We start from the raw sequence: 55429 nt of genomic DNA on the forward strand, positions 1-55429 counted from the left end.
GTGACATCGTGGTGGCCGACGAGGAGGGGGTCGTGGTGGTGCCCGCCGCCCGGCGCGCCGAGGCCCTGGAGGCGGCCCGCGCCAAGCTGGCCAAGGAGGCCGCCGAGACGCTGGACGGCTGGGAGGCGGCGCACCGCACCCGGATCGAGAAGACCCTCGGCGAACTGGGCTTCACCGGCTGAACCCGGCCCGGTCCGGCTGAACGGGCCGAGCGCCCGCCCCGGCGAGGCCTCGGCCCTGGCCGACCCGCCGCACCGGTTTGTCCGCCGCCGGCGTATCGCAGCACCTGACCGCCCTGCACGGCGGGTCCGACCAGCGCCCACCGGGCCGGCCACGGCGTCCTCTACGCCCGTACGGCGGTGGGCGATTCATTGTTCGAACCGCCCGAGCAGGCGTTCGACCCGGCGCCGCCCCCGCGACGCCCCACCCGGTGACCCGCCGGTACGAATGGCCCCGCACGGCACACCTCGGCACACCCCCTCCTCATATGATCGGAGCGACATGCGCCATGCTTGGTGATGCAGAGCACGGTACGGAACTTGCGCCGGACGGCCCACCCGCCGAACGGCCGAGAAGGAGGAAGCACGTGGACGACGTTCTGCGGCGCGCCGCACTCTTCGCGGCACTCGACGACGAACAGGCCGGCGAGCTGCGCGCTTCCATGACCGAGGTGACCCTCGCCCGTGGTGAGTCGCTGTTCCACGAGGGCGACCCGGGCGACCGGCTGTACGTCGTCGCCGAGGGCAAGGTCAAGCTGCACCGCGCCTCGCCGGACGGACGCGAGAACATGCTCGCCGTCCTCGGCCCCAGCGAGATGATCGGCGAGCTGTCGCTGTTCGACCCGGGCCCGCGCACCGCGACCGCCAGCGCGCTGACCGAGGTCAAGCTGCTCGGCCTGGGCCACGGCGACCTGCAGCCCTGGCTGCACGCCCGCCCCGAGGTCTCCATCGCGCTGCTGCGGGCCATCGCCCGCCGCCTGCGCCGGACCAACGACGTGATGTCCGACCTGGTCTTCTCCGACGTGCCCGGCCGCGTCGCCAAGGCCCTGCTGGACCTCTCCCGCCGCTTCGGCGTGCAGTCCGAGGAGGGCATCCACGTCGCCCACGACCTCACCCAGGAGGAGCTGGCCCAGCTGGTCGGCGCCTCCCGCGAGACGGTCAACAAGGCGCTCGCCGACTTCGCCGGCCGCGGCTGGCTGAAGCTGGAGGCGCGCGCGGTGGTGCTGATGGACGTCGAGCGGCTGTCGCGCCGCTCGCGCTGACCTCGGCGCGCTCACGTCTTCACGCCGTAAGCGCCGTAGCTGCCGTAAACGCCGAAGGGCCCGTCCGAGCGGACGGGTCCTTCGGCGTTCCGCTGCCCGCCGCGCGACGGGATCAGTCGAGGCCCGGGATCAGCCCGTGCTCCTCCAGGTACTCCAGCTGCGCCCGGACCGAGAGCTCGGCGGCCGGCCAGAGCGCCCGGTCGACGTCGGCGTAGACCCGGGCCACCACCTCGTCCGCGGTCCGGCAGCCGGCCTCGACCGCGGTCTCCACCTGGGCGAGCCGGTTGGCCCGGTGGGCGAGGTAGTAGTCGACGGCGCCGAGCGCGTCCGCGAGCGCCGGACCGTGGCCGGGCAGCACCGTCCGCACGCCGTGCGCGGAGGCCATCGTGTGCAGGTGGCGCAGCGAGTCCAGGTAGTTGCCGAGCCGGCCGTCGGGGTGGGCGACCATCGTGGTGCCGCGGCCGAGGACGGTGTCGCCGGTGAGGATCGCGCCGTCGGCGGGCAGGTGGAAGGTCAGCGAGTCCGAGGTGTGGCCGGGGGTGGCGACCACCCGCAGGTCGAGGCCGCCGACGTCCAGCCGCTGGCCGTTGACCAGGCCCTCGGAGCCCAGCCGGTGCGCCGGGTCCAGGGCGCGCACCTCGGTGCCGGTGAGTTCGGCGAAGCGGGCCGCGCCCTCGGAGTGGTCGGCGTGGCCGTGGGTGAGCAGGGTCAGCGCGATGCGTTTGCCCTGCTGTTCCGCGAGGTCGACCACCCGGCGCAGGTGGCCCTCGTGCAGCGGACCGGGGTCGACCACCACGGCGAGGTCCGAGCCGGGCTCGGAGAGCAGCCAGGTGTTGGTGCCGTCCAGCGTCATCGGCGACGGGTTCGGCGCCAGCACGCACAGCGCCCGGGGCGTGGCCTCGCCGTCGATGGTGGCGGCCGGGTCGCCCGGCAGGAGCCCGCTCACCGGTTGTCCCCGCGGGGCCGGTGCAGGGCCCTGAGCGGCAGGACCCGGACGAGCGGCCGCTGGGCCGTCTCGACGAACGGGACCGGACTCTCGCAGGCCGGGGTACGGGGGATCAGGCGGCGGGCGGGCAGCTCGGGTGCCGTCCGGCGAGCCACGGCGTTGTGGGTCATCGGGCGTCGGTCCTCTCTGTTTCTCTGTTTCGAGTCTGTTCGGCGGCGTCGTCGGCGACAGCGCCGACGAGGGCGGGGCCGGTGCGGTCAGGCGTCCTCGGGGAAGTCCCCGTCGATGGTCAGTTCGTCGTACCCGGGCCAGCGGACCGTCATCCGGTCGCCCCGGACCTCGGCCCGGCCCAGCACCGGCTCCAGTGACCGCCCGGCGGCCGCGTCCAGCGCCTCCGCGGCGGTGCGCACCGGCGCCAGCTCGCGCAGCACCGTCACGGTCGGCGGCAGCATCCCGAACCGGCCCTCCTGGTAGCCGAGAACGGCCTCGGCGGGCGTCAGCCAGGCCACCCGGTCGGCCTCGCCGACCTCCAGGGCCGCGCTCTGCCCGGCCGGCAGCGCCGCGACGAAGAACCAGGTGTCGTAGCGGCGCTCCTCGAACTCCGGGGTGACCCAACGGGCCCAACCGCCCAGCAGGTCGCTGCGCAGCACCAGGGCGTGGTCGCGGAGGAACTCGGCGAAGGACAGCTCGTGCGCCTCCAGCGCCGCCCGCTCGGCGCTCCAGTCGCGCGGCGCGGCGACACTGTCCGCGTCCGGGCCGGCCAGCAGGACACCGGCCTCCTCGAAGGTCTCGCGGACGGCCGCGCAGACCACCGCCCGCGCCGTCCGGGCGTCCACCCCGAGCCGCCGCGCCCACTCCTCGGGCGCCGGTCCGGCCCAGCCCGTCTCCACCTCGGCGTCGCGCGGATCCACCCCGCCGCCCGGGTAGGCGTACATGCCGGCCGCGAAGGCCATCGAGGTGCGCCGGCGCAGCAGGTACGCCTGCGGCCCGGCGGCCGCGTCGCGCAGCAGCACGACCGTCGCGGCGAGCCTGGGCACCGGCGGGGTCAGCACGCCGGAGTCGACCGCCCGGATCCGGGCGGGCCAACCGGGCGGCATCGGGAGCGTCGTCGCTCGATGGTCCATGCCCGGATGCTAAGCGTACGAAGGCGGGGTTGGACAGGCCCAACCCCGCCTTTCGCGATCACACTCAGCTGCTCTTGACGCGCACCTGGAGCTCGACCTCGACCGGGGCGTCCAGCGGCAGCACCGCGACGCCGACCGCACTGCGGGCGTGCACCCCGGCCTCGCCCAGCACCTTGCCGAGCAGTTCGCTGGCACCGTTGATCACGCCCGGCTGACCGGTGAAGTCGGGGGCGGAGGCGACGAAGCCGACCACCTTCACGACCCGCTCGATCTGGTCCAGGTCACCGATCACCGACTTGATCGCGGCCAGCGCGTTCAGCGCGCAGGTCTGCGCGAGCTCCTTGGCCTCCTCCGGGGAGACCTCGGCGCCGACCTTGCCGGTGCTCGGCAGCTTGCCGCCGACGACCGGCAGCTGGCCGGAGGTGAACACGAACTCGCCCGAGCGCAGGGCCGGCACGTACGCGGCGACCGGAGCGGCCACCGGCGGCAGGGTCAGCCCCAGGTCGGCGAGCTTGGCCTCGACCTTGCTCATGCGTTCTTCTCCCGCTTGAAGTAGGCCACCAGCTGCTCCGGGTTCGGGCCCGGCACGACCTGGACGAGCTCCCAGCCGTCCTCGCCGAAGTTGTCCAGGATCTGCTTGGTGGCGTGCACGAGCAGAGGCGCCGTCATGTATTCCCACTTGGTCATGGCCAGACTCTAGACGAGCGGCCGCGGCGATCGGCGCCGCCCACGGACCGGCGTGTGAGGTGGCCCACAAAGGGGGCATGATTCAGGCCCGGCCCCCCTGGTGCTCCGGGCATCCGGCGCGCTCCCTGGTTACCCTCGCGAGAGGGCACCGGTAGTTCGGGCCGGCCGACGGAGCGGCCCCGGCCCACGAGACGGACGGAGACGGAGCGTGGCACGCACCCCCGGCCAGGCGGCCCGGCGCGACCCCGACTGGGAGGGCGTCCGGCTGCACGTGGTCAGCGGCAAGGGCGGCACCGGGAAGACCACGCTGGCCGCCGCGCTGGCGCTGGCGCTCGCCGCCGACGGCGGCCGGGTGCTGCTGATCGAGGTCGAGGGGCGCCAGGGCATCGCCGAACTGTTCGGCATCGCCGCCCTCCCGTACGAGGAGCGCCGGATCGCCGCGGTCTCCCGCGCCCAGCTGGGCCTGCCCCCCGACGACGGGGGCGGCGGGGGCGGCGGCGAGGTGTTCGCGCTGGCCATCGACCCCGAGCAGGCGCTGCTCGAGTACCTGGAGATGTTCTACAAGCTCGGCCGGGCCGGCAAGGCGCTGCAGAAGGTCGGCTTCGTCGACTTCGCAACCACCATCGCGCCCGGCGTCCGGGACGTCCTGCTCACCGGCAAGGCCTGCGAGGCGGCCCGGCGCAAGGGCCCCGACGGCCGCCGCCGCTACGACGCGGTCGTGATGGACGCACCGCCGACCGGGCGGCTCACCCGGTTCCTGAACGTGAACGCCGAGGTCGCCGGGCTGGCCCGGATCGGGCCGATACACACCCAGGCGCAGGCCGTGATGCGGGTGCTGAAATCGCCGGAGACCGCGGTGCACCTGGTCACCCTGCTGGAGGAGATGCCGGTGCAGGAGACGGTCGACGGCTTCGCCGAGCTGCGCGAGGCCAGGCTCCCGGTGGGCGGGGTGATGGTCAACATGGTCCGGCCGCCGGTGCTGGACGCCGCGGCGGTGGCCGCGGTGGACGGGAACCACCGCGAGGAGGTCGCCCTGGCCCTCGGCGAGGCCGGGCTCGGCGGGCGCTCGCGCAAGCCGGAGACGGTCCGGGCGGCGGTGGAGCCGCTGCTCGACCCGCTGCTGGAGCAGGCCAGGGAGCACGCCGAGCGGGTCGAGCTGGAGCGCGAGCAGCGCGCCGACCTCCAGCAACTGCGGCTCCCCACGTACGAACTGCCACTGCTGGGCGAGGGCGTGGACCTCGGCGGGCTGTACCGGCTGGCGGGCGAACTGAAGCGGCAGGGGGCGGCGTGACCACCAACGGAACCAGCGGAGCCGGCGGAGCCAGCGGGAACGGCGGGGCCGGCCGGGCCCACGGCGGCGGTAGCAGCGGCAGCGGCGGGGTCGGCAACGGCGGGGTCGGCAACGGCGGCAGCGGTGTCCGGGCCGCCGGCAGCCGGCTCGCCGTCGACAGGCTGATCGACGACCCGAGGACCAGGATCATCGTCTGCTGCGGCTCCGGCGGCGTCGGCAAGACCACCACCGCCGCGGCGATCGGCCTGCGGGCCGCCGAACGCGGCCGCAAGGTCGTCGTTCTGACCATCGACCCGGCCCGTCGGCTCGCCCAGTCGATGGGCCTCACCGAGCTGGACAACACCCCCCGGGTCGTCAAGGGGGTCACCGGCGACGGCGAGCTGCAGGCCATGATGCTCGACATGAAGCGGACCTTCGACGAGGTCGTGCTCGCCCACGCCGAGCCCGAACGGGCCAAGGCGATCATGGAGAACCCGTTCTACCAGTCCCTGTCGGCCGGCTTCGCGGGCACGCAGGAGTACATGGCGATGGAGAAGCTCGGGCAGCTGCGCGACGCCGAGGAATGGGACCTGATCGTCGTCGACACCCCGCCGTCCCGCTCCGCGCTGGACTTCCTGGACGCGCCCAACCGGCTCGGCTCCTTCCTCGACGGCCGGGTGATCCGGATCCTGACCGCCCCCGCCAAGGTCGGCGGCCGCAGCGCGATGAGGTTCCTCAACGCCGGCATGGGCCTGATCACCGGCACCCTGGGCAAGATCTTCGGCGCCCAGCTGCTCACCGACGTGCAGACCTTCGTCAGCGCGATGGACTCCATGTTCGGCGGCTTCCGCGAGCGCGCCGACCGCACGTACCAGCTGCTCAAGGCGCCGGGCACGGCGTTCCTGGTGGTGGCCGCGCCCGAGCGGGACGCGCTGCGCGAGGCGGCGTACTTCGTCGACCGGCTCGCCGCGGACCGGATGCCGCTGGCCGGTCTGGTGCTCAACCGGGTGCACGGCTCGGGCGCGCCGCAGCTCACCGCGGAACGGGCGCTGGCGGCCGCCGAGGCACTGGAGGAGAACGGCTCGGAGCACGCCTCGCCCGAGGCCGAACTGCTCGCGGCCGGGCTGCTGAGGCTGCACGCCGAACGGATGCAGATCATGGGGCGGGAGCGCCGCACCCGCGACCGCTTCGTCTCCGTGTACCCGGACGTGCCGATCGTGGAGGTCGCCGCGCTGCCGGGCGACGTGCACGACCTGGACGGGCTGCGTGCCATCGGGGACCGGCTCAGCGGCACCGCGTAGGCACCGGCCCGGCCCGGGCGCCCGACACCGGTGCGCCCGGCGCGAACGCCCTCGATGCGGATGTCCCCAGCATGAACGTCCTCGGCGCGGGTGCGCCGGACACGAGTGCGCTGGGCACCGATGTCCTCAGCCCGATGGCCCCCCGGCACCGGTCTGCCACGGCGCGGGTCCGCACCGCGCCGGTGTGCTCAGCCCGCCTGGGCGTAGTCCGTCAGTATCACGCCGGTCGCGAGGGACTCCTCGTACTCGGTGCGGGCCGTCTCCAGCAGCCTCCGCCACGAGATGACCGTCGGGCGGCGGCGCAGCAGCGCCCGGCGCTCGCGCTCCGTCATCCCGCCCCAGACCCCGAACTCGACCCGGTTGTCCAGTGCGTCCGCCAGGCACTCCGTGCGGACGGGGCAACCGCTGCACACCGCCTTGGCGCGATTCTGCGCCGCCCCCTGGACGAACAACTCGTCCGGATCACTCGTGCGGCAGGCGGCCTGCGCACTCCAGTCGTCAACCCAGCCCATCCCGGCGCCGTCCTCTCCCGTATCGAGGCTCCCCCACGGCGGCAACGGCATATTCACCGTTGCCAGTTGAGGACGTTACGGAAGAACGACAGCGAGCAACAGCCCCTCCGGGCTCAATCTCGCATGACCCGATTGGACTATGGGTACCGGTCAGCTCACTCGTTGGAGTGATCGCAGGTCGCAAGCCTTGTCAATCGCGGCGCAGCAACTCTCGCCACGCGCGTCATCACGGAGCGCTACCGTTCACACGGGTGCAGCAGGCCGCAGCTGCCTCAAAAACCCTCTAATATCGGGCAATTCGGGCAAGTCTCTGCACTCACAAGAGTGAATGATGTTGACGCACCGAAGCTGTCGCAAGCTTGTGACAAGCGTAGGGGAACACCTGCCCCTATGGGCGGGATTCCGCGACGTAGGGTTCTCCTCATGGCACCGAAGCGCCCCCAGGCATCCCAGCCCCCAGGCAACACCGGAGCTCCGCGCGATAAGCGCCGCGAGTCGCCGCTCGACATCGCGGGACACGGAGTGAAGTTCCTGGGCGTCAGCGTGCTCTCCGGAGTCCTGCTGGCAGGCCTCGCCCTGCCCGCCGTCGGCGCCATCGGGCTGACCGCCAAGGACACGGCGGAGAGCTTCTCCAACATCTCCGACGACTTCAAGACCCCGCCGCTCACCCAGGCGACGCAGATCTTCGACGCCAAGGGCGGCCTGATCGCCAAGGTGTACGAGCGCGACCGCACCGTCCTCACCGCCGACCAGATGTCACCGTTCATGCGGCACGCCCAGGTCGACATCGAGGACGCCCGCTTCTACGAGCACGGCGCCGTCGACCTCAAGGGCGTGCTCCGCGCCATCGGCAAGAACGCCGAGAGCGGCACCACCTCGCAGGGCGCCTCGACGCTGACCCAGCAGTACGTGAAGAACGTCAACGTCGAGAAGGCCGGCGACGACCAGGCCGCGGTGCTGGAGGCGCAGCGCAAGACCCTGGGTCGCAAGATCCAGGAACTCAAGGTCGCGATCAAGCTGGAAGAGGACCTGTCGAAGGACCAGATCCTCACCAACTACCTCAACATCACCTTCTACGGCCACCAGGCCTACGGCATCGAAGCCGCCTCCCAGCGCTACTTCAGCAAGAGCAACAAGGACCTGACCGTCGCCGAGGCCGCCACCCTGGCCGGCATGGTGCAGAACCCGTCGTCCTACGACCCGGTGCGCTACCCCGACAACACGGTCAAGCGCCGCAACGTCGTGATCGACAAGATGCTCGAGAACAAGCACATCACCGCGGACCAGGCCAAGGAGGCCAAGGCCGCCCCGCTGGGCCTGAAGTTCAAGGACCCGCAGAACGGCTGCATCACCGCCCAGGCCGGCATGGGCTTCTTCTGCGACTACGTACGCCACGTGGTCAAGCAGGACCCGGCGTTCGGCAAGAGCGTCGCCGACCGCAAGAAGCTGTGGGACACCGGCGGCCTGAACATCTACACCACGCTGGACCCGGACAAGCAGGCCGCCGCCCAGAACGCCGTCACCAAGAAGGTCAACGTGACGGACACGGTCTCGGCCGCCGCGACCATGATGGAGCCCGGCACCGGCAAGATCCTGGCCATGGCCCAGACCCGCCCGTACGGCCTGGACCCGAACAAGAACCAGACCGTCGTCAACCTCAACGTCGACTCCGCGATGGGCGGCGGCAACGGCTTCCAGACCGGCTCGACGTTCAAGCCGATCCTCGCCGCGGCAGCCCTGGAGTCGGGCCTGTCGCCCACCCAGCCGTTCCCCTCCGAGAACAAGATCGACTACCCGCAGATGACCACCTGCACGGGTACCTGGAGGAACACCGACAAGCCCAAGGCCACGGTGAAGAACGAGTCGACCGGCGAGGTCGGCCCGTACGAGCTCAAGCAGGCCATGGCCCTCTCGGTCAACACCTACTTCGTGCAGATGGAGCAGCAGGTCGGCCTCTGCGCGATGAAGCAGATGGCCAACAAGCTGGGCATCACCCAGTCCGCCAAGGGCGACGCCTTCCAGGAGGTCCCCTCGATGGTCCTCGGCACCCTGGAGCTCAGCCCGCTGACCATGTCGAACGTCTACGCGACCTTCGCGGCCCGCGGCAAGTACTGCACCCCGGTCGCGATCAACAAGATCAGCACGGTCGACGGCAAGGAGGTCAAGGTCCCGCAGACCACCTGCAGCCAGGCCTTCTCCGAGCAGACCGCGGACGCCCTCAACACCGTCCTGCTCAACGTGACCGAGAAGGGCACCGCGGCCGCGCTCAAGCTCGACGACGGCCGGCAGATCGCCGGTAAGACCGGTACCACCGACGAGAAGAAGGCCGCCTGGTTCAGCGGCTACACCCCGTCGCTGGCCACCTCCGTCTGGCTCGGCGGCCCGGCCGGCGGCGTCAAGATGAAGAACATCAACATCGGCGGCAAGCACTTCGACGAGGTGTTCGGCGCCGACGGCCCCGGTCCGATCTGGCAGCTGGCGATGAACCAGGCCCTCAAGGGCTCGTCGCCGGAGCAGATCCAGACCATCAACATCCCGGACCCGGCGCCCAAGACCGACCCCAACGCCAACCAGAGCGGCGGGGCCACGCCGCCGGCCGACCCCAACGCCCAGCAGCAGCCCGGCGGCAACCCGCCGCCCCAGGGCGGGAACCCCGCGGGGAGCCCCGGTGGCAACCCGGGCGGGAACCCGGGTGGGAACCCCGGCGGCGGCAACCCGGGCGGCGGCAGCAACAACGCCGGCGGGATGATCGGCGGCGGGTTCACCTTCCCGCCGGGCGTCATCGGCGGGAACAACGGCGGCAACGGTGGAAACGGCAACGGCGGCAAGCACGGCGGCAACAACGGCTGACCGGCCCCCGGCCCGGGCACGACACGACGAAGGGGCGCCCTCCGAGATCACTCTCGGAGGGCGCCCCTTCGGGCTTGGCCGACGGTGCCAGCCGGGCCCTGGACCTTCGGGCCCGGCCACTGGCACCCTTCGGGCCTTCGGGTCTGGCAGCGGGGCTCAGCCCGTCAGCGCCGCCTTCACCGCGGCGGCCACCCGGCCGCCCTCCGCCAGGCCGTCCACCTTCGGCTTCACCAGCTTCATCACGGCGCCCATCGCCTGCGGGCCGGCCGCCCCGCTCTCGGCGACGGCGGCCGCCACGATCGCGGTCAGCTCCTCGTCGGAGAGCTGCTTGGGCAGGTACCCCGCCAGCACCTCGCCCTCCAAGCGCTCCCGGGCCGCCTGCTCCACCCGGCCGGCGGTGTCGAACGCCTCCGCCGCCTCCCGGCGCTTCTTCGCCTCGCGGCCGATCACCTTCAGCACCTCGTCATCGGACAGCTCGCGCTTCGCCTTACCCGCCACCTCCTCGCTGGTGACGGCGGCCAGCGTGAGCCGGATGGTGGACGAGCGCAGCTCGTCCCGGTCCCTGATCGCGGCCGTGAGGTCCTCGTGCAGCTTCGCCTTGAGCGTCGTCATGGCCCCGAGTCTCCCACCTGCGGCGTTCGGTCGCTTGCCATTAACCGGCCCGTCGGCAGGCAACGGCGCCGCCGGCACGCAGCGGACCCGCCGGCACGTGGCCGACCCGCCGGTGGCCCCGCATCCGCGCACGGCCACCGGACGTTCACCGGCTGATCCACCGTCTGAGAGCATGGAGCGATGCGACCGCTGTACTCCGTTCCCCTCGGCTTCGCCGCCGCCGGCGCCGCCTGCCTCGCCTACTCCGTCGGGTACGAGGTCCGTTCCTTCCGGCTCCGCCGGGTCGAGGTCCCCGTCCTGCCCCACGGCGCCCGGCCCATCCGGGTACTGCAGGTCTCCGACATCCACATGGTGAGCGGGCAGGGCAAGAAGCAGCGCTGGCTGCAGAGCCTCGCCGGCCTGCGCCCCGACCTCGTCGTCAACACCGGCGACAACCTCTCCGACCCCCTCGGCGTCCCCGCCGCCCTGGACGCGCTCGGGCCCCTCATGGACTTCCCCGGCGTCTACGTCTTCGGCTCCAACGACTACTACGGCCCGGCCCGCAAGAACCCGGCCCGCTACCTCCAGGCGATGCGCAGCGGCGCCCACGGCCTCAACAACGCCGACGGCACCGGCCGCCGCGGCATCACCGAGGCCGTCCACAACCCGTGGGAGAAGCTCCGCGACGGCTTCGACGCGGCCGGCTGGCTCGACCTCACCAACACCCGCGGCCGGCTCACCATCGGCGGCCTCGACCTCGAATTCACCGGCCTCGACGACCCGCACATCCGCCGCGACCGCTACAGCGAGGTCGCCGGCGGCCCCTCCCCCGACGCCGACCTCTCCCTCGCCGTCGTCCACGCCCCCTACCTGCGTGTCCTCGACGCCTTCACCGCCGACCGCTACCCGCTGATCCTGGCCGGCCACACCCACGGCGGCCAGCTCTGCATCCCCTTCTACGGCGCCCTGGTCACCAACTGCGACCTCGACGCCCGACGGGTCAAGGGCCTCTCCACCCACCAGGCCGGCGGCCGCCGCTCCTACCTCCACGTCTCCGCCGGCTGCGGCACCAACCGCTACACCCCCGTCCGCTTCGCCTGCCCCCCCGAGGCCACCCTCCTCACCCTCACCCCGGCCCCCCGCTGACCTGCACCGGACGCCCGCCAAGAACCGGATTTCGTGTCTCGGCGAGCGTCCGGTAGAGTTCTACTCGTTGCGAAGGAGACGGAGCAACAAACCGCAGGACCGGGGTGTGGCGCAGCTTGGTAGCGCGCTTCGTTCGGGACGAAGAGGCCGTGGGTTCAAATCCCGCCACCCCGACCCAGTAGTTGCAGGTAAGGGCCCTGCCGGAGAAATCCGGTAGGGCCCTTCCTCGTTCTGCGCTACTAACTGAGTGACTAAGCCTCAGCGCCTTGCTTGAAGATGTCGTCCATGACCGTCGCACCGGTCTGGATCACCGGGCGGATCTGCTTCCGGTAGACCTCCTCCGTGACCGACGTACTGGAGTGCCCGACCAATCGGGAGATCTCCTCCAGGGGCACCCCACTGTCCGAGAGCAGGGACACGAAGCTGTGGCGTAGCTCACGCGGCGTCCACTCGGCGGCGTTCACTCCCTCGGCCTTGGTGATGGCGGCGCGGAAGGCTCGGCGGACGTGGGAGGGGTCTAGCTCTGTGCCCACCGCGGAGTGGAAGACGAGGTCGTTCTCCTCCCACTTGTCGCCAGCGGCGAGGCGATCCCAGCCCTGATCGACCCAGTGGTCCCAGAGCGCTTCGACGCACCGGGCAGGGAGCGCGAGCGTCCTCCGAGACTTGCGGGTCTTGGTGTCGCCGCCGGCCCGAACCGACCGCCATACGGCGATGTGCGGCGGGACCGGTGGGGCCGCCTCCGGCTGGCCCTTCAGGAACACGTGGTCCCAGGTCAGCGCCCGCAGTTCCTCCGTCCGAGCACCTGTGAGCAGGGAGACCACGACGTAGGCATACACGGAGGTCTTTTCGGCCGCCTTCAGGACCGCCTCGGCCTGAGCGAAGGTCAGCGCCTTCGATGGCCGGCCTGGCTGACCGGTGGGGACTGAGCACAGCTCGACCACGTTGCGCTTCACCTTGTCCCGGGCCATGGCGCGTTTGACGGCCCGGTTCAGGCAGGAGTGGAGGCCCTGCAGCGTGCGCGTGCTCAGGGTCTTGGCCTTGCCGGCCAACCACCGGTCGACGTCCTCTGCGCTCAGGTCACGCAGCTTGCGGGCGCCGAGCGCCGGGACCACGTGCGTCCGGCTGAGGATGGTCAGGGTCTTCACGGTCTCTTCGTCCCGACCCGCCAGGCCGTACATCAGCCAGTCGTCCACCGCGTTCGCCACGGTGTAGTTCGTGGGCGCGATCGCCAAGCCGTCTTCGTGGTCCCGCAGGACTTCCTTCAGCTTGTTCTTCGCCTCGGTCTTGGTCTTGCCGCTGCCGCGCTTCATGATGCGCTTGCCGCTCGGGTCAAAGCCGAGGCTGGCGGTGGCGATCCATCGCTGACGCTTCTCATCCCAGTGAAGCCCGCCGTCTCCCCTACTCCGGCGCTTGGTCACCGATTACCCCTTGCTTCGCGCTCCAGCAGCGCTACGTAGTCAGCTATCGCGGCTGCCGGGATGCGACGGGAACGGCCCTCACTGACGGTGCGGAGGCGTCCGGTGCGGATCAGGTCGTAGATGACCGTCCGGCTCAGGTTCAGGGCCTCGACAGCATCCGCCACCCGGTAGAGGACCGGCTCTGTCGTGGTGGTCACCCGTTCCCCTCTTCTCGCGCAAGTTGGGCGCGCATCTCCTGTCGGTCGGTGGTGTGGCGTTCGTGCAGGTCCCGGGCGATGGTGGCGGCGAGCATCGACTCACCCGGGGAGTTTCCGGCGCCGGCGAAGGTCCAGTGGGCGATGATCAGCGTTTCGGCTTCGGGAAGGTCGTCCAGGTCCGGGAGGCCGGCGGCGAGGAGGCGTTCCCGGAGTTCGGTGCGGGCTTGTTCGGCGCGGTAGTCGGCGCGGACCTGGCGCAGGGCGCCGAGGGTGGTCGAGTAGGTGGGGGACTTGCTGGAGAAGTGGCCGCGGAAGCCGAGCATGTGGGACCAGTGCGCGAGCAGGCGGCCGGGGTAGTGCTGGTCGAGGTCCCAGCAGGTTTCGATCAGGCGGCGGGTGTGGGCGGGCAGGTCGTGCCGGTCGAGTTCGTGGCGCTCCAGGATGCGCCGGTCTACCGTCTCGGTCGTCTCGGCGGACTTGGTGGCGTACTTGGCGATGTAGGAGGCGACGGCCCGTTCCGTGATCTCCCCGCCGGCGAAGGCACCGATCGGGCGGACATCGACCTGCGTGCCCCACTCCAGGACGCGGGCGGGCTGGTCACCTCCGGCAGCTACAGGGACACCGGCGCGGCGGGCGGCGGCCCGGATCGCGGCGTCCAGCAGGGCGACGGTGGCCCATACGGGCGGGGGCGTGTTGGGGCCGCCGGGGCCGTCGATGCGGATGACGGCGTGGAAGTGGACGGCGCCGCGGCGCTGGTACTCGGCGACCTTGCCGAACGAGATCTTCGCCTGCTCCTTGAAGTCCCGCTGGTAGAGCCCGGTCATCTTCGCCATGACCCGGAACAGGTAGATCGTGAAGCGGCGCCACAGGTCCGGGGCGTGGTTGTTCCACAGCACCGCGTGCCCGTAGTCGTACCGCTCCGGGGTCAGTGGCGTGCCGAGCAGCGGTGATCCGGCGGGGTGGGCGTGGCCGCAGCGGCAGGTGCCCTTGTCGGGCCGGTTGTGGACCGGCCCGAACGAGGGGGCGGTGAGGGTGGCGAAGACCCGGGGGTGGGAGCGGACCGTGGTCGGGACGTTCTTGGTGGTGTCTCCGGCGAGGCCGGCGCGGATCAGGTGGAAGGTGTCCGCCGAGTACGTCCGGGCGCAGGACGGGCAGCGGGAGGAACGCCGGTTGCCGCAGGCGACCTTGAGACGCTGGCCGGGCTCGTGCTCCGTCGAGTACCGGTGCCAGACGGCGCCGGTGGGGGCGTGGGTGAGGGTGCGGAAGCCCTTGAGGTGGATCGGGTTCGAGCAGCCGCCGGTACGGCGGAGCTGGTCCTGGAGGCGGGGAAGGTCACCTCGGGAGGCGAGGCGGGCCAGGTCCGCGAGGGCCAGTCGGTCCGGGAGTTGGTGGAGCACGGGGTCATCTCCTGTGGGAGAGGGCCCCGGAGCCGGGTGGGCGAGCGGCTCCGAGGCGGAGCGGCTCAGGACGGGTTGGCGGGCTTCTGGTGGCGGTCAGTCCACACTTCGGCGCAGACCTTGTGGACGGGCTTGCCACGGTCGGAGCGCAGGTTGGTGGGCTTGTCGCAGACGCCGCAGGGGGCGGGCTGCGGGGCCCAGTGGCGGGAGTCGCGCCAGTCGAGGAGGGCCACCGGTCAGGCCGCCTTGGCGGTGGTGGCCAACGGGCGGGCGATGGTGCCGGCACCGTGGCAGGTCGGGCAGGTGACCGGGACGGTGGCGCGGGAGCCGTCGCGGCGGCGGACACCGGTGGCGATGACGACGGAGGCGAAGCCGGAGCAGTTCGGGCAAATCCGGCTCGGGGCGTGGCTGTGCTGCGGCATGATGGTGGTCTCCTTCGTGGGCTTCGGTTCGGGAAGGGGTTGCGGCCTCGGGGTGGCGGGATGCTTGGCGGCGTGTTGCCGCCCCGGGGCCGGTCTTCGAATCAGCGGCGGCGGGAGGTGCGACCGTCGCGCTTGTGCGCGTACATGTCCCGGTCGGCGCAGGCGAGTGCGTCCGTGAGCGAGACGACCGGCAGCTCGGCGACGGGGCAGATACCCACCGAGGCGGAGGCCGGGAGCGTGAGGCCGGAGTGCGGAACCGGCTGGTTGAGGGCTGCGCGGAGGTCGGGCAGGCGCTCGGGAGCGTCCAGGACGACGGCGGCGAACTCGTCCCCGCCGAGGCGGGCGGCGATGCCGGGACGGCCGCACCAGGCGGACAGGCGAGCGGCGGTTGCGGTGAGCACGACGTCGCCGGCGGCGTGGCCGTAGGTGTCGTTGGTGGCCTTGAAGTCGTCCAGGTCGATCAGCAGTACCGAGGCGCGGTCCGGGTGACGCTGGGTCAGCCGGTGGGCGCGGGTGGTAAAGCCGTCGCGGGTGTGGAGCCCGGTGAGCGGGTCGCGGCGGGCGGTCGCGAGGCGGCGGTTCAGCCAGGCGCCGTGGGTGGTCCATCCGATCAGCGGTGCACCGGCGGCAAAGATCGTGGGCAGATCCATGTGCGGTCCTTCGTGATGGGTGTGGTTGGGGTTGCGATCTCCGGGGCGGCGGGATGCTGGCGGCGTGTTGGCCGTCCCGGGGAGGTCAGAGGCCGAGGCGCTGGGCGCGGCTGGCGGCCTGGTCGAGCAGGTGGTGGATGTCGGCCTGCCGGGTGGCGGGGCGGTCGTTGTACTCGTCCGGGGAGCTGGCGGGACGCCCGGTGGCGTGCAGAATCTCCATGAGCTGGACGCGGGCGGTGGTGACGGTGGCCGGGGTGCCGTAGCCGTGGGCGAGGACGGCGGCCTGGGCGCCGAGGAGGCAGACGCGGCCGGCGGAGTCCCACATGGCGCCTTGGAGCCAGCCGAAGGCGCCGATGTAGCGGGAGGTGAGCCGGAGGTGGCCGGCGGCGCTCACCGACACCGGGCGGGCCGGACGGTGGGTGATCCGGTCGAGGAGTGTGAGCCGGGGCGCCGGGTAGCCGGCGGTCCAGGGCTGGACGGTGGAGCCGAGCAGCGAGATGTACGGGACCGTGATGCGGGCCGGGGCGGGAAGCGAGGCCAGGTACGCCTCGATCTCGGCGACGAGGCCGGAACCGTCCACGGTGACCAGGGGCGGCAGGCGGACAGTGATCGTCATGGCCAACTCTCCTTTCTGGATTGCTACTTGGCGGAGGTCTTGTTGATGACGCTCACGCCGTCGCGGGTCGTGTTGTCGATCAGTGGGGCGGCAGAGGTGCCGGCGAGGTAGAAGCCGAGGAGGACGAGCGCGGCGACGGCCCACCAGCGCAGTCGGAGGTGCCGGACGATGAACCAGGCGGCGATCGCGAGAATGACGATGAACGGAAGCTGGATGTTCACCAGGTGAGCCCTTCAGGCGAGTTCGGCGACGAGCGCCGAGGCGAGCGGGTCCTGAACGCCGAGGCGGGCGCGAAGCGTGGCGGCGTCGATCGGGGTTCCCGTGCGGGTGTGGTGGTCGTCGGCGATCTTGCGGGCGTGGTCGAGGAGGAATGCCGGGACCGTGGGCGCGGGGGCCGGTGCGGGAACCGGGGTCGGCACCGGTACGGGAGGCTGGGGCGGCGCCGGAATGGGAGCCGGTTCGATCGCCGGGACAACCGCAGGAGGCGGGACGGGCGTCGGCTCGACGTCCGGTTCGGTGATCGGTTCTGCGGCGGTGACGTAGAGCGGCGGGACGTCGCTGGGCTCGCGGTCGTCCGGCTTCGGCTCGGGTGTCGGGGATTCCGCGGTGGGCGTGGTGGTCGAGTGGGCCAGCAGGGTGCCGCCGAGGAACGCGGCGGCGGGCCAGCCGGCGACGAGAACGCGAAGCCAGGCGGGGGCGTCGCCGAGATCGAGCAGTCCGGCGGTGCCGACATTGGCGCCGAGCGAGGCGGCCAGCGCGATGACGAACCAGCACCAGGCGAGCCGGCGGGCGGTCCCGGAGCGCATCCGGCGCCAGGCGGCGACCAGCAAGAGGTCGACGGACACCGGGTAGGCCCAGGACTTCCAACCGGCCTGGCCGGCGGCTGCGGCAAGGTCGTGGAGGTGGGCGAAGGAGAGTGCGGCAGCGATCACCGCTTGCGCCAGTACGGCGTCCAGCTTGGGGAGTCGACGCATGACGTACTCCGTCAGACCTGGTTCTTGTCGAGGGAGAAGAAGAGGACCGCGCCGCCGGTGAGCTCCGGCTGGTGTCGGGTCAGCGTGGCGATCGCCTTGTCGAAGATGTCGGCGCGGGTCATCCCGGGCGAGGGCGTGATGATGTTCGCGAAGGTGCCGATGGCGGTCGCGCCGGGCACGGTCTGCTGCAGCGTGAGGACGCAGTGGTAGGTGTCCTGCTTCATGGCTTGTCTCCCATGTGGAGTGCGGACCGGGCGGCGATCTGGTGGTCGACCGCCCGTCCCGTCGCGGCTGGGTTATGCGGGGGCGGTGCCAGCGCCGAGGCAGTCGAGGCAGGTCGCCTCCTGTTGGGCGACCGGGCGGCGGCGCGAACCCCGGCCGGCGTAGACGGTCTCGGTGGTCTGGCCGGTGCCCTTGCAGGGCTCACAGGGCGAGGGCTTCGGCGGCGCGGTGCGCTTGCGGGCGGCCACCGGGGTCACCGGCTGTTGCGCTGGGCGCGGTCGGCGGCGGCGCGGGCCTCGCGGGCGAGCTGGGCGGCGTCGCGGTCGTGCGGGTTGGCCCTGGCGATGCGCTCCAGGAGGTCGGCCTTCTCGGCGAGCAGCGGGCCGGCGTCGTCGTTGTTGTCGCGGGTGGCCTTGAGGTGGCCGAGGAAGGCGCCGATCTCGGCGATGGACGGCTTGCGGGACATTGGTGATCTCCTCGCGTCAGGCATGGCGGGGTAGGGACTTGGCGCGATACGGCCACGCCGGCCGATGGGGGGAGGTGTCGCTACTTGCCGAGCGAGACCGGAACCAGGTCCGACGGCGTCGAGGGAATCGGCGGAATGCTCGCCGGGCTGGCGACCTGCGGGCGGAAGGCCGCCAGACGGTCCAGGTCGGGCGTCAGGTGTGCGAACTCGCCGCAGCGATCGGCGACTTCGGTGAGCGAGCGGTACGGCGTGCGGATCTCGGACCACTGGCCGGAGGTGTCGCCGACGACCGCCATCCCGGGCATGTCCGGGCTGATCCTGGTGGAGGCCGTGACTGCGTCGTCGGAGATGTCGCCAAGACCCATCTTCGCCGTCTCCAGGTCGTTGACCCGGTGGACGGTGCGGCCGGTGAGCTGGGAGCGGAGCAGGGTCGCGCCCTTGCCCAGTTCCGAGCCGAAGCGCTGACCGGCGATCTCCAGGTAGATGCCGGCGGCGCGGGCGAGTTGGGCCAGCCGGATGAGCGCCGTGACGATCTGGTTCCGCCGTTCCTCATCGGCTTTGCTGGCCGCCAGGAAGAGTTCGGCGATCTCGTCGACCAGGACGACGATCGGGACCGGTCGGACATCCTCGGGCAGGCCCCAGATGTCGGCGGTCAGCTCCTCGGCGACGACGGATCCAGGGACGCCCTGGTGGTCCCGGATGAGGTCGTACCGGTCGTCCATCTCGACCAGCACCGCGAGCAGCAGCCCGAGCGCTTCGCCCTGGTTGGTGGCCAGAGCGGACAGCCGCGGGGCGAAGGGGCGCTGTTCAACGCCGCGCTTGCAGTCGATCCCGACCAGGGCGACCGGCTGAGGGGCGAGGCCGTGGACCAGGTTGCGGGTGAACATCGACTTCCCGGACTGGTTGGCGCCGAGGTTGAGCCCGTTCGGAGCCTGCCGGTAGTCCCGGTAGTGAACGGTGCCATCGGCTCGCAGCGCGACCGGAACCCGAAGCAGCTCAGGGGACTTGGCGATGGCCCGGCGAGGCATGCGTACGGTGCGCAGCCCGTCGAAGCCGACGATCCGCAAGTCCACCACGCCGGGCTTGACCTCCGAGACGTGAACCGCGTGGACCTCCCAGGCGTGCCGCAGCCGCTCGGCCGCATCGACCATGTCCGACGTCTGCTGACCCGGGGCGAGACGGAGTCGAATCCGCAGGCCAGTCGAACTCGGCTGCACGCCACGGATCACCGGCATCGCGGGCTTGGCCGGCCGGTCGGTGCCGGATGAGGACATGGCGCGCCAGAACGTGGGCTCCACGGTCAGCCCACAGGCCTCCATAACGTTCTCGAAGTCGTGCCGGATGCGGTGGACGGCCAGCGGCAGGCCGATGGTCGCCCAGTAGGTCCGGGGCATCTTTGCCTTGGCGTAGAACGCGCCGACGCCGACCGTGGCCGCTGGGACGCTCAGCTCCAGGAGCGTCGTGGTCAGGGTGTCCACGGCGATTAGGCGTTCGCGCCGGCGAGGACCGGGGAGGCGATCGTCACGGCGTCGGCCCGGAAGGCGATGCCGGAGCGCTTCTGACCGTTGAACTCGTTCTCCCACGGCCGGGCGATCAGCCGGGTGAGGGTGACCAGCACGCCGGGAGCCAGCCCGTCCGGGATGCCCGGCTGCGGCACGGTGAGGGACAGGATGTCCGCCTCGCCGTTGGCCACGAACGTGACATCCAGGGTGACCAGCGGCGCGCCGGTCTCGGCGTCCATGGCCATCTCGCCGGTCCGGCGGTCCTTGAGCTTCGGGCGGGGCGCCTGGGCGACCATCACCAGTGCGGCGGTCGTGTCGACAGGGATGAAGCGCATGAGCTGGGCTCCTTCATCTTCAGCGGCCCGTAGGGGCGGCTGGGAAAGGTGGCGGCGTGTTCGGCAGCATCCCGCTAAGGGGGGGTTACCACCGGGGATCGCGCCTCCCCAGGTGCTAAGGGGGGCTTATCACTAGATTGGACCCGCCTAGCCGCAGTGTCAAGCCCCCCTTACCATTGGTGTCATGAGACTTGCTCCGCACGTCGGTTGGGAGGTGCCGCGCCATGATCGATGAGGTTCGGCGCGTAGCGGCCATCAAGGACCATCGCGTCCGGGTCAAGGCTTCCGTGGAGCTGATGGAAGAGCTGCAAGCCGCCGTGATCGAGACCTCTCGGATGCGGAAGGAGAGCATCGCCTGGCTCCGGCAGAGCGGCCTGTCCATGGCCGAGGTCGCGAAGCTCATAGGAGTCAGCCGCGCGCGCGTGGCCCAACTGAAGGATGCAGGTCCGCCGGCTGAGCGTGCGTTCCTCGGCGTGGACCGGGTGAGCGTTGCGGTACCGCAGCGGCCGGGAGAGCGCGAGTACGTAGCAGTTGAAGACAGCGCCACCGGACAGCAGTTGATCAATCTTGCACACCGACTCCAACTCGAAGGCGAGCTTGAGTACATCCCCACCACGGGAGCCATCGACCTGAACCGAGACGGCTTGGTCGTTGTGTGCGGACCGAAGACGTCGCCCGTCACCGCAGCTGCTCTGGCCGCCGACCCCCGGCTGTCGTTCGAGACACTGGAAGACGGCAGGTGGGCGCTGATCGACCGGGAGAGTGGACAGGTCATCACTTCGCCAACCGATGACCCGGAGAGCCCCCAGCTTTCAGATGTGGCCTACTTCGGGCGGTTGCCGCGGCCGGACCGCGTTGGATCCTTCCTACTGGTCGCGGGTGTGCACGCGGTGGGATCGCTCGGGGTCGCGCACTACCTGTCGACCCATATTGCCGGGCTGTACGGCGAGATCGGCGACCAGTCGTTCTCCATGGTCATCGGCTGCGACTACGAGGCCGGCACCAAACGCGTGCTCGCCAGCCGGGCCCTGACCGGCGTACTCCGCCACGAGGAAGCCTGACGTGCTGGTCTCGGTCGCGACGGCCCCGAACCCGGGCCGGATCAATGAGGACTTCGCGGTCGCCAGCCCCGAGACCGTTGTTCTCCTCGACGGTGCTGGGCTGCCCAGCAGCATGAACACCGGCTGTACTCACGGTGTGCCATGGTTCGTGCGAACCCTTGGTGCGAGCATTTTCAAGCACGCGACCGAACGGCCGGCGGCGCTGACCGAGTGTCTTGCGGACGCGATCGACTCCACGGCTCGACTGCACGCGGGGACCTGTGACCTGGGCAACCCGATGACGCCGACGTCCACGGTGGCAATCACGAGAGCCCGCGGTGATGCCTTTGAGTGGTTGGTGCTCGCAGACTCGACCGTTGTGCTCAGCCTGCCCGACGGAATTGACGTGATCTCAGATCACCGGGTGTCGGCGGTCACTGACCAGCAACGAGCCGACATGGCAAAAGAGTTGGAGCATCTTCCCGAAACCGAGAGGCGGACGGCTCTGGCCTACGCCCAGAGGCAGCTCATGAACAGCGCGGCTGGCTACTGGGTCGCTGCCACCGAAGCTGGTGCTGCCGAACAGAGCCTGACCGGGGAGGTGTCATTGTCAAGCGTCCGAGCCGCGGCAGTTCTGACAGATGGTGCAGCCCGGGCCGTTGACGACTTTGGGGTCATGGGCTGGCCCGACCTCATGAGCCGGCTGGAGACGAGTGGCCCACGCGGGGTCATCAACCACACGCGGGAGCTCGAACGCTCAGATCCACAAAGGCGACGCTGGCCCCGCTCGAAGTGCCACGACGATGCCACGGTGGTACTCATGCAGCGCGAGCCGGAAGGCTTGCTGGGCAAGCAGTAAGTGATTCTCAGGGCGTGAGCGCCGGTTCTGTGCAAGCCCATGCGGGCGGCGTGTGGGGTGGGGGTAGGTAGCTGGAGGGAGGGTGTGAGGGGGTGGGGTCAGAAGATGACTGTTACGAGTTTCGCTACTGGTTCAAGGGCGCGCACAGCGCGCCAGCGCGCGGCCTTGCCGCTCGCCGTCGCTCCTGTCTTGCGCCCCGCTTCGGCGGCGGCCGGCCGCGCACGTCGAGCGTGCGGCCGGGAGGGATGCCGAGGTTAGAGCCCGCCGGGGCTGGGGCGGGCGGCTCCACGGTTTTACCCACCTCCCAGGCTCGGGACCCGAGTCGAGCAAGAACGGGGGGCCACTCGGCCAAATTGCGGTCAGGCCCAGAAGCCCTGACCGAGTCGCAACAGCTTACGGCCCCCCGATCATGCTCGACCCCAAACCAGGCAGGACACCGGCCAAAACCGCTCCACCGCCCGCGTGCCCACCGTGCTCGTAGCAAGATGCCGCTATGGACTCCTCGATCTGGGTACCCGCCATCGTCAGTCTCGCCGCTACCGTGGTTGGCGGCGGCCTGTCGATCACGGCGTCGATCGTTACGCAGAGACAACAGGCAAAGTCCACACGGCAGTTGGCCGTAACTCAACGATCGGAGTCGCTAGCTGACCGTGCCATCCAGGAGCTGTACGCCCTGAAGGAGCATGTGCAGCTTCGCCCGCACAGGATCACGATGTGGTCCGAGTGGGAGGCCGGATTGAAGAACCGTACGGGCACGTTGCGAACGACCATCATTCGGCTGCGTGACCGTGAGCTACGGGAGCGCCTGACGAAGACGATGGAGCTTCTGGACCTGTCCGAGCTGATGACACAAGGCGTGTGGGGAGGGAGCCCCCTTCTCCCTCGCCAGCTGTGTGATCACGCAATTGAATGCCTGGGGGCCTTTGTGCGCAATGAGCCGCTGCCGCCAGCCGCTGAGGCATTCGAAACCGCAAAGCGTGTGGAGCTGGCCTGGCTGGAGAACGCTGCAGAGCAGGCGATGGAACTCGAAGCTGAGAACGTTGGTCGCGTTCGGGCTCCTCGGAACGAGTGACCATGTCCAGGGTTCCTCTGGGTAGCCCGTGCCAAAGGCCTGCCAGAACGGGCGGTACGTGGCGGTCAGTCGCGGGGGTCGGCGGCGAGAGGGCAGGGGAACTGGCAGGACGGGGGCGCCCCAGGTCCACAGCGCGTTTAGTCTGCGACTGCCGACCAAAGAGGGAGCTCCTTTTCCACCACGACCCCGCCTTGGATCAAGGACGATGGCCGTCCACCGTATGCGGCATAAATCGCGCGCGGGTTGTCATCGCGCCATGCGAGGCTGGGGCCATGATTGGTGAGCCGCCCGACGCTTACGTCGGTCAGGAGTTCAGCACCCGCCGCTTGGCCCATAAGGCGGGGGTGCACCGTCCGCTACAGGCTGGCATCTGTGGCACGAAGGCGACCGGCGCTGAGTCGATCGTCCTCTCTGGTGGCTACAAGGACGACGAGGACTACGGAGACGTAGTTGTCTACACCGGCCACGGGGGACAGGACTCATCGAAGAACCAGGTTGCTGACCAAACTCTGGAAGACCCCGGGAACGCTGCCCTGGTCACCAGCCACCTGGAAGGCCTCCCCGTCCGAGTGCTGCGCGGGGCACACAAGGGCTCCAAGTACGCGCCCAAGTCGGGTTACCGGTATGACGGTTTGTTCCGAGTCACGAGCTACGGCAGCAAGCTCGGCATCGACGGCCACCTGGTCTGGCAGTTCCGCATGGAGGCGTACGAGGGCACGCCGGCCCCCGCTGCCGTGGAGACGGCAGACCTGCCCGCGGTCGACGCACTCCCGATCGAAGGCGAGTCCGAACAGCCTGCCGCTGGCAGCGAAACGCCCGAGCGGGTAACCACCACCGTGCAGCGCATCGTCCGTAGTAGCGCTGTAAAGCGGCAGGTCAAGGCCTGGCACGACAACCAGTGCCAGGTCTGTGATCTGCGCATCGAGGTCCCGGGCGGCAGCTACAGCGAGAGCGCCCACATACAAGCCCTTGGCAGTCCCCACAACGGACCTGACATCGTTGCGAACGTTCTCTGTCTCTGCCCGAACTGCCACGTCATGTTTGACGCAGGCGCGATCGTCCTGAGTGACGATCTCGTGGTCCTCAAGGGAGACGTAGAGATGGGCCCTCTGCGCACCCACCCCAAACACAAGATCGACCTCAACTGTGTGCGACAGCATCGCGAGCGCTGGCGCCAGTGAGCAGTACCGGTCGGCTTGACGGTGCCGAATCAGTTGAGTGTCTAACTGCGCTACAACGGGGGCGCACTGTCGCGGACAGCCACGGACACCGGAGGACCCTTCGCGCAGGCCAGCGGCACTGAGAGTCGAGGCCGGGCAGGTGCCCGGGTTGCTTCGGGACGAAGAGGCCGTGGGTTCAAATCCCGCCACCCCGACCCAGTACAGAGGGCCCATCGGAGAAATCCGGTGGGCCCTCTGGCGTTGTGCGCGACCGACGTTGTACGTGACCGACTGAGTGACCGTGCCTCAGTGCGGAGCGCCCGCCTGTGCCGCAGCCCGCGCGGAGTTCCCCGGGATCGGGGGCGGCGAAGGTGGGGGCAGCCCCCGCGAGTGGAGATCAGGGTCCTGCCGGAGGTGTTCGGGAGGGCCCTTTGGTGTGGGTGGGGGTGTCAGAGGGTGGTGGGGAGGTCGGTGCGGGAGGTGATGTGGAGTTTGGGGTACGCCTTGTAGAGGTGGTGGGCGATGGTGCGGGGGCTGAGGAAGAGTTGGGCGGCGATCTCGCGGTTGGTGAGGCCTTGGGCGGCCAGGCGGGCGATCTGGAGTTCCTGGGGGGTGAGGGGGGAGTCGGGGGTGCCGGTGGGGCTGGTGGTGGGGGCCGGGGTGCCGGTGGCGGTGAGTTCGGTGCGGGCGCGGGCGGCCCAGGGGTGGGCGGCGAGGCGTTCGAAGGTTTCGAGGGCGGCGCGCAGGTGGGGGCGGGCGTCGGTGCGGCGGCGGGAGCGGCGCAGCCATTCGCCGTAGAGGAGGGCGGTGCGGGCCTGCTCGAAGGGGCGGTGGGTGCCTTCGTGGAGGTCGAGGGCGGCGCGGTAGGCCGGTTCGGCGAGTTCGTCGGGGCCGAGCAGGGCCTGGCAGCGGAGCCGGAGCGCTTTGGTCCAGGGGCGGTCGGCGGCGGCGCTCCAGCGGGCGAAGCGTTCGTAGGGTTCGGCGGAGCGTTCGGGGGTGCCGAACCGGACGGCGGCTTCGACCAGGTCGGGGACGGCCCGGGTGGCGCTGACGTGGTGCCGGTGGGGGCCGGTGGTGAGGGTGTGCAGCCGGTCGGCGGCGTCGCCGGCGCGGCCGTGGCCGAGGTCGAGCAGGGCCAGTGCCCAGTGGGCCCAGGGGCGGCCGGCGGCGGGGGCGGCGGTCTGCGGGCCGGTGGTGGCGAGGGATTCGGCGGTGAGCCGGGTGCAGCGGTCGGTGTCACCGTCGAGGGCGGCCAGGTAGGCGAGGAGCGCGGTGAGTTGGCTGGTCCACTGGTGCTGGCCGGTGTCGCGGGCGAGGGCGAGGGCTTCGGTGGCGGTGACTTCGGCGTCGCGGTGGCGGCCGTGGAAGAGTTCGGCCTCGGCGAGGAAGAACTGGAGGGTGGGCATCACGCCGATGGTGCCCTTGGCGCGGGCTTCGGCGACGAGTTCGCCGCCGAGTTCGGCGGTTTCGTCGTCGCGGCCGAGGATGAGGGTGGCGCCGCAGAGTTGGACGAGGTCGACGGGGGTTTCGGCGCCGGCCTTGCGGGCTGCCGCGGCGGTGTCGCGGGCGGCGGGGGGCTGCGGTGCGGGCCGGCCGAGGGCGGGGAGTACGGCGGCGGGCAGGTGGCGGGCGAGCGGGGTGAGCGGGTCGTCGTCGGCGAGCGGTAGCGCGGCCAGCCGGTCGAGGACGGCGATCACCGGTTCCTCGCCCGCGTACCAGGCGGTGTGGAAGGCCTGGAACAGCATCCGGGCGGCGTGCGGCGCCTCGATGGCGGTGCCGGCGGCGTCGAGCAGCAGCCGGTAGGCGGTCGGGTAGGAGCCGCGCCAGAAGTGCGCGGTGGCCCGGACCTGGTCGAGCAGGGCGTGTGCCAGGGGGTTGTCGGTGCGGGCCCCGGCCTCGTCGGCGAGTGTCTCGGCCTGCGCCAACTTCCCTTCTTCGGTGGCGGCTTCGGCGGCCAGGACGAGGCGGCGGGTGGCGGCGTCGCGGTCCGGGGTGAGCCGGGCGGCCCGCTCGTACGCGGCGGCGGCGCCGCCGTGGGCGCCGCGGGCCTCGGCGCGGACGGCGGTGCGTTCCAGCGCGTCGGCGAGGGCGGCGTCGGGGGCGGTGGCGGCGTGGGCCTGGTGCCAGGTGCGGCGGTCGCCGTCCGGCAGCACTCCGGCGATGGCCTGATGGATCGTCAGTCGCTGGTGGTGCGGGGCGCGTTGCAGGATGGCGGTACGCAGGAGCGGGTGGCGGAAGGCGATCCGGCGGTCGGGGGTGACGCTCGCCAGGCCCGATTCCTCGGCGGGGCCGAGGTGTTCGGCGGGGACGCCGAGGGCGGCCGCGGCGGGCAGGACGACGTCGAGTTCGCCGGTCTCCTCGGCGGCGGCGACCAGCAGGAGGGTCTGGGTGGCCGGGGGCAGGCCGGTGACCTGGCCGTGGAAGGCGATCAGCAGCCGACTGGTGAGCGGCAGGCCGCCGGGCGCGGGTGCCGACGAGCCGGGGGTGTTCGCCTGTGCCCCGGTGGCGATGGGGAGTTCGGTGAGGGCGAGCGGGTTGCCGGCCGCCTCGACGAGCAGCCGCTCGCGGACGGCGGCGGGCAGGTCGGGGCCGGCCCGGTGGTCCAGGAGCCGGGCGGCGTCGGGCTCGGGCAGGCCGGTCAGTCGGAGCTCGGGGAAGCCCGTGGTCGGGAGTTCCGGTGCGGCGCCGCCGGTGCGGGCGGCGAGCAGCAGGGCGACTCCTTCGGCCTGGAGTCGGCGGGCGGCCAGCAGCAGGGCGTCGAGGGAGGCGTCGTCCAGCCACTGTGCGTCGTCGACGATGCACAACAGGGGCTGTTCGGTGGCGAGTTCGGCGAGCAGTCCGAGGGTGGCGAGCCCGACCAGCAGCCGGTCGGCCGGGGCGCGTTCCTCGGCGAGCCCGAACGCCGCCTCCAGGGCGCGCCGTTGCGGCCCGGGCAGGGCGTGCAGCCGGTCGAGGCCGGGTGCGAGCAGCAGGCTCAGCCCGGCGAAGGGCAGTTCCGCCTCGTACTCGACGCCTGCCGCCCTGATCACCCGGAACGCCTCGCCCGCCCGTCCGACGGCGTGGTCCAGCAGCGCGGTCTTGCCGATCCCGGGCTCGCCCCGGAGCAGCAGCACCCCGCTGCGGCCTTCGCTTGCCGCGTCCAACAGTCCCGCCACGACGGACTGTTCGTGTTCCCTCCCGTACAGCATGCCCCCGACCCTACCGAGGCCCTCCCGGCCGCAGGTGCGGGCGGGCCCGCCGAGCACACCTACGTACCCCCGCCGGATGCTACGTACCCCCATGCCGATACGTGACTGATTCGCCCGCGCCGGCCCGTCCCTACCTTGGTGAGCAGCGGGAACGAGCCGCTCAACCACCCACCGGGACACGGGAGAAGACCATGACCGAGATCACCGCCACCGCCCTCCAGCAGCTCGCCGAGCGCTACCTCGCGGTCTGGAACGAGACCGACCCGGCCGCCCGCCGCAAGCTGATCGACGAGGTGTGGGCCGCGGACGGCCGGTACACCGACCCGCTGGCCGCCGTCGCCGGCCGGGACGCGATCGACGCGCTGATCGGCGCGGCCCAGGCCCAGTTCCCCGGACTGGAGTTCACCCTCGGAGCGGTGGACGCGCACCACGACATCGCCCGGTTCACCTGGAACCTCGGGCCGGCCGGCGCCGAGCCGGTGGTGATCGGCTTCGACGTCCTGGTGGCCTCGCCGGACGGGCGGATCGGCTCGGTGTACGGCTTCCTGGACCGCGTCCCGGGCGCCTGACGGCAGGCCGGACGGGTCGGGGGCGACCCCCACCGCCCCCGACCCACTCCCTCCAACCCCACTGAGGAGAAGCCGAGATGAGCTCCGCCCTGACCGCCCGCCCATCGACCGCGACCGGCAATGCAACCGACAATGCGCCCGGCGCCGCGAGCAACACTGCGAGCACCACCGCGAGCACCACCGCGCCGGAGGTCGAGGCGGCGGCCGGCGCCCCGCGCGGCCTGCTGGCGGTCGTCCTGACCGCCACCTTCATGACCGCCCTCGACTTCTTCGTCGTCAACGTCGCCGTCCCGTCCGTCCAGGCCGACCTGGGCGCCGGACCGGCCGCCGTCCAGTGGGTGATCGCCGGATTCAGCCTGGCCCTCGCCGCCGGCCTGGTCACCGCCGGCCGGCTCGGCGACCGGTACGGCCGGCGCCGGGTGTTCGGGCTCGGCCTGGCCCTGTTCACCCTCGCCTCCGCGGGCTGCGGCCTCGCCCCCACCGCCGCCGCACTGGTCGGCGCCCGGGTGGTGCAGGGCCTGGCGGCGGCGCTGATGGGCCCGCAGGTGCTGGCGATCCTGCGGACGGCGTTCAGCGGCGCGGCGCAGGCGCGGGCCTTCGCCCGGTACGGGCTGACCATGGGCGTCGGCGCGGTGTTCGGCCAGTTGATCGGCGGGCTGCTGATCCGGGCGGACCTCTTCGGCCTCGGCTGGCGCAGCTGCTTCCTGATCAACCTGCCGATCGGCCTGGCCGCCCTGGCCCTGGTCCGCCGCTGCCTGCCGGAGTCGCGCGCCCCGCAACGGCCGGGCCTGGACCCGGTGGGCGTGCTGCTGGTCACCACCGCGCTGACCGCTCTGGTGCTGCCGCTGATCCAGGGCCCCGCACAGGGCTGGCCGCTGTGGACCTGGCTCTGCCTGGGCGGCGCGGTCGCCCTGCTGGCCGGCTTCGTGGTGCATCAGCACCGCACCCGGACCCGCGCCACCGCCACCGCCCCCGGCTCCGGCTCCGGCTCCGGCCCCGGCTCCGCCGCACCGCTGGTCGACACCCGGCTGTTCCGGACCAGGGCCTTCGGCGCCGGTCTGCTCGCCCAGCTCGCCTTCTGGCTCGGCCAGGCGTCCTTCTTCCTGGTGCTCGCCCTGTACCTCCAACTGGGCCGCGGCCTGGACGCGCTCGGCGCCGGGCTGGTGTTCACGGCGATCGGCCTCGGCTACCTGCTCACCTCCAACGCCACCCACCGCGTCGCCGCCCGGCTCGGCGGGGCCCGGACGATCGGCGTCGGCGGGCTGCTGATGGCCGTCGGGCTGGGTCTGCTCGCCCTCGCGGTGTACGGCGCGCCGGGCGGGAGCGTGTGGTGGCTGACGCCGGGGCTGTTCGTGGACGGCCTGGGGATGGGCCTGGTGATCGCCCCGGTGACCTCCGTGGTGCTGGCCGGGGTCGAGCCCCAGCTGGTCGGCTCGGCCGCCGGGGTGCTGGCCACCGTGCAGCAGGTCGGCGGGGCGCTGGGCATCGCGCTGATCGGCCTGCTCTACTACGGCGGGGGCGACCCGGCGGCCGCGTTCGGCCGCAGCGTGACGGCGCTGGCGGTGCTGGAGCTGGTGCTGGTGGGCCTGGTCCGGCTGCTGCCGCGGAAGGGCTAGCGGGACCGAGCGGGCGCGAGGGAGCGGACGGACTCACAGGAACGAGCGGGCTCACAGCAGCGGACGGGCTCCCGGGAACGGGCGGGAGGGACGGGGCGAGTGGGGCGGGCGGGTGAGCTGCGGCCACCCGCCCGCCCCGTTCCGTCCCCCGCCCGTTCCGTTCTGTCCCCCCGATCGGGTTGGATGGTCGGATGAGCGAGGAGAAGAGCGCCGTACCGGCGTGGGAGCAGCGGTTCAGGGCAGCACGGGTGTCACTCCCCGACTGGGCCGAGGACGCCCCCGACCGGGCGCTGTACGTGTCCAACGCGACCGGCACCTACGAGGTCTACGCCTGGGACCGGGTCACCGGCACCCACCGGCAGGTCACCGACCGGCCGAACGGCACCACCGACGCCGAGCTGTCCCCCGACGGCTCCTGGGTGTGGTGGTTCGACGACCACGACGGCGACGAGTTCGGCGTCTGGCGCCGCCAGCCCTTCGCCGGCGGGCCCGCGGACCGCAGCGCCGGCACCCCCGACGAGGAGGCCGTGCCCGGCCTCGCCCCCTCCTACTCGGCCGGCCTGGCGCTCGGCCGCGACGGCACGGTGGTCGTCGGACGTTCCACCGACGAGGACGGCACCACCCTGCACCTGCGCCGCCCCGGAGCGGCCGAGGCCGTCGAGATCTACCGGCACGCGGAGTACGGCGGCGTCGGCGACCTCAGCTACGACGGCACGCTGCTCGCCATCGACCACACCGAGCACGGCGACGCGATGCACTCCGCGATCCGGATCGTCCGCCTCTCCGACGGCACGAGCGGCACGACGAGCAAGCCCGCCGAAACCGTCGAAACCGTCGCCGAACTCGACGAGGTGACCGGCCGGGACGAGCCGCGCGGCGTCGCCTGCCTCGGCTTCGCCCCGGTCGACGGCGACACCCGGCTGCTGGTGGCCCACCAGCGCACCGGCCGCTGGGAGCCGATGATCTGGGACGTCGTCACCGGCGCCGAGACCGCGCTGCCGCTGCGCGACGAGCAGGGGAGCGAGCTGCCCGGCGACGTCTCCGCGCAGTGGTGCCCCGGCGCCGAGGCGCTGCTCGTCGAGCACGAGTACGAGGCGCGCAGCGAACTGTTCTCGTACACACTCGCCGACGGTCGACTGACCCGGCTGGACACCCCGCGCGGCACCGTCGGCGGCGCCACCGCCCGTCCGGACGGCACCGTCGAGTACCTGTGGTCCTCCGCCGCCGAGCCCTCCGCCGTCCGCTCCACCGCCGGGACGGTCGTGCTGCGGGCGCCCGGCGCGGTGCCGCCCGGCTCCGTCCCGGTCGAGGACGTCTGGGTGAACGGGCCCGGCGGGCGGGTGCACGCCCTGGTGCAGCGTCCGACCGGGGCGGGCGAGGGCCCCTTCCCGACCGTGTTCGAGATCCACGGCGGCCCCACCCACCACGACAGCGACTCCTTCGCCGCCGGCCCGGCCGCCTGGCTGGACCACGGCTTCGCGGTGGTCCGGGTCAACTACCGCGGCTCCACCGGCTACGGCCAGGCCTGGACCGACGCCCTGCACGAGCGGGTCGGCCTGATCGAGCTGGAGGACATCGCGGCCGTCCGGGAGTGGGCGGTCGCCGGCGGCCTCGCCGACCCGCGCCGGCTGGTGCTCACCGGCGGCAGCTGGGGCGGCTACCTGACCCTGCTGGGCATCGGCGTCCAGCCGGACAGCTGGACGCTGGGCGTCGCCGCCGTGCCCGTCGCGGACTACCACACCGCGTACGCCGACGAGATGGAGGCGCTCAAGTCGCTGGACCGCACCCTCTTCGGCGGCACCCCGGAGGAGGTCCCGGAGCGCTTCACCGCCTCCTCGCCGCTCAGCTACGTCGAGCAGGTGCGGGTGCCGGTCTACATCAGCGCCGGGGTCAACGACCCGCGCTGCCCGATCCGGCAGATCGAGAACTACGTCGAGCGGCTGGAGCAGTCGGGCAAGCCGCACGAGGTCTACCGGTACGACGCCGGGCACGGGTCGCTGGTGGTGGAGGAGCGGATCAAGCAGCTGCGGCTGGAGATCGACTTCGTCCGACGGCACCTTGCCGCGGCGTCGCAGGCCGAGGCCGGGACCGCGGCCGAGGCCGGCGACGGGGAGACGGTGTGAGGCGTCTGCTGACGCTCGCGGGAGTGGCGGTGGCCGGGGCCCTGGTGCTCACCGGCTGCTCGGGCGGGCACGGCGCCGAGGCCGCCTGCCCGCCCCCGGCCGGCCCCACGCCGACCACGGCCGCACCAACCGCACCGGCCGCCACCGCGACGCGCGCGAGCGCGGCGGGGCCGAACACGGCTGGGCCGGGGGCCGCCGTCGCCCGAGCGGCGTACGCGCCTGCGGCGGGCGAGGACGCGGTCCAGCTCGCCAAGGGATCCAGCGGGTCGAAGGGCTCGTCCGGCTCGAAGGGCTCCGGCTCCAAGGGGACGAAGACCGGGCGCACCGTGCACCACCACATCGACCATTACGACTCGAACGACGACGTGAGCGGCGGCCACGGCCGGTGCCACGACGAGCCGGCGTTCACCGGGTCGCCGACGCCGGTGCCGTCCTCCCCGACGGCACCCGGGAAGCCGACGACCGCACCGGTCACCCCGGCCCTGCCGTCCGCCCCGTCCGCTCCCGGCAAGCCAACCCGCTGAGGCGGGCCGGCCGAGCGGGGACCGGCCGAGCAGGCGCGCCGAACCGCGGAGGTCAGTCCAGGACCGGGTCCAGTCCGAGGGCCCGGTCCTGCTCCGCCTCCCCCTCGCGGCGCACCAGGCGGAACCACATGAAGATGACGAAGCCCCCGAAGACGAACCACTCCAGGGTGTAGCCGAGGTTCTGGAAGGCCCGCAGGGTGAGCCCGTCGCCGCCCTGCGGCTGGACCGTCGGCACCGGGGTCAGCCCGGCCGGCACCGCGTCGGCGGCCACCCAGCCGTCGTACCAGCCGTCGTACGCGAGCGCGTTGAGCAGCGCCGCCCGGTTGACCGTGCCGAGCTGACCGGCCGGCAGACCGCCGGCCACGGCGCCGTTGCTGCCACTGGACTCACCGGCCTGCAGTCGCCCGGTGACGGTCACCTGGCCGGGAGGCGGCGGCGCGGCCACGGACGCGCCCTCGGCGGGCGCACCGGGCGCCCAGCCGCGGACCACGGCGGCGAACCGGCCGTCGGCAGTGCGCAGCGGGGTGAGCACGTAGTAGCCCTGCTTGCCGTCGACCACCCGGTTCGGGACGAGGAGCTGGTGCTCCGCGTCGTAGCTGCCGGTCACGGTGACGGGCTTGCCGACGGTCTCGGTGGTCACCTGCGGGGTGGCCTGGTTGAGCAGGTCGTCGATCGGCCGCACATCACTCGAAGCGGTGACGGTCTGCTTGGTCTCCTGGTGCGACGAGAACCGGTCCTCGAACCGGCCGAGCTGCCAGGAGCCCAGCCAGACGCACACCGCCACGGCCGCGACGGCCAGCGCGGTGCCGCCGAGCCAGCGCGGAGTCAGGAGGAACCGGTACACACCCCCACGGTAACCACTCCTCACACCCGTCCCGGCCGCAGGGGTCCGCCATAGGGGTCCGCCATCGGCCACGACGGCCCGGCTGGTCGCCCGTCCGACCCCGACCGCCCGACCCCGACCGCCCGCCGGACCGGTGCCGGAGCGCGAAGCCCGTCAGCCCGCCGGGGGCGTGTCCGACGGCTGCGGCGCCGGTGCGCCCACCGCCTGGACGCCACCGCGGTAGAGGGTGCCGCCGCAGGCCACGGCGAAGGTGGCGGTGGCAACGGCAGGGCTGCCGGGGGCGGGGGTGTGGGCGATGGTGGCGGTGGCCCGCGCGGTGGTGGGGCTGCCGGTCGGGGTGGGGGTGGAGCTGGGGGCGTTGGTGGGCCCGGCGCTGGGGGACGAGCTGGCCTGGGGGTTGGTGCTGGGGGCCGCCGAGGCGTCCGAGGCCGCCGGGGCGGCACCGGTGGCGGCGGCGGGGGCCTGGGAGGCGCCGACGGCCGGGTTGGCGCCGCCCTGGCTGGTGGGCCCGGTGCTGGCGGTGCTGGCGCCGGGGGTGGGGCAGGTCCGGTCGGGGACCCAGGCGAACGGCACCCGGTAGCCGGCCTGCGGGGCGAGGACGGGGGGCTCCGTGTCCATCGCGGGCAGGTCGCCGGCCGGGTCGCCGGCGGCGTGGTCGGCGGTGCGCACGCGGCTGCGGTCGGTGCCGCTCACCGCCGTGACGGCGACGGCGCCGGGGCCGCCGAGCCGGCAGCTGCGGCCGGAGACGTTGTACACGGTGAACGAGCCGTGGATCCGGCCGTCGGCGTCGGCCGGGCCGATCTGTGCGCCGCCCTGGCCGAGGTCGGCCCGGGTGCAGAGCGGGGTGATCGGGCTGTCGCCGGTGCTGGTGGCGGGGGCGGGCGGGGCGGTGGTGCCGTCGGCGCGGGTGGTGCTGGCGCCGGGGCTGGGTGAGGCGGTGGGGGTGCCGGAGGGCGACGCGGTGTCGCCGGTGCCGCTGGGGCCGGGCCGCGAAGGTGTGCCGGTGCCGGGGGCGCCGCCGGTCCTGGTGCCGGTCGGGGCTGCGGCGGCCGGGCTGCTGGCGTCGGCCGAGCCGGGGCCGCCGGACAGGCCGAGGTGCTCCCCGTCGTGCAGGGCGGGCAGGGCGACGGCGACGGCGACGGCGAGGGCGGCGGCGCCGGTCCAGGCTCCGCGCCGGGCGGCCCGGCGGCGGGGTACGGCGTACCGGATCCGCGGCAGGCCGCCGGGTTCGGGCTGGATGCCGGCGACGGCGCTGCGCATCAGGTCGCGGACGCTGCGTTCCTCGGCGGAGAGCCCGTCGCCCTCACCGCCCGAGGGCCGCCGCCCGGCGCCGTCAGCCATGTCCGGCCTCCATCTGGGTGCGCAGGGCGGCGAGTCCGCGCGAGCCGTAGGCCTTCACCGATCCGAGCGAGATGCCGAGGGTCTCGGCGACCTGCGCCTCCGTCATGTCCACGAAGTAACGCAGCACCAGAACCTCCCGCTGACGGCGTTGCAGACCACGCAGCGCGGCCTTCAACTGGTCGCGCTCCAGCGCATCGTAAGCGCCTTCTTCTGCACTGGCCATGTCAGGCATGGGCTTGGGCAGCAGGCGCAGGCCGAGGATCCGTCGGCGCAGGGTCGAGCGGGACAGGTTGACGACGGTCTGCCGCAGGTAGGCCAGGGTCTTCTCGGGCTCGCGGACCCGGCGCCGGGCGGCGTGCACCCGGATGAACGCCTCCTGGACGACGTCCTCGCAGGTCGAGAGGTCGTCCAGGAGCAGCGCGGCGAGCCGCAGCAGGGAGCCGTAGTGGGCCTGGTAGGTCTCGGTGAGCAGGTCCTCGCTGGTACCCGCGTCGGTACCGGCACCGGAGCCCGCCGCACCGGGTGCGACCGCGGTCATCTGGTCGTCTTCCGGCCTACTCGCCGGCCACGGGGCGCGCGAGGGGAAGGCCACCACGGATCTCGCCGGGATGCCCGCCCCTGCTCCCACCATCACGTTCGCCACGCCCGTTGGACACTCGATCCCCTGTCATGGTTGCCCAGCCCGGGGGCCATTCTTCCGCATCGGCGGAAGAGGCCTCCAGGGGATTCCATCGGGATTCCGGACAGATTGTGTCGAGGAGCGGACACGCCCTCCCCGGATCGGGGGCCGGACGGGCCCGGGAGCGGGCGGCTCCAGGCCTTCCAGGGTCTCTTCCCGGGCCTCCTGCCAGGCCTCTTCCCGGGCCTCCCCCTGTGCTTCCTGCTACGCCTCTTCCGGTGCGTCTTCCTGTGTCACCGTCAGCTCACCGGCCACCAGTTCCGCGATCTGCAGCAGGTTGAGCGCCGCGCCCTTGCGCAGGTTGTCGCCGCAGAGGAAGAGGTCGAGCGCGGCCGGCTCGTCGAGGGCCCGGCGCACCCGCCCGACCCAGACCGGGTCCGTCCCGACCACGTCGTTCGGCGTGGGGAACTCGCCGGCCGCCGGGTCGTCGTACAGCACGACCCCGGGGGCGTCGCGGAGGATCTGCTGCGCGTGCTCCTGGGTGACCTCGCGTTCGAAGAGCGCGTGCACGGCCAGCGCGTGGGTGCGGACGACCGGGATGCGGACGCAGGTCGCGGAGACCTTGAGGGCGGGCAGGCCGAGGATCTTGCGGGCCTCGGCGCGGATGCCGACCTCCTCGGAGGACCAGCCGCCGTCCACCAGGGAGCCGGTCCAGGGCACCGCGTTGAGCGCGAGCGGGGCGGCGAACGGCCCGTGGTCGGCGATCACCGCGCGCAGGTCGCCGGCCTGTCGGCCGACCTCGGTGCCGGCCACCAGGGCGGTCTGCTCGCGCAGCGCCGCCTCGCCGATCCGGCCTTCGCCGGAGGCGGCCTGGTAGGAGGCGACGACGAGTTGGGCGAGCCCGTACTCGGCGTGCAGGGCGCCGAGGGCCGCGATCATCGCGAGGGTGGTGCTGGCCGGGCTGGCGACGATGCCGCGGGCGCGCAGCCGCAGCGCGGCCGCGTTGACCTCGGGGACGACCAGCGGCACGTCCTCGGCGGTACGGAAGGCGGCGGAGTCGTCGACCACCACGACGCCCTTGGCGGCCGCGATCGGCGCCCACTGGGCGGAGACCTCGTCGGGGACGGCGAACACGGCGACGTCGATCCCCTCGAAGGCCTCCTCGGCCAGCGGGACGACCTCGACCGGCACCCCGCGCACGACCGGCTTGCGGCCGGCCGAACGCGGGGAGGCGACGAGTCGGATCTCGCCCCAGACGTCCTGGCGCAGGGAGAGCAGGCCGAGCAGCACCTCGCCGACCGCGCCGGTGGCGCCGACGACGGCGAGGTTCGGCCGCCGGGTCATCGCCCGGTGCCTCCGTAGACGACGGCCTCGTCCGTCTCGCTGTCCAGTCCGAAGGCGCTGTGCACGGCGCGGACGGCCTCCGGCACGTCCTCGGCGCGGGTGACGACCGAGATGCGGATCTCCGAGGTGGAGATCAGCTCGATGTTGACGCCCGCGGCGGACAACGCCTCGAAGAAGGCGGCGGTGACGCCCGGGTTGGAGCGCATGCCCGCGCCGACCAGGGAGATCTTGCCGATCGCGTCGTCGTAGCGCAGCGACTCGTAGCCGATGCCCTCCTTGACCCGGCCGAGCGCGTCGATGGCCTTCTGGCCCTCCGCCTTGGGCAGGGTGAAGGAGATGTCGGTCAGCCCGGTCGACGCGGCGGAGACGTTCTGCACCACCATGTCGATGTTGACCTCGGCGTCCGCGATGGCGCGGAAGATGCGGGCCGCCTCGCCCGGCTTGTCGGGCACGCCGACGACCGTGACCTTGGCCTCAGACGTGTCGTGGGCGACTCCGGAGATGATGGCCTGCTCCATCTCGCCCCCTTCGGGCTTGTGCGGGTTCTCGTTGCTGACGATCGTCCCGGGAAGACCCGAGAAGGACGAGCGTACGTGAATCGGGATGTTGTAGCGCCGGGCGTACTCCACGCAGCGGTCGAGCAGCACCTTGGAGCCGGACGACGCCAGCTCCAGCATGTCCTCGTACGCGATCCAGTCGATCTTGCGGGCCTTCGCCACCACGCGCGGGTCGGCGGTGAACACGCCGTCCACGTCGGTGTAGATCTCGCAGACCTCGGCCTTGAGCGCGGCGGCGAGGGCGACGGCGGTGGTGTCCGAGCCGCCGCGGCCCAGCGTGGTGATGTCCTTGCTGGTCTGCGACACGCCCTGGAAGCCGGCCACGATCGCGATGTTGCCCTCGTCCAGGGCGGTGCGGATGCGACCAGGCGTCACGTCGATGATGCGTGCCTTGTTGTGGACGGAGTCGGTGATGACGCCGGCCTGGCTGCCCGTGAAGGACTGCGCCTCGTGCCCCAGCGATTTGATCGCCATGGCCAGCAGCGCCATGGAGATGCGCTCTCCAGCGGTCAGCAGCATGTCGAACTCACGGCCGGCAGGAAGCGGTGACACCTGCTCCGCGAGTTCGATGAGCTCGTCCGTCGTGTCGCCCATTGCGGACACCACGACGACGACCTCATGGCCGGCCTTCTTGGCGTCAACGATTCGGCGGGCAACGCGCTTGATGCCTTCGGCATCCGCAACGGATGAGCCGCCGTACTTCTGCACGACAAGGCCCACGTGCGCTCCTCGACTTGTGTCGTCTTCCGGGGGCACCAGGCCCCCGCACCCCCGGGGAAAAGGGGCTGTGCGGTCGGCGCCAGTCTACCGAGCAGGGGTGCCACAACCGGCGCTTTCCATATGATGAGACGCCCGTTTCAGCAGGTGGTCGGCGAAACGGGCGGCACCACCGGCAGGTCTGCGGGCAATTCGCCACCGCCCCGAAGAATCGGCGGATCAACGGACGGCGATCCGTCGGGATTTCTTTTCCGCGCGGAATGCTGAGGCATTCGTCACAATCAGCCGATGACCGCCGGGGGCGCACCGAAAACCGGCGCGCGCCGGGGCGACGTTCGGGCGTGCCGGAATCGCACGGACGTGCCGGAAGGGCACGGGCACCGGAGGGCGGTGCTACCGCCCGAGGCCCAGCTCGGCCGCCATCAGGTCGCCGGCCTGCTGCTCCAGCTGCTCGTCGGTGAGCCCGTCGTCGTCGGTGTCGGCGCCGTCCGGCACCGCGCCGATCGGACTGTCCAGCCGGACGTGCGCGATCAGCGACTGCAGCGCCCTCAGCACCGCCGTGCAGGTCGTGCCCCAGTTGGAGAGGTACGAGAACTGCCACCACCACAGCGCCTCGCTGACCCGGCCCTCGCGGTAGTGGGTCAGCCCGTGCTGCAGCTCGCCGACCACGCCGGCCAGGTCGTCCGAGATCCGGAAGGCGTTCGGCTTCTCCGGCGGACCGTACGGGTCGAAGACCTCGTGGTAGACGTCGATCGGCGCGAGCAGCTCGGCCAGCCGCTCGCGCAGCTGCTCGCCGTCCGGCTCCGGCCCGGCGTCGGGCTCGAAGCGGTCCTCCGGGACGACGTCCTCGATGGCGCCCAGCCGGCCACCGGCCAGCAGCAGCTGCGAGACCTCCAGGAGCAGCAGCGAGACCGCGCTGCCCGGCTCGTCGCCCTTGGCGACCTCGGTGACGGCGAGCACGAAGCTCTCCACCGAGTCGGCGATCTGCACGGCGAAGTCGTCCGGCTCCGAACCGTGCGCATGGATGTGCGGGGGGTGGCTCTGCGGCTCCCCGTGCGGCTGTCCGGGGGCCGGCTGGTGGGCCTGCCCGTGGGACGGCTGGTGGGGCGTGTGGGGCTGCTGGTTGAGCGTCCGGTCAGACATCGAGCAGTCGTCTCCCTTCGAAGGCACGACCGAGGGTGACCTCGTCCGCGTACTCCAGATCCCCGCCGACGGGCAGGCCGCTCGCCAGCCGGGTCACCCTCAGGCCCATCGGCTTGCAGAGCCGGGCCAGATAGGTGGCGGTCGCCTCCCCCTCCAGGTTGGGGTCGGTGGCCAGGATCAGCTCGGTGACCGTGCCGTCCGCGAGGCGCGCCAGCAGCTCGCGGATCCGCAGGTCGTCCGGGCCGACGCCCTCGATGGGGCTGATCGCGCCGCCCAGCACGTGGTAGCGGCCGCGGAACTCGCGGGTGCGCTCGATGGCGACGACGTCCTTGGACTCCTCGACCACGCAGATGACGCCGAGGTCGCGGCGCGGGTCCAGGCAGACCCGGCACTGCTCGGCCTCTGCGACGTTGCCGCAGACCGCGCAGAAGCGGACCTTGTCCTTGACCTCCAGCAGCGCGTGCGCGAGACGGCGCACGTCGGTCGGGTCGGACTGCAGGATGTGGAAGGCGATCCGCTGGGCGCTCTTGGGCCCGACGCCGGGCAGCCTGCCCAGTTCGTCGATCAGGTCCTGAACCACGCCCTCGTACAACGTCGCGCCTTCCCTCGGATGGTCGGTGGTGCTCCGGTGCCATCATCCAACGAATCGGGCGTCGGACACACCGCCCGACGCCCGACTCCCACATAAATCACATGGGTCCGTTGTCTGAACTTCAGAACTTCAGGACCTCAGACCTGCCTGGTCGGAACCCCTGTCCAGAGGCTCCCCCAGGTCAGAACGGCAGACCGGGGATGCCCCCACCCAGGCCCTGGGTCAGCGGGCCCATGCGCTCGGCCTGCATCTTCTGCGCCGACTGGTTGGCGTCCCGCACGGCCGCCAGGACCAGGTCGGCCAGGGTCTCGGTGTCCTCCGGGTCGACGGCCGCCGGGGCGATGGTCAGCGCCACCAGCTCACCGGCACCGGTCACCGTGGCCTCGACCAGGCCACCGCCCGCCGAACCGCTCACCTTCGTCTCCGCCAGCTCCTGCTGCGCCTGCGCGAGATCCTGCTGCATCTTCTGCGCCTGCTTCAGCAGCTGCTGCATGTTGGGCTGGCCACCACCGGGGAACACGGCTCACTCCTCGCTTCGTGCTTGCTGTCCTGCGTCGCCGTCCTGCCTGCGGTCACGTCCGCTTGCAGTCCCGCTCGCGTCGTCACGGCCGAGCCTACGTGCTGCCGGGGCGGGCCGTCGCTCAGTTGCCGCGGTGGTGGATCTCCTCCAGAACCGTCGCGCCCAGCTCCCGGATGATCAGCTCCTGACCGGAGAACGCCTCCTCGTTGAGGTCCGGGTCGTCCTCCTCCGGGACGTCGTCCTCCGGCGCCACCGCGCGCACCGGACGGGCCGGCGGCGCGGCCACCGGCGGCGGGGCCTGGACCGGCGCGGGCGCCGGGGCGGCCTGCACCTGCGGAGACGGCTGCGACCGGACCGGCGCGGGCACCGGAGCCGGAGCCGGCGGCGCGGCGGCCGCCGGACGGGCCGGGGCCCCCCAACCGCCACCGCTCGGGGCGGCACCGCCCAGACCACCGCCGCCGACGGCCGTACCGCCGCCGAGGGAACCGCCCCCGGACGGGTCGACGATGCACTCGATCCGCCAGTCCACACCCAGCGCGTCCGTCAGCGCCTGGCGCAGCACGTCGTCGCTGTTGCTGCCGACGAAGCTGTCCCGGGCGCCCGCGTTGATGAAGGACACCTGGAGCACGCTGCCGTCGAACCCGGCCACCTGGCCGTTCTGGCTGAGCAGGATCCAGGTGAAGCGGCGGCGGTTCTTCACCGCCTCCAGAATCTGCGGCCACAGCTGCCGGACCTGCGCCGCGCCCTGCTGCGCGGCGGCCGACGCCGGCCCGGCGGGCTGCCCGGCCGGGGCGGGCGCGGGCGCCGCGGGGGCAGGAGCGGGGGCGGGGGCGGACACCGGGGCCGGGGTGGCCTCCACGGCCTCGGCGGCCTGGGCCGGCGGCTGCGAAGCGGGGGCCGCGGCCGGGGCCCCGCCCGCCGGCGGGAAGCTGCGCGGGATCGGCCAGGCACCCGGCGCGGGCCCGGCGGGCGCCGCGGGGGCTGCCGGTGCGATCGGTGCGGCCGGTGCAGGGGCTGCCGCAGGGGCCGCCGCGACCGGCGCGGCCTGCACCGGGGCGGTCTCCGCTACCGGCACCGCCACCGTCGCCGTCGCCGGAACGGGCGCGGCCATGGGCGCCGCCACCGGCACCCCCACCGCCATCGGCGCGGCGAACCCGCCCGCCGCCGCCCGGCGCTCCAGCTTGTCCAGCCGCGCCTGCAACGACAGCTCGTCGCTGTACGCACCCGGCAGCATCACCCGGGCGCAGATCAGCTCCAGCTGCAGCCTCGGCGCCGCGTTGCCGCGCATCTCGGTCAGCCCGGTGTTGACGATGTCCGCCGCCCGGCTCAGCTCCGCCGAACCGAACGCGTCCGCCTGCGCCTGCATGATCGCGACCCGGTCCGCCGGGGCGTCGATCAGCCCCTTCTCCCCCGCCTCCGGCACGGTGGCCAGGATCACCAGGTCACGCAGCCGCTCCAGCAGGTCGGCGACGAAGCGGCGCGGATCGTGCCCGCCCTCGACCACCCGGTCGATCACCTGGAACACCGTCGCCCCGTCGTGCGCGCCGAAGGCGTCCACCACCTCGTCGAGCAGCGCCGAGTCGGTGTACCCGAGCAGCGAGGTCGCCATCTGGTACGTCACGCCGCCCTCGGCGGCGCCGGCCAGCAGCTGGTCCATGACCGACATCGAGTCACGCACCGACCCGGCCCCGGCCCGGACCACCAGCGGGAACACCGAGTCCTCGACCTGGATGCCCTCCCGGCCGCAGACCTCCACCAGGTAGTCGCGCAGCGTGCCCGGCGGGACCAGCCGGAACGGGTAGTGGTGCGTCCGGGACCGGATCGTCCCGATCACCTTCTCCGGCTCCGTGGTCGCGAAGATGAACTTGAGGTGCTCCGGAGGCTCCTCGACCACCTTGAGCAGCGCGTTGAACCCGGCCGAGGTCACCATGTGCGCCTCGTCCAGGATGAAGATCTTGTAGCGGCTGTGGACCGGCGCGAAGAACGCCCGCTCCCGCAGCTCGCGCGCGTCGTCCACACCACCGTGCGAGGCCGCGTCGATCTCGATCACGTCGATCGAGCCGGGCCCGCCGGTCGCGAGGTCGCGACAGGACTGGCACTCTCCGCAGGGCGTCGGCGTCGGCCCCTGCTCACAGTTCAGACAGCGGGCCAGGATGCGCGCACTCGTCGTCTTCCCGCAGCCGCGCGGCCCGCTGAACAGGTACGCGTGGTTGACCCTGTTGTTACGCAGGGCCTGCTGAAGCGGAGCGGTCACGTGCTCCTGCCCGATGACCTCCGCGAAGGTCTCGGGACGGTAGCGGCGGTACAGGGCTAGGGACACACCCCCGACGATATCGGGACGCGCCGACAAACGCGTCGCCCCTCGCCTCACCACCGTCCCCCGGCGCCCCCGGCGACCGCCCGGGAACGCAAAGACCCCCCGTGCACCCGCCAGAGCCCTCTTACCCTTGCTGCCTTCCGGCCCTGGGGGGGTTCAGAGAGATAACGCCACACGAGGGGCTGACCCCCACACTACCGGATCCGAGCCCCCACGATCCACAGGCAACCCCACCCTCCCGCCTACGGGATTGCTGGTCGCGACCACCCCCGAACATGTACTAAGCTCTCCCACGGAGGATTCGCCTAGAGGCCTAGGGCGCACGCTTGGAAAGCGTGTTGGGGGCAACCCCTCACGAGTTCGAATCTCGTATCCTCCGCCGGCAGAAGGCCCGGACCGTTCCAACGGTCCGGGCCTTCGTCGTTCCGTGGTCTCAGTTTTGGTCTCAGTTGCGCTTTGGGGCCTCGCCGAGCGCTCGGCATCGGCATCGGCATACCAAGGAGTCGGCGGAGGGGTGTTGCGCTGCACCCGACCAAAACACGGCAACGACGCATCCATAACTCTGTGTGGCCGTCGAGAGCACCTACGTCGACAGTCGCCCCACGATCTACGAGGTCGGCAGCACAGCGCCATCCAGCGCCCCACTCCCATGGCTGCCGAGCGGCACGTTCCGTACATACCGGCATAGGATTCCCATATCGGACGGGTGTTGCCTGGGAGGCCCCTATGGCTACGACTACGAGCCCCACCACCGACTACCGCGCAACCGAGTGGAACGAACTGGTCCACCGCGGTCAGCGTCTTGTCGCCTCCGAGGGCTCCAGCCAATTCGCGCTGGGGGACATTGGGCTAGAGATGGTCCCGCTCCCCCCGACTGGCAGGCGCGCGCCATCGAAGGCATACAAGCTCCTGGCGACATACGCCGAGGAGGTAGGACTCGAACGAGAGATGTTCGAGGAATACCGGCTCATCGCGGGCGCTTGGCCCAAGAAGCAGCGCGTCAAGGACGTCTGCTGGACCGTACACTCCATCCTGGCCTACCACCCGGACCGGTTCGAGCTAATCAAGGACCCACCGGTCTACCGGCGGACAGGCGAACATCGCTGGACCTGTGATGGCGCCCATCGGGTACTCGGCAGAAGAGTCCAGACCCCGGAAACCATCGAGGAGCGGTTGCAGCAGGTTGAAGACATGCTCGCTGACGAAGAGGTGGCGGTCGAGGTAGTCGAACGGGTCATCACCCGCCGACCGACTGTGGCTAGGAAGGTTGCCGCGAAGCCACACGTGCGCGAGCAGTTCAACCGCGCTCAGACGACCCCGATCCGCGAAGCACGCGAGGAGACGAGGCGTCGCCCCGAGGTTCAGAGGATCAACGAGCGCCAGGAAGTCCTGACCGTCCTTGGTCTCTGCGCTGAGTTCGCCAGCGGAATCGGTAAGACCCTGCCGGGGCTACACCTGAGAGAGCTATCGGAAGAGTCCAAGGAGGCGATCCGTGAAGGGCTCACCCGCGTGAGGGCTGCCGTCGACTGGACCGAACATGTCTTGGAGACCGGCCAGACCGACATGGACAAGGCCCTCGAGCGATTGCTTGAAGGAGGGGCGTGACGGACGCGCCCTTGGGTAGACGAAGAAGATAGAACAAGATCGAATTTGGGCTGGGCGGGGAGCAGGATTGCGCGCGGTGCGACAACCCCCGGGCCTGCGGGGGCGAAGGAGAGATCGACGATGACCGCGCACTACCGCCCCGACTTCTTGGCTCGGAGCGTCTTTGATGCACTGCAGATGGCCGGCAAACGCGGGCTGACCTTCGGCGAGATCATAGAGGTCACCAGCCTCACCACCTACCAAGTACGTCACGGCCTGAGCGTTCTACGGGAAGCGTTGCCGGAGATGAAGGAGACGGACGCCGTCTACAGCTATGACCCTCACGGCCACGTGTATCGGCTCAAGTACATCCCAGAGGTGGCTGAGGCGTACGAACTCATGCGCATCGGCTCAGAGGCAACGCGCAGCTTCCGAGTTCTGACTGGCACCGTGCTGCCACATGCCAAGCACTCTCACTCCAAGCAGCTCCGCATGCTCCGCCGACACTTGCAGCTGGTGGTCGACGAAGCACGAGACATCCTTGCCCCGGCGTGACAGCCACCCACGTTGCGGAGACAACCTGGCCAGCTGAACCTGTCGATCGCTGGATACTCCGCCTTCACACAGGCGGAACATCCAGCTGGCATCAAGCCGCCCCCGTTCAGGCTAGGCAGCGCCTTCGTCGAGGTCCTTGGGCGCAAGCCCGACCCCACCCCACAGCGCCGCGCCGATCTTCTTGCCGACGTCGTTCAGCATCGGCTCGGTGACGTGCTGGTAGCGCTGGGCCATCGCGGTCGAGGACAGCCCATGATCGCCATCACGATCCGCTCCGGCACGCCGAGCAGGAGAAGGACAGTCGAAGCGGTGTGGCGGGCGTCGTGGAGGCGGCCGTCACGGATACCGGCCTCCCGCAGGAGCCGCTTCCAGTGGTGGTAGTCGGTGCTGGGGTTGAGCGGCTCGCCGGTCTCCGAGGTGAAGACGTAGCCCTTTCGCGTGCGAGGGCCCGCCCGCGGTCCTGCTCCTCCTTGTGGTGCCGGAGGATCACGACGAGCTGCTCGGGCAGCGGCACCGCGCGTCGCCCGGCCCGGCACTTGGTGTCCTTGGTCTCGCGGCGGATCGGCTCCTTCTGCGGGCAGAAGCCGGGCTTGCGCCCGCAGCGGTCGCCGCAGCAGTGTCGGTACTTGGGCCGCAGCCGGCCGCGCTTGACCCAGGCGACGCCTCGGGTGAAGTCGACGTCCTTCCACTGGAGCCCGAGCACCTCGCCCTGACGCAGGCCGAGGGCGAGCGCGAAGATCCAGCGGGCGGAGTTGCGGCGCTTGCGCGCCGTGTCCATGAGCGCCTGGACCTCCTCGATGTCGAACGGCTCGACCTCCCGCACCCCGGGCACCTCCTCGATCCTCAACCCCAGTGTGGAGCCGGAAGTCACCTACACCGCCGCCCTGCTCTCGCAGGCCGGCGTCGGCATCGAGTGACGGGGCAGGACAGCCCTGAACGTCACTGGCACCGACCGCATCCGGGGCGGGGTGTTCACCGTGCCGCCGGACCGGCTGGAGGCCGCCACCCTCGCGCTGGCCGCCGCTATCACCGGCGGCACCGTCCACCTGGACGGCTTCCCGCCGGCCGCGTTCCCGGACGGGCTGGTGTCGGTGTTCGCCGACGCCGGCATCCAGCTCGACCCGCTGGACGGCGGCACGGCCGTCAGCACCCCGGCCGGGCCTCGGCCGGTGCAGATGGCCACCGGCCCGCACCCGGGGTTCCCGACCGACGTGCAGCCGCAGCTGGCCGCCTTCCTCACCCAGTCCGAGGGCACCTCCCGCATTGACGAGCGGATCTACACCCAGCACGACACCCACCTGCAGGCCTTGGCCACGTTCGGCGCCGCCGTCAACGCGACCGGCTCGGTCATCACCGTCCGGGGCCGCTCCGCCCTCACCGGCGTCGGCGTGGCCGGGGAGGACATCCGGGCGGTGACCGCTCTCGTGATCGCCGCCCTCGCCGCCGAGGGCACCTCTACGATCCGAGGGATGTATCACCTGCGGCGCGGATACGGCAGCCTGCTGCCGAAGTTGGCCGTGCTCGGTGCCCACCTGACGATCGACCAGGAGTAGCCGTGACCAACACCGTGCCGTGGAAGCCGAACGCGCTCGCCGACCTGCACGAGTGCCTGGACCTGATGACCGTCGACGGCACGGTCCCCGGTGGTGTCATCGCCCACGGCACCTTCGACACCGAGCCCGGGTACCTGGCCTCCGGCGTCGTCGCCCCCGAGTGCGGCGACGCCCGGCCGGGGCCGGACACGGTGTACGACGTAGCCTCGCTGACCAAGGTCCTGGCCACCTGGCCACTGGTCGGCACGTCCCTCATGGATGGTTTCACCCTGGACACCCCGATCCGCGAACTGCTGACCGGCATCCCGGCCGAGGCGCCCGGCGGCCAGGTGACGGTTCGCCAGGTCCTGGCCCACACCTCCGGCCTGCGGGCCGACACTCGCCTCGACCAGTACCGGCACCGCGCCGAGCCGCTGGCCGAACTGATCTGCGGAGAGCCGCTGATCGCCGACCCCGGAGCCGGTCACCGCTACATCAACCGCGGATTCATCCTCCTCGGCCTGGCCCTGGCCCACTACCGCTGCCAGCGCCTGGACGAGCTGGCGGCCGAACTCTGGCAGCACCTCGGCATGCCGAACACGACCTACGGACCGGTGCCCCGCTCCGCTCGGGTCGCCCCGACCGAGCAGCGGCTAACCGGCGGGCCCCGACTGTGGGGCATGCCGCACGACGACAACGCCGCCCTGCTCGGCGGAGTCGCTGGCCACGCCGGGGTGTTCACCACCCCGGCCGACCTCGCTACCTTCGCCACCCACCTGCTGACCCCGCACGCCGCTGGCGCTCCCCTGGGCCGCTGGCTCACCCACAGCATGCAGCCGCAGGCCGCGATCGAGCCGGGCCTCAACCGGGGGCTGGCCTGGATCCTCGACGACGATGGCCGGGTCGCCTACCACCACGGCTTCACCGGGACCAGCCTCTACCTCGCCCCGGCCACCGGCCGCTACCTGGCCATCTGCACCAACGCCGTCTACCACCACCAGGACAACCGCACCCGCCTCGCCCCGCTGCGGACCCTCGCCCTGAAGGCGATCACCGACGAACCCTAGGAGGGCCACCCGTGCCCAGCACCACGCTCGTGTCCCTCACCACCCTGCGGCTCGGTGGCCCGGCCAGCTACGTCCTGCGGGTCGCCGACCCCGACGACTGGTTCGAACTGGTCCGTACGATCGGCGACCGGCAGGAGGACGCGCCCCTCACCCTCGGCCACGGCAGCAATGTCATCGCCTCCGACACCGGCCACGAGGGCACCGTCGCCGTGATGAACACCCGGGGCATCACCGTGAAGCGGGTGGACGACGACACAGTGGCCGCGACCGTCCAGGCCGGCCACCCGCTCGCCGACCTCGTCCAGTGGGCCGCAGCCGAAGACCTCGCCGGGATCGAGTGTCTGGCCGGCATACCCGGCACTGTCGGCGCCGCCCCTGTCCAGAACGCCGGAGCCTACGGCCAGCAGGTCTCCGACACTCTCGACCACCTCACCACCTGGGACTGGGACATGGGCCGCCTACGGACCCTGCCAGCCCAGGCATGCCGCCTCCGCCACCGCGACAGCCGTTTCAAGACCGACCCGGGCCGCTGGACCATCCTCACGGCAACGTTCCACCTCACCCGCTCACCGGCTGCCCCGATCACCTACCAGCCGCTCGCCGACGAACTCGGCGTCCACGTCGGCGCCCGACCGCCCGTGGCCGAGGTGGCCGCCGCCGTGCTCGCCAACCGTCACCGCCGTGGACTCCTTCTCGACCCCCACGGCCCCGATGCCCGCCAGGCCGGATCGGTCTTCCTCAACCCGCCCGTCACCGCCGCCCAAGCCAGCCGCTGGTCGGCTGTCGGCTGCCCGGTCCACACCGACAGCGGCGGGCAGCTGCGGGCCAGCGCCGGCTGGCTGCTGGAGCACACCGGCTACCGCCCCGGCCACAAGGTCGCAGACGGCGTCCGCTGCTCGGAACGCCGCACCCTCACCCTCACCGCCCACGACGGAGCGACCGCAACAGGCTTCGCCCAGGCTCTCACTGAACTCTCGGCCCAAGTCGAGATCGCTACCGGCATCGCGCTGCAGCCCGAGCCGGTGGCAATCGGCACCTGGGCGTAGCGAAGGACCTCGCCCTATCGCAGGCCGAGCGCGAGCGAGATGTCAACGCGTCTGGGAGCGCGAAGGCAAGGCATGGGTTGGACGACCGCGAGGCCGTCTTCACCGCTCTCCTGAAACCCGTCCCAGATCTTGTGGCTCGTCCGCTCGTACCTCGCGCTGCACCCCGGTCTGCCGCCCAGCGTGCAGCGACTCCGCGAGGATCACACAGACTTCGGCTCGCTGTTGCGGGTCGCAGCCCTCCAGGAGTCGTTTCAGCTGTCGTAGCACCATCATGTCCCGGAAATGGCGCACCAAGGCCCCAGCAAGTACGCACGCGGGTAGCACGAGTGCCACTGTGGATGGGCTCATGACTCGTAGCCCTTCTTGATGTGCTCAGCGATGGTCTGGGCGTCGTCGCCGTACAAGCACGAGGCGTGACGATTCAGGATGACCGTGGCATCGCCGAGACGGGCAGAATGCCGGGAGATCAACTCCACTGCGTCGGCGCGCGGTACACCGTCGATGAAGCCGTGGGCCAGGAGGGTCGCACAGAGCGCCTCCACGGTGTCACCACAGCACCACTCGATCACCAGGTCACCGGCGTGGTGGTTGTAGCAGTTAGCGAATCCATGAGGTTCCGATGTCCTATTGACCAGTTCAGGACGTCGCAAGAGTCGACTCATCAGTAGGTCCCGGGTGTGTAGGTCATCGACGCCTCTGGCATCAGCCCACCACTCGATCTCACGCTTCTCATCGCGAGAGAGGTCGTCGGGCGTCCTGCCCCACAAGGCCACCTCGCCGTCGCGCGGAATCGGCAGACGAATGGGGCCACGGTCAGTCCGTGCTGCAGCAACTTGCCCTAGACCGATCGCGTGGAGTGTCCACCTCCTTCCGTCACCCATCACACGTAGCCCGGGAACCCCACGGATGCCACCGTAAGAGTGGTCGAACCGTGGCAGGAGCTCGTAAATGACCGCCTCCGCCATGGCTGGTTCCAGAAGCAGGTCTAGGCGTTGCCCGTTCGGCACAGCTTCCCGCACGCCGAGTAGCGCGCCATTTAGCTGATGGTCCTGGAAACTGGCGGCCAGGACGTGGGCCAAGTGTGCTTCGAAGCGCCGCTGACGCGGGTCGGCGGCATCGGCAGTCGGAGGCCCGGGGCGCACGTTTACTTGCCGCGCCAATCGGAACGAGGCGGCGAGGGTGAGTGACGTGTTGTCACGGATCTTCTTCGCCAGCCGGTTCACGTTGCCTGATTTGGACATGCTTCGCCCTTTCCACATGCCGCCCGGCGACGACAGGAAAGACAGGTGAAGTGTCCTTCTAACTGCTGGCTTCACAACTGCGGAGACTCTCAAGAGCCCACTGCTCGACTCCGGCGCCGGGACCGGAATGACCGAGGCACGCTGCCGCAGCAGCGCTGTAGGCAAGATACATCAGCGTCGGGTGAGACGCTCGCAAGTCGTGCCGCGGACATCGAAGAATGGCAAGCGCCTTCGAACTGCTCTTCGCCAGCCCCCAGCTCTCCTCAAGCCGAGCGCAGCAGGCGCGGAACAACTGCATCCGCGGGAGGCCGATGGTTTGCTGGTCTCATTCATGCCCGTCCGCCGGCGCTCAGTCGCCTCCGACGGGCTCCTTAGCCACAGGTCAGAACGGGTGCGGATCCCAGGGGACTTCGTTGGGGAGAGAACCTGAGCGCCCCAACGCCCACTACCGCGAACACCCGCTGACCTGGGACGAGCTCGCACTGACCGTGACGTGCCTCGGGGAGGCGATGAACTGGCAGGCCAAGCACGACCGCGACGCGTTCAAGGAGGTGTGGCTCCTGTTCGAGAACGAGCAGGGCCGCTTCCCGCTCTACCCGGGCGAGGAGGTCTGGATCGAGTACGCCTACTCGGTCGGCGAGGAGAAGTGGGGCCGCTGGTTCCAGCGCGCGGTCCGCCTGCCCACCGAGCACCTGGAAGTCGAACTCGCCTTCCCAGCCGACCTCGACCCAGCGGTGTGGGGCATGGAGACGTCCATGACGGCCGAGGCGGCGCCGCTGCGGACCGCCCCGATCCGGCGCGAGGAGGACGGGATGCGCGTCTTCTCCTGGAGCACGTCCACGCCGGCCCTTCACGCCCGGTACCGTCTGGAATGGCGGTTCCGGGCCCGACCCGAACGCGAAACGACCCAAGGGGAGTTCAGGTGATCCAGGTGCGGCCCAGCGAGCAGATGCGTGACCTCGGCGTCGTCCAGGAGGGCGAGCCCGTACTCGCCGAGCCCGCCCGAGCATTCGACCTGCCAGCCGAGCGCGAGGCCGCCGAGCAGGTCGTCGAGAAGCTGTTCACCGCGATGGAGCGCATCGGCCAGGTCCACCCCTTCGCCAAGGGAATGGGCATCGCAGCACCACAGATCGGCATCGGCCGCTCCGCCGCCATCGTCCAGCCCGCTGCCCCGGATGCTCCGGCGATCGTCCTGCTGAACCCGCGGATCACCGACCGCTCCGACGAGACGGACGAACAGTTCGAGGGCTGCCTGTCGTTCTTCGACGTTCGCGGCTTGGTCCCCCGGCCGCTGCAGATCACCGTGGAGACCACCACCCTGGACGGCCAGGTGGCCACCACCACCTACGAACGCGGACTCGCCCGCCTGATCCACCACGAGATCGATCACCTCGACGGCCTGCTCTACACCGCACGCATGCGGACCGACGTCGCACCTATCCCGATCGAGCAGTATCGACAGACAAGACAGGCATAGGCCTACGAGCAGTAGTTGGGGGAGGCGTCTCTCTATGAGTCACGAAGAGCTCGGTGGTCTGCCAGCGGGCACGAACCCTGCCGCAACCGCTGAAGCAATGGCAGAGAAGCGATGGCGTATAGGCCGTGTGCCACAGACCGCAGAGGAGTGGATGACCGAGTTCGCGCATCTTGAGGATCTTCTCCTAAATGTAGCCGGTCGTAGGGTGCAATCCGAGAAGCGTGCGGACCAGTTCCTGCTGGCCGGATCCCGGAGACTCAGGAGGAGGTCGCCGCTGAAGTCCAGCTCCGCGAGACGGAACGGCGCTGGGAAGTCGAACTCGAAGACCGGAAACATCGCGCGGACCTCGAATATCGTGAGACGGAACGCCGGTGGGAAGTCGAACTCGAAGATCGAAAGCACCGCGCGAACCTCGTGCACCAGCACACCGCAGTGACCCGCCGCTCCGAAGGCATTCGGGGGTGGGCATTGGTGGCGGTAGTCGTGGCCATCGTGGTCTCGCCTTGGGTGGCCATGGTGGCCAACGTTCCCGCCAACAATTTCAGCATGTACATGGTCCCGGTTACAGGAATCGCCGGCACCATCATCGGGTACTGGTTCGGCCAGGGAGACCGTCTACGGCCGGCAGCTCTGGAAGCCTTCCCCCAGGCACCACCTCTGGACCTCCCCGCCACCAAGTTCCAAGAGGGCAGTGCAACCGCAAGGCAGGCCAACCCAAGCGTCCCGCAGTGACCACCCACACCCAGGCGATACGTCTGACTTGTGCAGTTGCCCAGCGGCCACTGTTTCCCCGACGCCCGCCAGACCAGATCGGTCTTCCTCAACCCGCCCGTCACCGCCGACCAGGCGACGGCACCTCTGGTCTGCCGTTGGCTGCCCCGTCCACGCCGGCATCGATGGCGATGTGTGGGTGCTACCAACAACAGGCACCGAACTCGTAGTGCGACACCCCGGCATAAACGGTTACCGTGCCGTCATCGCGCACCTCGCCCCATGGGCGATTTGGTAGCGCGATGTCGAAAGCGCTCGCACCGCAACCCTCACAGCAGTCAAAGTGGTCCTGCCAGGCCGTCACATCCACGTCGGTGCGGGGGTTCCGCATCACGTGGCTATCGTGACCGCTGCACTCATCATTCGGACAGGGCTCGCCATGACCGCAGTCTGAGGTGCCGCACGGACAAGGGCCTTCGCATTCCGCCGGCTCCCAATCCTGGGTAGCCATCGCACGCTCTCGGAGCATCTCCTGGTCTGCTGTCAAGACTGTTAGGGCCGCCACGACGTCACGCCGGGATTGTCCAGTTGCTGCTTGGACAGCATCGGTCAGCGCAGCCACATCTGTCAGGTCAGGATCAACGCCCACTAGCCATACGGTCGGCGAGTCCGAGATACTGTCTCCGTTGCGGTAAAGCCGAGCGAAGAATGAACGAGCACCTGTGTCATATCCCCAATAGCTGCCCTTGTCCCATCCGGGGAGCGGGAGGGCGAGACTGAAATCGCCGATAATCCGTTGCCCTGACTGGACATAAAGTGCCGTCCTGCGGTGCCAGTCGCAATGCGCCAGGTCACCGCGGACGACGGTCGCGCACTTTTCATCCAGGGCCGGATTCCCTCGACAACGCCGATTGGTCCGATGGTCCCAGCAATACGTCTCCGTGGCCGGGATCAGTTGATTGCACTGCCTTTCTCTCAGGTCTCCCGGCGCCATACAGCGCTGCCGATGCGCAGCTACTGGATGACGAGTTACTGAAACGCCTTCTGCTCTCTGCTGCTCGATCTCGCGGTGAATACGGGCGACAGTCTCGTTGCGAGCCTTTCCCTCCTGCCTGTAGACCGTCCCTCTCGTCGTCAGTAGGTCCGTGAAGGCAGTTGGCGTAAGTTGTGGCTCAAGCATCAGTCGCAGATCCTCATCGCCAAGCACATACTCTGCCGATTCACCCGACCTCTGAGCAGTACGAAGACGCTGGCTGGTGACTAGTTCAAGCCAGAGGTCCAGCATCAGCTCGCAATCATCAGAAACAGACTGGAAAAACCAGTCCTTCTCCGCGTCATTGACTGTCCGGATACCACGATGAGCCTCAGTTCGGGACTCTTTCTTCGCCCGATCGCGCAGCCTCTGGGCCCGAGCCAAGTCAGTGAGACCAAGATTGGCCGCACGGGGAAATCCGCCGGTAACTACATGCCTAGCGGCGTACAGCGTGTCAACCGTCTTTGCAACCAGCCGGCCGACGTTGACCCGGTCGGAATAGGTGCGCAGGCATCGATAGTCCCCGTCGAAGAGGTTATGCCCGATGATCAGGTCTACTTCATCAGCCGCGGCATTGAGACCTGACAAGTTCCGGTCCCGAAACGTGTAAAACGCAACTTGCCGCCAGATCTCCCGCCCGGGCATGTCAGCAGCTTCCTGCCGCTCCACTACCAAAAATCCTACGACATCAATGTCCCAGCGTTCAGGAAGTTTCTGACCCGCTACCCTCGCATAGTCCACGTCAAGTACGCCAACCTTGCGAGGCCCTCCTGGAGGCAGCTGCTTTACCGGGGGCGTGCTATAGCCGGGCGCGAAACCTCCGTAGCGGTTTACGTCCACGATGCTCGGGTCCGGCGCCACGATGGGAGTCCAAGTCTCCATGACTTCCGCGCTCGCGTACTCGGAGTCCGCCTTTCCATGCGTGCACACCGAATGCGCCACGCAATAGGCAAATCCCCTTCGATGCAGATCCAAACCCCCCGGATCGCCGGATAGTTGACTCTCAGAGAACACCCAGATGTAGATCGGAACTGCCTGGTCAGATCGCAGGTACCACCCTGCTTGGAGCGGCGCGCGGGGAGAATCGACCTGCGGAGAGAAATCAGAGGAATACCCGTCGGGAGCTTGCGCCGTGAACTTCAGAATCGGCTGACCGGCTTCCAACGCGGCGTCGATCAGCGCTTGGAAGCCCCAACCGCGCGAGGGCACACGCGGGCCCCCGAGCGTGATCGCCGAGGGTCGCTGCTCGTACGGGGGAACCGCGCCTGTCCGCCGAGCGCGCGATTGAGGCGTCTTCTTCCGCTTCTTCGGCATACAGCGGACGCTAGCTGACCGCTCTGACAGCGTGGGGCGCATGGCCGAAGAGTCGCCTGGCCCTGCCTCGTTGGCTCACTCGCCAAACCCGTTCTGAGCACAGTCGACTTGGAAACGAGACAGGCGGTCCGGACGGTTCACGCCCACAGACCGAGGGCAGGCTCTGCCACAGTCCACTCGGGAGGAGAGCGCGTGAACAGGGACCCAGATCTCATCCGTCACGAGGACGGCATTGTCTGGACCGAGAGCATCGGCAATTTCGACTACGTGCGCGAATATCTGGAGGTGGCGGCTGGCACCCGTCGCGGCCCTGTCCGTTGGAACGGGCATGGCCGGCGGGTGGGGTACTCGATGCTCAAGCCGGACGCGCCGGCAGGCGAAGCGCCTTTTCGGTTCGCCCGTCGCGTCTTCTGGATCAAGGAGCATGACCGCTCAGAGGAGCCAGATGGCGTGTACAAGGACTGCGCCCCCTCCGAAGGCGTAGATCCCCGCACCGTCGCCGCCAGGGTGTGGGGTGAACTGACCGAGCGCGCTTGGGGAGGACCGCTGCCAACCGCCAGCACGCGATCGGTCGTCACCTCAAAGTCCGGACCTCAGCAGAACTTGATCAAGGTCGGCGAGTCACTGACAAGCGGCACTGCGTTCATCGGGGTGGCGCCCACCAAGCGAGGTCTCGTCGACATCTACATCGACTGCGCAAGCGGGAGCCAGCTCGGCGACGGCAGCCATGTGATCTCGGAGCTACTCCCGCCCGACCAGGCGCGCGAGCTCCTCACCACGATCATCAAAACAACCCCCTGGCTCCAGGAAGCCCTTGCGCTCTCAGTGGTGGACGGGTGGCTCACGGGCGACTTTCCGAAGTAGGCCCCTCGGCCGCCATGGGCTGCCCCAGCCGGTTGCCTGGTCTCAGTTTTGGTCTCATTCACCCCCGTCCGGCCGGGTTCAGCCACCGTCCAGCGGTTCGCTCCGTCGCAGTTCAGGACGGGTGTGAACCCCGGCGGACGGCGTTCGGGAGAATTGGAAAGCGTATTGGGGGCAACCCCTCACGAGTTCGAATCTCGTATCCTCCGCCGGCAGAAGGCCCGGACCGTTCCGACGGTCCAGGCCTTCGTCGTTGCCGGACTGTCCCCGCCCGCATCATGGCTACCGCTGGCGCAGGTGGCGAGAGGCCGCCAAGCAGGAGGACAGCCAGGTTGCCTCTGGTTGGTCAATGATCAGGCCGCTGACAGTGATCACCCCGTCCATGACCTCGCCGACCCGGATCGAGTGGTCGCCGACCCGGAACAACTGCCAATCCGCATCGCTGTGCCAGAGGCGCGCCGTCTTCTCCCCTCGACGCTGGGCGAAGACGAGTTCCTCGCCGTGCTCGTTCAGGAAGTAGCCCACGTAGTCCTTCGCGGTGATCAAGTCACCGCACAGGCGAGCCAGGAGTTGCTCGATCGAGGGCTGGACGTCAGTCATGCGTGGGGCTCCTCAGCGGCTTCCGAGTCCTGTTGCTCGGATGACAGCGCAAGCATCCGGCTGGCCGAATCGAGCAGGGTCTCGTAGGTGATCACTTCTATCCGGGTGGCGTGTGTGTTGTAGGTACGCAGGGTCTCCGCGACTTCCGTCGGCGCAATACCTCCCCCCACATAGCGCGTGTGGCCGATCACAATGGTGGCCGAGGCCCTGCGACTGTCGACTCCGTAGTCGGCCAGGATGGTCCGCCGGTTCTCGTCCAGTGTCCGCAGGTAGTTCTGCGCCTGGGAGACCGCCTGGTGAGGTGGCGCGCCCAGCATCAGATGGCCGCTGCGGCGAATCACCAAGCTCTCGATGTTGGCGCGCTTGAGCTCGACGA

General features: G+C 70.8%; 61 protein-coding genes, 2 tRNA genes, 1 other RNA gene and 1 pseudogene (2 of these 65 cut by a window edge). 26 read left to right on the forward strand and 39 right to left on the reverse strand.

Annotation, left to right across the window (positions count from 1 at the left end; translation table 11 throughout):
* Together AB0R04_RS12820 and AB0R04_RS12825 are read left to right on the forward strand one after the other, a co-directional pair.
* Positions 1–182, forward strand: the 3' end of a protein-coding gene (locus AB0R04_RS12820; protein ID WP_363370503.1) for an RraA family protein. 436 nt of this gene lie to the left of the window's left edge; 182 of the gene's 618 nt are visible here — the last part of the coding sequence; its start codon lies off the left edge, out of view; the stop codon is at positions 180–182.
* Between the two features lie 404 nt (positions 183–586).
* Positions 587–1261 carry a Crp/Fnr family transcriptional regulator gene (locus AB0R04_RS12825; RefSeq protein ID WP_030240972.1) on the forward strand — a complete coding sequence of 225 codons (675 nt, stop codon included), beginning with the start codon at positions 587–589 and terminating at the stop codon, positions 1259–1261.
* 112 nt (positions 1262–1373) lie between these two features.
* On the opposite strand, the gene AB0R04_RS12830 is transcribed toward AB0R04_RS12825, so the two are convergent.
* From AB0R04_RS12830 to AB0R04_RS12850, 5 genes are all read right to left on the reverse strand, one after another.
* On the reverse strand, positions 1374–2207 hold the full coding sequence (locus AB0R04_RS12830; protein ID WP_363370505.1) for an MBL fold metallo-hydrolase: 834 nt from the start codon (positions 2205–2207) through the stop codon (positions 1374–1376).
* Positions 2204–2377, reverse strand: coding sequence for a hypothetical protein (locus AB0R04_RS12835; RefSeq protein WP_363370507.1), 174 nt, complete (start codon positions 2375–2377; stop codon positions 2204–2206). The genes AB0R04_RS12830 and AB0R04_RS12835 overlap by 4 nt, the downstream gene beginning before the upstream one ends.
* An 87-nt stretch (positions 2378–2464) precedes the next feature.
* Positions 2465–3331, reverse strand: a complete 867-nt coding sequence (locus tag AB0R04_RS12840; RefSeq protein ID WP_350881965.1) for an NUDIX hydrolase — start codon at positions 3329–3331, stop codon at positions 2465–2467.
* Positions 3332–3395: 64 nt separating this feature from the next.
* Positions 3396–3863 carry a RidA family protein gene (locus tag AB0R04_RS12845; RefSeq protein WP_350881963.1) on the reverse strand — a complete coding sequence of 156 codons (468 nt, stop codon included), beginning with the start codon at positions 3861–3863 and terminating at the stop codon, positions 3396–3398.
* A complete protein-coding gene (locus AB0R04_RS12850) occupies positions 3860–4018 on the reverse strand; it encodes a DUF4177 domain-containing protein (protein ID WP_094743074.1) in 159 nt (52 codons plus the stop codon). Before AB0R04_RS12850 ends, AB0R04_RS12845 begins: the two co-directional genes overlap by 4 nt.
* Positions 4019–4226: 208 nt before the next feature.
* Between AB0R04_RS12850 and AB0R04_RS12855 the strand changes: the two genes are divergently transcribed.
* Together AB0R04_RS12855 and AB0R04_RS12860 are read left to right on the forward strand one after the other, a co-directional pair.
* A complete protein-coding gene (locus AB0R04_RS12855) occupies positions 4227–5309 on the forward strand; it encodes an ArsA-related P-loop ATPase (RefSeq protein WP_063348661.1) in 1083 nt (360 codons plus the stop codon).
* Positions 5310–5470: 161 nt separating this feature from the next.
* Positions 5471–6589: an ArsA family ATPase gene (locus AB0R04_RS12860; protein WP_063351282.1), complete on the forward strand. Its 1119-nt coding sequence runs from the start codon at positions 5471–5473 to the stop codon at positions 6587–6589.
* Positions 6590–6777: 188 nt separating this feature from the next.
* On the opposite strand, the gene AB0R04_RS12865 is transcribed toward AB0R04_RS12860, so the two are convergent.
* Positions 6778–7101 carry a WhiB family transcriptional regulator gene (locus tag AB0R04_RS12865; protein WP_030240986.1) on the reverse strand — a complete coding sequence of 108 codons (324 nt, stop codon included), beginning with the start codon at positions 7099–7101 and terminating at the stop codon, positions 6778–6780.
* A gap of 522 nt (positions 7102–7623) precedes the next feature.
* Here AB0R04_RS12865 and AB0R04_RS12870 point away from each other — a divergent pair.
* Positions 7624–9951 carry a transglycosylase domain-containing protein gene (locus AB0R04_RS12870; protein WP_363370510.1) on the forward strand — a complete coding sequence of 776 codons (2328 nt, stop codon included), beginning with the start codon at positions 7624–7626 and terminating at the stop codon, positions 9949–9951.
* A 156-nt stretch (positions 9952–10107) separates the two neighbouring features.
* Here AB0R04_RS12870 and AB0R04_RS12875 read toward each other — a convergent pair whose 3' ends face one another.
* Positions 10108–10563 carry a GatB/YqeY domain-containing protein gene (locus AB0R04_RS12875; RefSeq protein ID WP_363370512.1) on the reverse strand — a complete coding sequence of 152 codons (456 nt, stop codon included), beginning with the start codon at positions 10561–10563 and terminating at the stop codon, positions 10108–10110.
* 180 nt (positions 10564–10743) lie between these two features.
* On the opposite strand from AB0R04_RS12875, the gene AB0R04_RS12880 reads away from it, so the two are divergent.
* Both AB0R04_RS12880 and AB0R04_RS12885 read left to right on the forward strand, forming a co-directional pair.
* On the forward strand, positions 10744–11688 hold the full coding sequence (locus tag AB0R04_RS12880) for a metallophosphoesterase (protein WP_363370514.1): 945 nt from the start codon (positions 10744–10746) through the stop codon (positions 11686–11688).
* Between the two features lie 100 nt (positions 11689–11788).
* Positions 11789–11862 (forward strand) — tRNA-Pro (locus tag AB0R04_RS12885).
* A 77-nt stretch (positions 11863–11939) separates the two neighbouring features.
* Here AB0R04_RS12885 and AB0R04_RS12890 read toward each other — a convergent pair.
* The 14 genes from AB0R04_RS12890 to AB0R04_RS12955 all read right to left on the reverse strand — a co-directional run bounded on the left by AB0R04_RS12890 (position 11940) and on the right by AB0R04_RS12955 (position 19887).
* Positions 11940–13106, reverse strand: coding sequence for a site-specific integrase (locus tag AB0R04_RS12890; protein ID WP_363370516.1), 1167 nt, complete (start codon positions 13104–13106; stop codon positions 11940–11942).
* Positions 13103–13303 (reverse strand): helix-turn-helix domain-containing protein, encoded by a 201-nt coding sequence (locus AB0R04_RS12895; protein WP_363370518.1) that lies wholly within the window; start codon positions 13301–13303, stop codon positions 13103–13105. The genes AB0R04_RS12890 and AB0R04_RS12895 overlap by 4 nt, the downstream gene beginning before the upstream one ends.
* Positions 13300–14700 (reverse strand): replication initiator protein RepSA, encoded by a 1401-nt coding sequence (repSA, locus tag AB0R04_RS12900; RefSeq protein WP_363370520.1) that lies wholly within the window; start codon positions 14698–14700, stop codon positions 13300–13302. The genes AB0R04_RS12895 and repSA overlap by 4 nt, the downstream gene beginning before the upstream one ends.
* Positions 14701–14765: 65 nt before the next feature.
* Positions 14766–14933 (reverse strand): hypothetical protein, encoded by a 168-nt coding sequence (locus tag AB0R04_RS12905; protein WP_363370522.1) that lies wholly within the window; start codon positions 14931–14933, stop codon positions 14766–14768.
* Positions 14934–14936: 3 nt separating this feature from the next.
* Positions 14937–15122: a hypothetical protein gene (locus AB0R04_RS12910; RefSeq protein ID WP_363370524.1), complete on the reverse strand. Its 186-nt coding sequence runs from the start codon at positions 15120–15122 to the stop codon at positions 14937–14939.
* A gap of 101 nt (positions 15123–15223) precedes the next feature.
* Positions 15224–15772 (reverse strand): GGDEF domain-containing protein, encoded by a 549-nt coding sequence (locus tag AB0R04_RS12915; RefSeq protein ID WP_363370525.1) that lies wholly within the window; start codon positions 15770–15772, stop codon positions 15224–15226.
* 85 nt (positions 15773–15857) lie between these two features.
* Positions 15858–16388: a hypothetical protein gene (locus tag AB0R04_RS12920; protein WP_363370527.1), complete on the reverse strand. Its 531-nt coding sequence runs from the start codon at positions 16386–16388 to the stop codon at positions 15858–15860.
* A gap of 23 nt (positions 16389–16411) precedes the next feature.
* Positions 16412–16609: a hypothetical protein gene (locus AB0R04_RS12925; protein WP_363370529.1), complete on the reverse strand. Its 198-nt coding sequence runs from the start codon at positions 16607–16609 to the stop codon at positions 16412–16414.
* A 12-nt stretch (positions 16610–16621) separates the two neighbouring features.
* On the reverse strand, positions 16622–17362 hold the full coding sequence (locus AB0R04_RS12930; protein WP_363370531.1) for a DUF2637 domain-containing protein: 741 nt from the start codon (positions 17360–17362) through the stop codon (positions 16622–16624).
* Between the two features lie 11 nt (positions 17363–17373).
* Positions 17374–17586 (reverse strand): hypothetical protein, encoded by a 213-nt coding sequence (locus AB0R04_RS12935; RefSeq protein WP_363370533.1) that lies wholly within the window; start codon positions 17584–17586, stop codon positions 17374–17376.
* A gap of 72 nt (positions 17587–17658) precedes the next feature.
* Positions 17659–17832: a hypothetical protein gene (locus AB0R04_RS12940; RefSeq protein ID WP_363370535.1), complete on the reverse strand. Its 174-nt coding sequence runs from the start codon at positions 17830–17832 to the stop codon at positions 17659–17661.
* Positions 17833–17837: 5 nt separating this feature from the next.
* Positions 17838–18050 (reverse strand): hypothetical protein, encoded by a 213-nt coding sequence (locus AB0R04_RS12945; RefSeq protein WP_363370537.1) that lies wholly within the window; start codon positions 18048–18050, stop codon positions 17838–17840.
* An 80-nt stretch (positions 18051–18130) separates the two neighbouring features.
* Positions 18131–19528 (reverse strand): FtsK/SpoIIIE domain-containing protein, encoded by a 1398-nt coding sequence (locus AB0R04_RS12950; RefSeq protein WP_363370539.1) that lies wholly within the window; start codon positions 19526–19528, stop codon positions 18131–18133.
* Positions 19529–19533: 5 nt separating this feature from the next.
* Positions 19534–19887 carry a hypothetical protein gene (locus AB0R04_RS12955; protein ID WP_363370541.1) on the reverse strand — a complete coding sequence of 118 codons (354 nt, stop codon included), beginning with the start codon at positions 19885–19887 and terminating at the stop codon, positions 19534–19536.
* A 224-nt stretch (positions 19888–20111) separates the two neighbouring features.
* Between AB0R04_RS12955 and AB0R04_RS12960 the strand changes: the two genes are divergently transcribed.
* The 4 genes from AB0R04_RS12960 to AB0R04_RS12975 all read left to right on the forward strand — a co-directional run bounded on the left by AB0R04_RS12960 (position 20112) and on the right by AB0R04_RS12975 (position 24039).
* Positions 20112–20948 carry a sigma-70 family RNA polymerase sigma factor gene (locus AB0R04_RS12960; protein WP_363370543.1) on the forward strand — a complete coding sequence of 279 codons (837 nt, stop codon included), beginning with the start codon at positions 20112–20114 and terminating at the stop codon, positions 20946–20948.
* Position 20949: 1 nt separating this feature from the next.
* Positions 20950–21786 (forward strand): protein phosphatase 2C domain-containing protein, encoded by an 837-nt coding sequence (locus AB0R04_RS12965; RefSeq protein ID WP_363370545.1) that lies wholly within the window; start codon positions 20950–20952, stop codon positions 21784–21786.
* Between the two features lie 493 nt (positions 21787–22279).
* Positions 22280–22858 (forward strand): hypothetical protein, encoded by a 579-nt coding sequence (locus AB0R04_RS12970; RefSeq protein WP_363370547.1) that lies wholly within the window; start codon positions 22280–22282, stop codon positions 22856–22858.
* Positions 22859–23130: 272 nt separating this feature from the next.
* Positions 23131–24039 (forward strand): YDG/SRA domain-containing protein, encoded by a 909-nt coding sequence (locus AB0R04_RS12975; protein ID WP_363370549.1) that lies wholly within the window; start codon positions 23131–23133, stop codon positions 24037–24039.
* Positions 24040–24467: 428 nt separating this feature from the next.
* Here the strand turns inward: AB0R04_RS12975 and AB0R04_RS12980 are convergent, their stop codons facing one another.
* Positions 24468–27206, reverse strand: coding sequence for an AAA family ATPase (locus AB0R04_RS12980; protein WP_363370551.1), 2739 nt, complete (start codon positions 27204–27206; stop codon positions 24468–24470).
* Positions 27207–27397: 191 nt separating this feature from the next.
* On the opposite strand from AB0R04_RS12980, the gene AB0R04_RS12985 reads away from it, so the two are divergent.
* From AB0R04_RS12985 to AB0R04_RS13000, 4 genes are all read left to right on the forward strand, one after another.
* The gene (locus tag AB0R04_RS12985; protein WP_363370552.1) at positions 27398–27775 is read left to right on the forward strand and encodes a nuclear transport factor 2 family protein; all 378 of its coding nucleotides are present in this window, start codon (positions 27398–27400) and stop codon (positions 27773–27775) included.
* A 77-nt stretch (positions 27776–27852) separates the two neighbouring features.
* Positions 27853–29391: an MFS transporter gene (locus tag AB0R04_RS12990; RefSeq protein WP_363370554.1), complete on the forward strand. Its 1539-nt coding sequence runs from the start codon at positions 27853–27855 to the stop codon at positions 29389–29391.
* Between the two features lie 191 nt (positions 29392–29582).
* Positions 29583–31514, forward strand: coding sequence for a prolyl oligopeptidase family serine peptidase (locus AB0R04_RS12995; RefSeq protein WP_363370556.1), 1932 nt, complete (start codon positions 29583–29585; stop codon positions 31512–31514).
* A complete protein-coding gene (locus tag AB0R04_RS13000; protein ID WP_363370558.1) occupies positions 31511–32038 on the forward strand; it encodes a hypothetical protein in 528 nt (175 codons plus the stop codon). Before AB0R04_RS12995 ends, AB0R04_RS13000 begins: the two co-directional genes overlap by 4 nt.
* A gap of 52 nt (positions 32039–32090) precedes the next feature.
* On the opposite strand, the gene AB0R04_RS13005 is transcribed toward AB0R04_RS13000, so the two are convergent.
* From AB0R04_RS13005 to ffs, 10 genes are all read right to left on the reverse strand, one after another.
* Entirely contained in the window at positions 32091–32882 is a 792-nt protein-coding gene (locus AB0R04_RS13005; RefSeq protein WP_363370560.1) for an SURF1 family protein, read from the reverse strand.
* A 153-nt stretch (positions 32883–33035) separates the two neighbouring features.
* Positions 33036–34223 (reverse strand): hypothetical protein, encoded by a 1188-nt coding sequence (locus tag AB0R04_RS13010; RefSeq protein ID WP_363370562.1) that lies wholly within the window; start codon positions 34221–34223, stop codon positions 33036–33038.
* Entirely contained in the window at positions 34216–34761 is a 546-nt protein-coding gene (locus AB0R04_RS13015; protein ID WP_063348653.1) for a SigE family RNA polymerase sigma factor, read from the reverse strand. The genes AB0R04_RS13010 and AB0R04_RS13015 overlap by 8 nt, the downstream gene beginning before the upstream one ends.
* A 345-nt stretch (positions 34762–35106) precedes the next feature.
* On the reverse strand, positions 35107–36186 hold the full coding sequence (locus AB0R04_RS13020; protein WP_363370564.1) for an aspartate-semialdehyde dehydrogenase: 1080 nt from the start codon (positions 36184–36186) through the stop codon (positions 35107–35109).
* Positions 36183–37463: an aspartate kinase gene (locus AB0R04_RS13025; RefSeq protein WP_063348651.1), complete on the reverse strand. Its 1281-nt coding sequence runs from the start codon at positions 37461–37463 to the stop codon at positions 36183–36185. The genes AB0R04_RS13020 and AB0R04_RS13025 overlap by 4 nt, the downstream gene beginning before the upstream one ends.
* Before the next feature lie 390 nt (positions 37464–37853).
* Positions 37854–38603: a DUF5063 domain-containing protein gene (locus AB0R04_RS13030; RefSeq protein WP_244293422.1), complete on the reverse strand. Its 750-nt coding sequence runs from the start codon at positions 38601–38603 to the stop codon at positions 37854–37856.
* A complete protein-coding gene (recR, locus tag AB0R04_RS13035) occupies positions 38596–39195 on the reverse strand; it encodes a recombination mediator RecR (RefSeq protein ID WP_063348650.1) in 600 nt (199 codons plus the stop codon). The genes AB0R04_RS13030 and recR overlap by 8 nt, the downstream gene beginning before the upstream one ends.
* A 181-nt stretch (positions 39196–39376) precedes the next feature.
* Positions 39377–39715, reverse strand: a complete 339-nt coding sequence (locus AB0R04_RS13040) for a YbaB/EbfC family nucleoid-associated protein (RefSeq protein WP_063348649.1) — start codon at positions 39713–39715, stop codon at positions 39377–39379.
* A 121-nt stretch (positions 39716–39836) separates the two neighbouring features.
* Complete coding sequence (locus AB0R04_RS13045; RefSeq protein ID WP_363370567.1) at positions 39837–42035, reverse strand: DNA polymerase III subunit gamma and tau; 2199 nt, start codon at positions 42033–42035, stop codon at positions 39837–39839.
* A gap of 90 nt (positions 42036–42125) precedes the next feature.
* Positions 42126–42216: signal recognition particle sRNA small type (gene ffs, locus AB0R04_RS13050), an RNA gene on the reverse strand.
* Positions 42217–42326: 110 nt separating this feature from the next.
* Here ffs and AB0R04_RS13055 point away from each other — a divergent pair.
* From AB0R04_RS13055 to AB0R04_RS13065, 3 genes are all read left to right on the forward strand, one after another.
* A tRNA-Ser gene (locus AB0R04_RS13055) sits at positions 42327–42411 on the forward strand.
* A gap of 347 nt (positions 42412–42758) precedes the next feature.
* Entirely contained in the window at positions 42759–43637 is an 879-nt protein-coding gene (locus AB0R04_RS13060) for a DUF6192 family protein (protein ID WP_363370568.1), read from the forward strand.
* A 120-nt stretch (positions 43638–43757) separates the two neighbouring features.
* A complete protein-coding gene (locus tag AB0R04_RS13065) occupies positions 43758–44171 on the forward strand; it encodes a hypothetical protein (RefSeq protein ID WP_363370570.1) in 414 nt (137 codons plus the stop codon).
* A gap of 111 nt (positions 44172–44282) precedes the next feature.
* On the opposite strand, the gene AB0R04_RS13070 is transcribed toward AB0R04_RS13065, so the two are convergent.
* From AB0R04_RS13070 to AB0R04_RS13080, 3 genes and pseudogenes are all read right to left on the reverse strand, one after another.
* Positions 44283–44405, reverse strand: coding sequence for a hypothetical protein (locus AB0R04_RS13070; protein ID WP_363370572.1), 123 nt, complete (start codon positions 44403–44405; stop codon positions 44283–44285).
* On the reverse strand, positions 44366–44860 hold the full coding sequence (locus AB0R04_RS13075) for a tyrosine-type recombinase/integrase (protein WP_363370697.1): 495 nt from the start codon (positions 44858–44860) through the stop codon (positions 44366–44368). The genes AB0R04_RS13070 and AB0R04_RS13075 overlap by 40 nt, the downstream gene beginning before the upstream one ends.
* Positions 44848–44949: pseudogene (locus AB0R04_RS13080) on the reverse strand (hypothetical protein); the annotation flags it as partial. The gene AB0R04_RS13075 and the pseudogene AB0R04_RS13080, both read right to left, overlap by 13 nt.
* On the opposite strand from AB0R04_RS13080, the gene AB0R04_RS13085 reads away from it, so the two are divergent.
* From AB0R04_RS13085 to AB0R04_RS13100, 4 genes are read left to right on the forward strand one after another with little or no spacing between them, the layout of a single operon-like run.
* Positions 44948–45088, forward strand: a complete 141-nt coding sequence (locus AB0R04_RS13085; RefSeq protein ID WP_363370574.1) for a hypothetical protein — start codon at positions 44948–44950, stop codon at positions 45086–45088. The pseudogene AB0R04_RS13080 and the gene AB0R04_RS13085 overlap by 2 nt on opposite strands.
* A 15-nt stretch (positions 45089–45103) precedes the next feature.
* Entirely contained in the window at positions 45104–45724 is a 621-nt protein-coding gene (locus AB0R04_RS13090) for a hypothetical protein (RefSeq protein ID WP_363370699.1), read from the forward strand.
* 2 nt (positions 45725–45726) lie between these two features.
* Complete coding sequence (locus AB0R04_RS13095; protein ID WP_363370576.1) at positions 45727–46770, forward strand: serine hydrolase domain-containing protein; 1044 nt, start codon at positions 45727–45729, stop codon at positions 46768–46770.
* An 11-nt stretch (positions 46771–46781) separates the two neighbouring features.
* A complete protein-coding gene (locus tag AB0R04_RS13100) occupies positions 46782–47816 on the forward strand; it encodes a UDP-N-acetylmuramate dehydrogenase (RefSeq protein WP_363370578.1) in 1035 nt (344 codons plus the stop codon).
* 344 nt (positions 47817–48160) lie between these two features.
* Here AB0R04_RS13100 and AB0R04_RS13105 read toward each other — a convergent pair whose 3' ends face one another.
* Complete coding sequence (locus tag AB0R04_RS13105) at positions 48161–49057, reverse strand: hypothetical protein (protein WP_363370580.1); 897 nt, start codon at positions 49055–49057, stop codon at positions 48161–48163.
* Positions 49058–49470: 413 nt separating this feature from the next.
* Here AB0R04_RS13105 and AB0R04_RS13110 point away from each other — a divergent pair, with 413 nt between their 5' ends.
* The 3 genes from AB0R04_RS13110 to AB0R04_RS13120 all read left to right on the forward strand — a co-directional run bounded on the left by AB0R04_RS13110 (position 49471) and on the right by AB0R04_RS13120 (position 51266).
* A complete protein-coding gene (locus AB0R04_RS13110) occupies positions 49471–49983 on the forward strand; it encodes a hypothetical protein (RefSeq protein WP_363370582.1) in 513 nt (170 codons plus the stop codon).
* Entirely contained in the window at positions 49980–50534 is a 555-nt protein-coding gene (locus AB0R04_RS13115) for a peptide deformylase (protein WP_363370584.1), read from the forward strand. The genes AB0R04_RS13110 and AB0R04_RS13115 overlap by 4 nt, the downstream gene beginning before the upstream one ends.
* A 483-nt stretch (positions 50535–51017) precedes the next feature.
* Positions 51018–51266: a hypothetical protein gene (locus tag AB0R04_RS13120; protein ID WP_363370586.1), complete on the forward strand. Its 249-nt coding sequence runs from the start codon at positions 51018–51020 to the stop codon at positions 51264–51266.
* Between the two features lie 181 nt (positions 51267–51447).
* Here the strand turns inward: AB0R04_RS13120 and AB0R04_RS13125 are convergent, their stop codons facing one another.
* The gene (locus tag AB0R04_RS13125; protein ID WP_363370588.1) at positions 51448–53487 is read right to left on the reverse strand and encodes a hypothetical protein; all 2040 of its coding nucleotides are present in this window, start codon (positions 53485–53487) and stop codon (positions 51448–51450) included.
* 297 nt (positions 53488–53784) lie between these two features.
* Between AB0R04_RS13125 and AB0R04_RS13130 the strand changes: the two genes are divergently transcribed.
* Positions 53785–54456, forward strand: coding sequence for a DUF6009 family protein (locus tag AB0R04_RS13130; protein WP_363370590.1), 672 nt, complete (start codon positions 53785–53787; stop codon positions 54454–54456).
* A gap of 279 nt (positions 54457–54735) precedes the next feature.
* Here AB0R04_RS13130 and AB0R04_RS13135 read toward each other — a convergent pair whose 3' ends face one another.
* Together AB0R04_RS13135 and AB0R04_RS13140 are read right to left on the reverse strand one after the other, a co-directional pair.
* Positions 54736–55053, reverse strand: a complete 318-nt coding sequence (locus tag AB0R04_RS13135) for a hypothetical protein (protein WP_363370592.1) — start codon at positions 55051–55053, stop codon at positions 54736–54738.
* On the reverse strand, positions 55050–55429 hold the final stretch of the coding sequence (locus AB0R04_RS13140; protein WP_363370594.1) for a Shedu anti-phage system protein SduA domain-containing protein. The gene runs 826 nt beyond the window's last position; only the last 380 of its 1206 coding nucleotides appear in the window; the start codon falls outside the window, past its right edge; the stop codon is at positions 55050–55052. Before AB0R04_RS13140 ends, AB0R04_RS13135 begins: the two co-directional genes overlap by 4 nt.

Origin of the sequence: Kitasatospora sp. NPDC056731 (genome assembly GCF_040687675.1) — a bacterium.
In the GTDB taxonomy this organism is placed as follows: Bacteria; Actinomycetota; Actinomycetes; order Streptomycetales; family Streptomycetaceae; genus Kitasatospora.

Coding starts and splice junctions, on each gene's coding strand:
- AB0R04_RS13135 (WP_363370592.1), bottom strand. CDS start 55,053: ATGACTGACGTCCAGCCCTCGATCGAGCAACTCCTGGCTCGCCTGTGC.
- AB0R04_RS12945 (WP_363370537.1), bottom strand. CDS start 18,050: ATGTCCCGCAAGCCGTCCATCGCCGAGATCGGCGCCTTCCTCGGCCAC.
- AB0R04_RS12850 (WP_094743074.1), bottom strand. CDS start 4,018: ATGACCAAGTGGGAATACATGACGGCGCCTCTGCTCGTGCACGCCACC.
- AB0R04_RS12910 (WP_363370524.1), bottom strand. CDS start 15,122: ATGCCGCAGCACAGCCACGCCCCGAGCCGGATTTGCCCGAACTGCTCC.
- AB0R04_RS12930 (WP_363370531.1), bottom strand. CDS start 17,362: ATGCGTCGACTCCCCAAGCTGGACGCCGTACTGGCGCAAGCGGTGATC.
- AB0R04_RS13015 (WP_063348653.1), bottom strand. CDS start 34,761: ATGACCGCGGTCGCACCCGGTGCGGCGGGCTCCGGTGCCGGTACCGAC.
- AB0R04_RS12970 (WP_363370547.1), top strand. CDS start 22,280: ATGGACTCCTCGATCTGGGTACCCGCCATCGTCAGTCTCGCCGCTACC.
- AB0R04_RS12880 (WP_363370514.1), top strand. CDS start 10,744: ATGCGACCGCTGTACTCCGTTCCCCTCGGCTTCGCCGCCGCCGGCGCC.
- AB0R04_RS12955 (WP_363370541.1), bottom strand. CDS start 19,887: ATGCGCTTCATCCCTGTCGACACGACCGCCGCACTGGTGATGGTCGCC.
- AB0R04_RS12865 (WP_030240986.1), bottom strand. CDS start 7,101: ATGGGCTGGGTTGACGACTGGAGTGCGCAGGCCGCCTGCCGCACGAGT.
- AB0R04_RS13105 (WP_363370580.1), bottom strand. CDS start 49,057: ATGTCCAAATCAGGCAACGTGAACCGGCTGGCGAAGAAGATCCGTGAC.
- AB0R04_RS13060 (WP_363370568.1), top strand. CDS start 42,759: ATGGCTACGACTACGAGCCCCACCACCGACTACCGCGCAACCGAGTGG.
- AB0R04_RS12835 (WP_363370507.1), bottom strand. CDS start 2,377: ATGACCCACAACGCCGTGGCTCGCCGGACGGCACCCGAGCTGCCCGCC.
- AB0R04_RS12935 (WP_363370533.1), bottom strand. CDS start 17,586: ATGAAGCAGGACACCTACCACTGCGTCCTCACGCTGCAGCAGACCGTG.
- AB0R04_RS13070 (WP_363370572.1), bottom strand. CDS start 44,405: ATGGCCCAGCGCTACCAGCACGTCACCGAGCCGATGCTGAACGACGTC.
- AB0R04_RS13030 (WP_244293422.1), bottom strand. CDS start 38,603: ATGTCTGACCGGACGCTCAACCAGCAGCCCCACACGCCCCACCAGCCG.
- AB0R04_RS12845 (WP_350881963.1), bottom strand. CDS start 3,863: ATGAGCAAGGTCGAGGCCAAGCTCGCCGACCTGGGGCTGACCCTGCCG.
- AB0R04_RS12990 (WP_363370554.1), top strand. CDS start 27,853: ATGAGCTCCGCCCTGACCGCCCGCCCATCGACCGCGACCGGCAATGCA.
- AB0R04_RS12915 (WP_363370525.1), bottom strand. CDS start 15,772: ATGGATCTGCCCACGATCTTTGCCGCCGGTGCACCGCTGATCGGATGG.
- AB0R04_RS12975 (WP_363370549.1), top strand. CDS start 23,131: ATGATTGGTGAGCCGCCCGACGCTTACGTCGGTCAGGAGTTCAGCACC.
- AB0R04_RS13010 (WP_363370562.1), bottom strand. CDS start 34,223: ATGGCTGACGGCGCCGGGCGGCGGCCCTCGGGCGGTGAGGGCGACGGG.
- AB0R04_RS12920 (WP_363370527.1), bottom strand. CDS start 16,388: ATGACGATCACTGTCCGCCTGCCGCCCCTGGTCACCGTGGACGGTTCC.
- AB0R04_RS12840 (WP_350881965.1), bottom strand. CDS start 3,331: ATGGACCATCGAGCGACGACGCTCCCGATGCCGCCCGGTTGGCCCGCC.
- AB0R04_RS13020 (WP_363370564.1), bottom strand. CDS start 36,186: ATGACCCGGCGGCCGAACCTCGCCGTCGTCGGCGCCACCGGCGCGGTC.
- AB0R04_RS13065 (WP_363370570.1), top strand. CDS start 43,758: ATGACCGCGCACTACCGCCCCGACTTCTTGGCTCGGAGCGTCTTTGAT.
- AB0R04_RS12980 (WP_363370551.1), bottom strand. CDS start 27,206: ATGCTGTACGGGAGGGAACACGAACAGTCCGTCGTGGCGGGACTGTTG.
- AB0R04_RS12985 (WP_363370552.1), top strand. CDS start 27,398: ATGACCGAGATCACCGCCACCGCCCTCCAGCAGCTCGCCGAGCGCTAC.
- AB0R04_RS12875 (WP_363370512.1), bottom strand. CDS start 10,563: ATGACGACGCTCAAGGCGAAGCTGCACGAGGACCTCACGGCCGCGATC.
- AB0R04_RS12995 (WP_363370556.1), top strand. CDS start 29,583: ATGAGCGAGGAGAAGAGCGCCGTACCGGCGTGGGAGCAGCGGTTCAGG.
- AB0R04_RS12960 (WP_363370543.1), top strand. CDS start 20,112: ATGATCGATGAGGTTCGGCGCGTAGCGGCCATCAAGGACCATCGCGTC.
- AB0R04_RS13085 (WP_363370574.1), top strand. CDS start 44,948: ATGAGCGCCTGGACCTCCTCGATGTCGAACGGCTCGACCTCCCGCACC.